The following is a 57,671-nucleotide window of genomic DNA, read 5'->3' as shown; positions in this document are numbered from 1 at the left end:
GGCGCACTGGGGACGGGCGGGGTGGAACGGGAGGCTCCGCGTGGGCGGGGGCGGGGGCCTCTCTTGCGCCACCGCATAGGCTGTCCGCCACGAGGTGTCCTCGGCCATGGGGACACCGACCGGCCGAGCCGCCCCGTGGTCCGGCCGGGGATCTGGTGGCCCGCGGCGTCCGCCGCATCTGTCCGGGCCTCCAGGAGACACAGTCAGCAGGGGGCATCCGCCATGACGACAGGTCGGCTCGGGCAGCAAGCCGCGCCACCGAACACGGCCTACGCAGGGCAGGTCGTGCACTTCCCGGACCCGGTCCGGGCCAGCCGCTACCCCAAGGGCGTGCGGGTGGACGACGACGGTTTCCCGGACTTCTCGCCGTACGCGCGTGCCGCCGCGGAGATCGCGGAGCCGCCGGAGGGTTTCGGCGTGGACGAGCTGCGGCTGACCGACTACGTGTCGGCGAACGCCGCCCTGCACGCCGACGGTCACGAGCTGTGGGCCAGTCTGCCGCCGGTGGCGACGCCGCACGGCTGGACGTGGCACCACTCGGTCCGCAGCCGCCGGCTGGAGCTGATCCCGGTGGAGGTCAAGGCGCTGCTCAGGCATCACGGCGGGCTGGCGACGGCCCCGGTGGACCAGGACAAGCGCGGCACCCGGCCGTTGGCGGAGACCCGGCCGGTGCACTTCGCGCTGCCGCAGCGGGACCTCGCGGTCTCGGAGGAGCAGGTGCGGGGTGTCGAGGAGGACCTCGGCTACCGGCTGCCGGGCGCCTACCGCGCGTTCCTGAAGGCGGCCGGCGGCTGCGCCCCGGTGGGTGCCGCGCTGGACGCGGAGCTGGGGCTGCTGCTGGACCAGCCGTTCTTCACGGTGCGGGACGAGGCGGCGGTCAATGACCTCGTGTACATCAACAAGTGTCTGCGCGACCACTTCACCAAGGACTACCTGGGTGTGGGGTTCGTGCAGGGCGGTGTGATCGCGGTCAAGGTGAGGGGCGAGGCGATCGGGTCGGTGTGGTTCTGCCCGTACGACGACGCCCGTGACCAGGACGGTCTGACGGTGCAGGAGCGGGTGGAGCGGCTGCTGTTGCCCTGCGGTGAGGATTTCGACGCGTTTCTCTCCCGGCTGGCGGGTGGTCCGCCGGAGCTGGAGACCGTGGCGAATCTGATGGTGGACGGCGGCTTCGCTTACGCCGTCCCGGTGGAGGGGTGAGCGCGATGGTGACGTTCGCGCAGGCGCAGGAGCGCGCGGAGCGCTGGGTCAACGGCGACGTACCGGCGTATCTGCACCGTGAGGTGCGGGTGCGGGAGTTCGACCTGGGCTTCGTGGCCTGGGCCGAGGACCGTGCGGACTGCCCCACGACGGACGGCGGACGGGCGCGCCTGGTGATCGCCCGTGACAGCGGGGAGACCACGCTGTGGCCGGGGCTGCCGGTGGGTGAGGTGATCCGTCGGTACGAAGAGGAGTACGGGGCTGTGGACGAGTCGGTACCGGTGGCGGACACTCCGCCGAAGCGGTTGGACCTGGAGGCGACGTCGTTCCTGCTGAGCCCGCCTCAGTGGTTGCAGGACGCGGCGGACGCGATCGGGATCCCGGACCGGCGGTCCGGGTCCTCCTCGGCTGCCTCCTCCTCTTCCGACGCCTCGTCGTCTTCGCCGGCCCCTGCGGACGCCCCGTCCGTGCCCGCCGCCCGTGCGGAAGGGGGCCGGCCGCCCGCCGATGCCCCTGCTCCGGCGGCCCCTGCTCCGGCCGCTCCTGCTCCGGCTCCTGTTCCGACGGGGGCGACGCCGTGGGCCGGTGCCGACACGAACACGGGGGCGGACGACAGCGACCGTTCGGTCGGTCTGCCCGCCACGGTCTTCGCGCCCGCGCTGGAGGACACCGCCGCGCCGGACGCCGCGCCGCCCGCCGTGCCGGCGGACGCCAAGACGGCGCTGATGGCTGCGGGCAGCGCGCTGCCCCGTACGGCCATCGCGCCCGCGATCGACGACCCCGCCGCGCCTGCTCCGGGTGCGCCCGTTCCCGCCGCGCCCGCGCCCGTTGCCGCTCCCGAGCCGCCGGTCGCTCAGCCGCCGGTCGCCCAGCCGCAGGCGCAGCCGAGCGCACCGCCGAGTGCGCCTCCGGCCGCGCCGCCGGGTGGGTACGTCCGCACGCAGCTCGTCTCCCAGCTCGACGACAGTCTCGGTGCGGGCATCCCGAACGCGGCGGTCGCGCCGGGTGGTGCGCAGGCGCCCGGTGCGCCGGTGCCGCCCGGACCTCCCGGTGCCCCGGGCATGCCGCCCGCGTTCCCGGGCGCTCCCGGTCAGCCTCCCGCGGCTGCGTACCCGGGTCAGCCCGGTGCGCAGCCTCCGGCGGCGCCCGCTCCCGGTCAGCCGCAGGGTGTGCACGCGGCGGCGACGATGCTCGCCGGTCCCGGCACCCCGGGTGTTCCCGGTGCGGCCCCGGTGCCTCCCGGCCCGCCCGGTGCCCCCGGTGCTCCGGGGCAGGGGCAGGTTCCCGGCCGTCCGCAGCCGCCCGGTGTCCCGGGTCAGCCCGGTGCGCAGCCTCCGGCGGCGCCCGCTCCCGGTCAGCCGCAAGGCGTCCACGCGGCGGCGACGATGCTCGCCGGTCCCGGCACGCCGGGCATGCCGGGCGCGCCGGGTCAGCCGCCCGCTGCCCCGATGCCTCCGGCGGCCCCGATGGGTGCCGCGGCCCCCGCCGCCGCCCCGGGCGGGTACGGGTATCCGCAGGCCGCTCCCACCGGGCTGCCGACCGTGGGTCCCGGCTACATGGCCGTGCTGCGCTACCGCGCGCAGGACGGTTCCGAGCAGCAGATCATCCGGCGCAGCGCGCCGGGTACGCCGCATCCCGAGTGGCAGATCCTGCATGAGCTGCGGGCGATGAACGTGCCGCCGCAGCAGGTGCTGGAGCTGCACACGGAGCTGGAGTCGTGTGATCTGCCCGGTGGTTACTGCGCCCGGATGGTGCGGGAGACGTGGCCGCAGGTGCGGATCAGTCATACGGCCGCGTACGGGCGGGATCATCTGACCCGTCAGCAGGGTGTGCGGCACCTGGTGGAGCATCAGGGCGAGCTGCACCAGGTCGCGGACGGGCCGGCGCGTCCGGCGCCGAACCGGGTGCCGTTGCCGCACCCGAGCCAGGTGCAGCAGGCGCCGCCGGTCGCCCCGGACGGCATCGCGCGTGAGCTGGTGGAGGCGTTCGGCCCGCAGGGCATCTTCCGCTTCGACCAGCGGGCGGTCTCGCGTCAGGGCGTGCCGGACATCGTGGCGCAGACGCTGGTGTGGGCGGGTCTGCCGGTCGACTTCGGCCCGTTCTTCTGGGGTCAGGCGCAGCCGGGCCGTCCGGTGCCGACGCTGGCGGAGCTGGCGGCGGAGCGCGGGGTGCGGCCGTCGCCGGACGCGGGTTCGTATCTCGTCATGGGCAGTGATTTCGGCCGTCAGTTGTGTGTGCAGTACGGGACGGCGCACATCGTGGCGGTGCCGATGGAGGCGGGTCCGGACGGCGGTTCGGTGGCGCCGCAGTTCGTCAACACGAGCCTGCCTCAGTTCGTACGCTGTTTGGCGCTGCTCGGGAAGATGTGGCGCTGGCGCTACGGGCTGACGCCGGAGCAGGCCGGGCGCTGGACCGTGGATTTCCAGGCTCAGCTCATGGCGTTGGACCCCGCGGCGCTGTCGTCGCCGGAGAACTGGTGGGCCGTACTGCTGGAGCAGATGTGGGACGGTCTTTTCTAGCGACCGGCCGACGTAGTCAAGGGCACAGGGCGCTCGACCCGGGTGAGGGGTCGGGCGCCCTGCGTCGTGGGTCGGCGCATCCTTGAGAGATAAAAAGGGCGGAGTGTCGCGTTTTGGGCGCTTCGGTGGTCCAGGAAATGATGTGCGCCGGATCGCGTCGCATACCGGATATCCGGATATAAGGGGCTTCAAGGATGAGTGCATCGGTGTCTCCCGACGGTTTCGCTGTGGTGCGGGGCCGCGGCTACCGGCCTGAGCAGGTCGAGCGCGCGGCGGCGGAGTTCGCACGTCAGCGGGACGGGGCGTGGGAGCGGGTGGCGCGACTGACCGTGCTCGCGCGGGAGATGGAGAGCGAGGTGGAGCGCCTCGCCCAGGTGGTGGCGCAGCTTCCGCCGCAGACGTACGAGTCGCTCGGTTCGCGGGCCCGGGGGCTGCTGACCACCGCGGAGGCCGAGGCGGCGGGTCTGCGTGAGCGCGCCGACGCGGCGGCGGCCGAGCTGCGGGAGGCCGCCGAGGCCCATGCCCGCACGGTCCGGGACGAGGCGCACGCCTACGCCGTGGCGGTGAAGGCGGAGTCGGAGGGCTGGGCGCGGCAGGCGGTGCTGGCCGCGCAGTCCGCGGCGGACGAGCTGCGGGCGGAGGTGCGCCGGGAGGTCAAGGCGCGGCGCGGGGAGTCGCTGGCGGCGCTGCGGGAGATGCGCCAGCACACGGCGGGTCTGCTGGCGGAGCAGGAGAAGGACCAGGCCGAGCGGTGGGACGTGGCGGGGCGCGAGATCGCCGAGCGGGAGGCCGCGATGGACGTGCGGGTGGCCGCCCTGGAGGAGTACGCGCGCTCGACGCTGGGGGAGGCGCAGCGCCGGTTCGCGGAGGCGGAGGAGGCCGCGCGGCACGGCCAGGAGGACGCGGAGGCGCAGGCGGGGGCGTTGCTCGCGCAGGCGCGGGTGCGCGAGGAGCGCATCAACCGGGAGACCGAGCGGCTGCTGCGGGAGCACGAGGAGCGCCGCGAGGAGCTCCGGTCGCACATGGCGCATGTGCGGCACAGTCTGGCGGCGTTGACGGGCAAGCCGGTCGCCGAGGACGCGGGCGCGGGCGAGCTGTAGGAGCTGACGGCCCTCCGGGGCCGAGCCGCCGTCCCGCCCGGGCCCCGCGAGGCGGGGACGGGCGGGACGGTGCGGTGCTCAGGACTTCGGGGTGCTGCTCGGGGTGGTGGACGGCTGCTGCGTGGGCTTCTTCGCCTCCACGTTCAGGTGCACGAGGAGGACCTGATCATCGGCGGTGACGATGCGGAGGGTGAAGGCGCCGGTCCTGCCGTCGGCGAAGAACTCCGGCAGTTCGATCTGCCCGTTCCCGTCGGTCTTGCCGAGGTTGAACTTGCGGACCGGCTTGCCGTTCTCGTCCTTGAAGTAGGGGCCGGTCTCGACGGCCTTCTTGCCGTTGGCGGAGGCCACGGTGGCGGTCATGCCGATGCCGGCCACGGCCTTGCCGTCCTTGGAGGCCTGGATCACGACCTTGCAGTCGAAGGGGCTGTTCGGCTGGGCCACAGCGCACTCGTTGCCGACGCGCTCGATCTTGTCGGCGTGTGGTGCCGGGGCGGGTTTGACGGTCGCGTTGAAGTCGACGGGCGTGACGCCGTCCTTGCCCTCGACGGTGACATGCAAGGTGAACTCGCCGACGCTGTCGCCCGCGAGGATGGTCGGCGCGGTGGCGATGCCGTCCTTGAGCGTCGTGGCGGTGACCTTCTTGGAGCCGCCCAGGAAGCTGGCCTCCGTGCCCTCGCCCTTGATCTCGAAGACCACCCGAGTGTCGGCGACCGGCTTGCCGGCCTTGTCGAGGGCCCTTACCTTCGCGCGTTCCTCAAAGACCTCGCCCGTATTGGTCTCCCACTTGGCCGCGCTCATCCGCTCCAGGCGGCTGACGGGTGACGGGATCGGCTTGGTGGGATCGGGCTTCGGCTCGGGCTTCGGGGTCGGCTTCTGCGGGTCCGGCTTCTGCGGGTCGGGCTTCGGGGTCGGCTTCTGCGGAGTCGGCTTCTGGGGCGAGGGCGTCTGCTTGCCCGGGCTGGGCTTGTTGCTCGGCGGCGTCGTCGTCGAGCCGCCCCCGGGTGTGGCGCCGGAGGAGGGGGTGGTGGGGCGCTTGCCCGGGGTGTCGCCCGACGGGTCGTGCGGGGTGGTCGGGATGTTGTCGGGCACCGTGCCCACGTTGCCGCTCTGGTACGTACGCATCCAGGCCAGGACGGCGGTGACGTACTCGCGGGACTGGTTGTAGCTCAGCACGGCCTTGTCGAGGTCGGCGCTGCTGTTCAGGTCCCGGTTGTTCGCGCAGAGGTAGTGGGCGGTGCCCAGCGCGGCGTCGAAGATGTTGTTGGGGTCCTTGATGCCGTCGCCGTTGCCGTCGGCGCCGGACATCTCCCAGGTGGAGGGGATGAACTGGGTCGGGCCGACGGCCCGGTCGTACTCGGTGTCGCCGTCCCAGCGTCCCTTGTCGGTGTCCCGGATCTCGGCGAACTGACCGCCGGTCAGCCGGGGGCCGCGGATCGGCTTCTCGGTCGAGCCGTCGCTGCGCAGCCCGTAGCCGCCGGCGTGCACCGACTCCACACGGCCGATGCCCGCGATGAGCTCCCACGGGATGTGGCAGCCCGGCAGCTGGGTCGCGGCGAGGCGCGCGGCGTTCTGATAGGCGGCCAGGGCGGTCTTGGGGATGCCCGTGTTGCCGTCGGGGGCGTCGCCGCCGGGCTTGCCGGCGTTGCCCGGGTTCTTCGGGGCGAGGTCGGGCAGGGCGAGGTTGGGCACGCCGTGCGGCTTGCCCTGGGGGTCGGAAGGTCTGGGTGAGGAATCGTCGGCACCGGCGGTGTTGTGCGGCGGGCTGACGCCGACAGCCGCCGTGAGGCTGGCGACGAGCAGAGCAGTGCACAGTCCCTGCCGGGAGACGCTGGCAGCGCGAGTACGAAGTATCTTCACGGAGGCTGCTTCCTTGGGAGACCGACTGGCCGGTGCGAGGGGGGTCGCACGTGCCCCCCACGGCCATAGACCCGAACACTAATTCCCTCTGGCCCCAATTGTCTTGTCCCGGGACCGGCTTCACGTATTCTTCGCTCTTCGTTCCCCCCGAGGGGTCCATTTCCCCCCTGTTACCCCCTGTCTTCGACTGTTCGTCCGCCCGGCGACCCCGAGACGGGGGCGGCCCGGCGGGGCGCGTCCCCTAGGGGTGGCTCCGTACATCCCCCTCAGCCCCGGCTCGTACCGCAGCAGGATGCTCCGGCCGAGGGCGATATCTAGCCTTTTTATGGGCGGCCGGAGGGGTGTCGGTAGGGCTAGCACCACCCCCAAGACAGGGACGGGCACCATCGTGGCCGCGTCCGGATTCCCGCAGGCTTTACGACGTGTCCTTCCCCCGCTCGCGGCGGGACGTATCCGGGCACGACGCGTTGCACAGACATAGGAGACCTACCGTGAAAACGGCTGTATCGATTCCCACGACCGGGGGCAGTGGAGGACATGCGGCCGTCGCGGCGAGGGCCCGTCAGGTCCTCAAGGCGTACGGGGCGGGGGAGACCCGGGTCGTCGCGCTCGACCACGTGGACGTGGACATCGCCCGTGGGCAGTTCACGGCCATCATGGGCCCGTCCGGGTCCGGCAAGTCGACGCTGATGCACTGCCTGGCCGGCCTCGACACCGTCACCTCCGGGCAGATATTCATCGACGACACCGAGATCACCGGGCTCAAGGACAAGAAGCTCACCCAGCTGCGCCGGGACCGGATCGGCTTCATCTTCCAGGCCTTCAACCTGCTGCCGACGCTGAACGCCCTGGAGAACATCACGCTCCCCATGGACATCGCCGGCCGCAAGCCGGACCGGGCGTGGCTGGACCGCGTCGTGGAGACCGTGGGCCTCGCGGGCCGCCTCAAGCACCGGCCCAACCAGCTCTCCGGCGGCCAGCAGCAGCGCGTCGCCGTGGCCCGCGCCCTCGCCGCCCGACCCGAGATCATCTTCGGTGACGAGCCCACCGGAAACCTGGACTCGCGGGCCGGCGCCGAGGTGCTGGGCTTCCTGCGCCGCTCGGTCGACGAGCTGGGCCAGACCATCGTCATGGTCACCCACGACCCGGTGGCCGCCTCGTACGCGGACCGGGCGCTGTTCCTGGCGGACGGGCGGATCGTCGACGAGATGTACCAGCCGACGGCCGACCTGGTCCTGGAGCGGATGAAGCACTTCGACGCACGCGGGCGGGTGTCGTGACCGTCCTCAGGACCTCCCTGCGCAACTTCGTCGCCCACAAGGGGCGGATGGCGCTGTCCGCCGTCGCGGTGCTGCTGTCGGTGGCATTCGTCTGCGGCACGCTCGTCTTCACCGACACCATGAGCGCCACGTTCGACAAGCTCTTCGCCTCCACCGTCTCCGACGTCAGCGTCGCCGCGCCGAAGAACGACGACGCCCAGCAGACCGGCAGGCCGCAGACCGTCCCCGCGTCCCTGAAGGCGAAGCTCGCCGCGGCCGACGGGGTCGCGAAGGTCGAGCCGCACGCCACCAACCAGCAGATCACCGCCGCCGACGCGCGGAACAAGAACATCGGCCCCACCTCCGGCGCCCCCACCGTGGGCACCAACTGGAGCGACAGCCAGAAGAAGTCCGTCGACATCACCAGCGGGCACGAGCCGCGCGGCGCCACCGAGGTCGTCCTCGACTCCGACACCGCCGACAAGCACGGGCTGAAGCTGGGTGACACCCTGCGCGTGATGGCCGCTCCGGGCGACTTCAAGGTCACGATCACCGGTCTCGCCACGTACCGGACCACCAACCCGGGTGCGGCGGTCCTCTACTTCGACACCGCGACCGCCCAGAGCAAGCTCCTCGGCACCACCTCCGCTTACAGCGGTTACGGTCTGACGGCGGCCGCCGGGGTCAGCGACGAGCAGCTGAAGAAGAGCGTCACCGCCGCCATCGGCACCGGATACACGGTGCACACCGCCGCCGAGACGAAGGCGGAGGCCCAGAAGGAGGTCGGTTCCTTCCTCGACGTCATGAAGTACGCGCTGCTCGGCTTCGCCGGCATCGCCGTGCTCGTCGGCATCTTCCTCATCGTCAACACCTTCTCCATGCTGGTCGCCCAGCGCACCCGGGAGATCGGTCTGATGCGGGCCATCGGCTCCAGCCGCAAGCAGATCAACCGGTCGGTGCTGGCCGAGGCGCTGCTCCTCGGCGTCGTCGGCTCGCTCCTCGGGATCGGCGGCGGTGTCGCCCTGGCCATCGGGCTGATGGAGCTCATGGGCTCCCTGGGCATGAAGCTCGACACCTCCGAGCTGACCATCAAGGCCACCACGCCGCTGGTGGGCCTCGCGATCGGTGTCGTCGTCACCGTCCTCGCCGCCTACCTGCCCGCCCGCCGGGCCGGGAAGATCTCGCCCATGGCCGCCCTGCGCGACGCGGGTACCCCCGCCGACGGCAAGGCCGGCAAGGTACGGGCCGCCCTCGGCCTGCTGCTCACCGGCGCGGGCGCGGCCGCCCTCGTCGCGGGCGGCGCGGCGGACCGGGCACAGGCGGGCTCGGCGTTCCTGGGCCTGGGCGTGCTGCTGACCCTCGTCGGCTTCGTCGTCGTGGGCCCGCTGCTGGCCTCCGTCGTCGTCCGCGGCCTCAGCGTGGTCGTGCTGCGCCTCTTCGGCCCCGTCGGCCGTCTCGCCGAGCGCAACGCGCTGCGCAACCCGCGGCGTACGGGCGGCACGGCCTCCGCCCTGATGATCGGCCTGGCTCTCGTCGCCGCCCTCTCGGTGGTCGGCTCGTCCATGGTTGCCTCGGCCACGGACCAGCTCGACAAGTCGGTCGGCGCGGACTTCATCATCGGCGGCGACGCCGGGCCGCTGAGCCCCGCCATGGTCAAGGCCGTCCGCTCGGCGGACCACATCGCGCACTTCACCGAGTACACCGGCGTCAACGCCAGGATCACCACTCCGGACGGCACCACCGCCACGGAACAGCTGACCGCGGCCACGCCCACGTACGCCCAGGACCTGCGGATCGAAACGGTCCGCGGCAAGCTGTCGGACGCCTACGCCACGGACGCCATGTCGGTGCCGGAGGGCTGGGCGAAGGAGCACGGCGTCACCATGGGCGATCGGCTGACCGTCGCCATGGTCGACGGCCGGACGGCGAAGCTGAAGGTCAACGCGATCACGTCGGACGACACCACGTTCGACAAGGGCGCGATGTACACGAACATCGCCACCGCCAAGCGCTACCTCCCGGCGGACAAGGTCCCGGCGACCTCCATGATGTTCGCCAAGGCCGTGGACGGCCAGGAGAAGGAGGCGGCCGCGGCCCTGAAGGCGGCGGCCCGGGACTACCCGCAGATCGAGGTCCGTGACCAGGCCGACTACAAGGAGCTCATCAAGGGCCAGGTCGACCAGCTGCTCAACATGATCTACGGCCTGCTGGCCCTCGCCATCATCGTCGCGGTCCTGGGCGTCGTGAACACCCTCGCCCTGTCGGTCGTCGAGCGGACCCGCGAGATCGGCCTGATGCGCGCCATCGGCCTCTCCCGCCGCCAGCTGCGCCGCATGATCCGCCTGGAGTCGGTGGTCATCGCCCTCTTCGGCGCCCTCCTGGGCCTGGGCCTCGGGATGGCCTGGGGCATGACGGCCCAGAAGCTGCTGGCACTGCAGGGCCTGGGCATCCTGGAGATCCCCTGGCCGACGATCACCGCGGTCTTCCTCGGCTCGGCACTGGTGGGCCTGTTCGCCGCCCTGGTCCCGGCGTTCCGCGCGGGCCGGATGAACGTCCTGAACGCCATCGCCACGGACTGACCACCGGCAGGGCAAACGGCCCGGCCCGGACGCGCCACGGGGGTGCGCGTCGGGGCCGGGTCGTCCGCGTGCGGTCGGCCCGTCACAGGTGCCCCTCCGCCGTCCGGCCCATGCGGCGCGACCGGTTGCCGTACGGTGATCGGGGCACCCTTGGGAGGACGCATGACCACGCAGCCCATTCACGACGGTGGGGCGCTGATCCCCAGACCGGAGAAGACGTTCCCCGCGCTGCGGGCGGCTCTCGCGCAGGTCGCGCCGTCGCGCCTGGCGGAGATGACGACCGAGCGCGACACGGTCTTCACGATGGCCACCCAGTCCAACAGCTTCGGGCCGATCGCCATGTTCCAGCTCAAGTGGGCCACGGTGATCGAGATCGAGCGTTTCCCCGACGTCGCCCGGCGGCTGCGCGCAGCCGAGCACGCGGCCCAGACGCTCGACCGGGAGGATCCGGCATGGCGGGCCGCGATGGACGACATCAGGCAGATCATGGACGGCGCCCGGGCGCAGGTCGCCGGTGAGTGACTGGCACTGGGAGTACGACCCGGATCCCCGGCACGTCATCGGTGAGACGCCGAACCTCGCCTTCGTCGCGCTGGTGGAGGAGCGCGCGGACGAATTGGTGCGGGCCGCGGCAGCGCTCTACCTCGACGGCGCCGCCTGTCAGGGGCCCTCTCCCGGCCTGGGCGAGGAGGTCCTCCCGAACGGGATGTTCCAGTACCTGACGGTCGTGCGGCAGCGGTGCCTGTACGTCGTGCAGGTCACCCTGTGGCCCCTCTGAGCCGAGGCTGCCGGGGTCGATCGGGCCCGGGGCGGGACGCCCCGGGTGCGTTCGTGGTCCGACCGCGGTTGTCGGCCCGCCGTCGTAGGCTGGGGGCACCCCGGCCCGTATCCCACGTGTCGGGTGGTTCGCGTTGCCCACCCCCTGCACTCCTTTGTTCACATCGGGACGGAAGCCCCTCATGAGCCTGCACGGTCTGCTCGACGCCGTCGTCAATGATCCGGCGCTCGCCGAAGCGGTGAAGGCCGCGGCCGACGGGAAGCGGCCGCATGTCGATCTCGTCGGCCCGCCCGCCGCGCGCCCCTTCGCCATCGCCGCGCTCGCGCGGTCCGCCGGGCGGCCCGTGCTGGCCGTCACCGCCACCGGGCGGGAGGCCGAGGACCTGGCGGGCGCGCTGCGGTCGCTGCTGCCGCCCGACGGCGTCGTGGACTTCCCGTCCTGGGAGACGCTGCCGCACGAGCGGCTGTCGCCGCGCTCGGACACCGTCGGCCGGCGGCTCGCCGTGCTGCGCCGGCTCGCGCACCCGAGCAAGGACGACCCGGCCGCGGGGCCCGTCAGCGTCGTCGTCGCGCCCGTGCGGTCCGTGCTGCAGCCGCAGGTCAAGGGGCTCGGCGACCTGGAGCCCGTCGCGCTGCGCAGCGGGCAGAGCGCGGATCTCGGCGAGGTTACCGAGGCGCTGGCCGCCGCCGCGTACGCCCGGGTCGAACTGGTGGAGAAGCGGGGTGAGTTCGCCGTCCGCGGCGGGATTCTGGATGTGTTCCCGCCCACCGAGGAGCACCCGCTGCGCGTGGAGTTCTGGGGCGACGACGTCGAGGAGATCCGTTACTTCAAGGTCGCCGACCAGCGGTCCCTGGAGGCCGCCGAGCACGGCCTGTGGGCGCCGCCCTGCCGGGAGCTGCTGCTGACCGACGCCGTGCGGGCGCGGGCCGCGGAGCTCGCGGAGGAGCACCCCGAGCTCGGCGAGCTGCTCGGGAAGATCGCCGAGGGCATCGCGGTGGAGGGCATGGAGTCCCTCGCCCCGGCCCTGGTGGACGACATGGAGCTGCTGCTCGACGTCCTGCCCGCCGGGTCCATGGCGGTCGTCTGCGACCCCGAGCGGGTGCGGACGCGCGCCGCGGACCTCGTCGCCACCAGCCAGGAGTTCCTCCAGGCGTCCTGGGCGGCCACGGCGGGCGGCGGCGAGGCGCCCATCGACGTCGACGCGGCGTCCCTGTGGGGCATCGCGGACGTCCGGGACCGGGCCCGCGAGCTGGGCATGATGTGGTGGTCGGTCAGCCCCTTCGCGGCGGACGAGGAGGAGCTGGACGGCGACACCCTCAAGCTCGGCATGCACGCGCCCGAGGTCTATCGCGGTGACACCGCCCGCGCCCTGGCCGACACCAAGGGCTGGGTCGCCGACGGCTGGCGCACGGTGTTCCTCACCGAGGGCCACGGCCCCGCGGCCCGTACGGTCGAGGTGCTCGGCGGCGAGGGCATCCCCGCCCGCCTCGACGCCGATCTGCCCGAGCTGTCGCCGTCCGTCGTCCATGTCTCCTGCGCGAGCCTCGACAGCGGCTTCGTCGACCCCGGGCTGAAGATCGCGGTGCTGACCGAGACCGATCTGACCGGTCAGAAGTCGGCCAGCAAGGAACTGGGCCGGATGCCGGTCCGCCGCCGCAAGACGATCGACCCGCTGACGCTCCAGGCCGGTGACTACATCGTCCACGAGCAGCACGGCGTCGGCCGCTACATCGAGATGGTGCAGCGCACCGTGCAGGGCGCCACCCGCGAGTACCTGCTCGTGGAGTACGCGCCGGCCAAGCGCGGCCAGCCCGGCGACCGGCTCTACATCCCGACCGACCAGCTGGAGCAGGTCACCAAGTACGTCGGCGGCGAGGCCCCGACGCTGCACCGGCTCGGCGGCGCGGACTGGACGAAGACCAAGGCGCGCGCGAAGAAGGCCGTCAAGGAGATCGCCGCCGACCTGATCAAGCTGTATTCGGCGCGGATGGCCGCCCCCGGGCACTCCTTCGGCGCGGACACCCCCTGGCAGCGGGAGCTGGAGGACGCCTTCCCCTACGCGGAGACCCCCGACCAGCTCACCACCATCGCCGAGGTCAAGGAGGACATGGAGAAGTCCGTCCCCATGGACCGCCTGGTCTGCGGCGACGTCGGCTACGGCAAGACGGAGATCGCGGTCCGGGCCGCGTTCAAGGCCGTGCAGGACGGCAAGCAGGTCGCCGTGCTGGTGCCGACCACGCTGCTGGTGCAGCAGCACTTCGGCACGTTCTCCGAGCGGTACGCGCAGTTCCCGGTGGTCACCAAGGCGCTGTCCCGCTTCCAGAGCGACACCGAGGCGAAGGCCGTCCTGGAGGGGCTGCGGGACGGCTCGGTCGACATCGTCATCGGCACCCACCGGCTGTTCTCCTCCGAGACCAAGTTCAAGGACCTGGGCCTGGTCATCGTGGACGAGGAGCAGCGCTTCGGCGTGGAGCACAAGGAGCAGCTGAAGAAGCTCCGCGCCAACGTCGACGTGCTGACGATGTCGGCCACCCCCATCCCCCGCACGCTGGAGATGGCGGTCACCGGCATCCGTGAGATGTCGACGATCACCACGCCGCCGGAGGAGCGGCACCCGGTGCTGACCTTCGTCGGCCCGTACGACCAGAAGCAGATCGGTGCCGCCATCCGGCGGGAACTGCTCCGCGAGGGCCAGGTCTTCTACATCCACAACCGGGTGGAGTCCATCGACCGGGCGGCCGCGCGGCTGCGCGAGATCGTCCCCGAGGCGCGGATCCAGACGGCGCACGGGCAGATGGGGGAGAGCGCCCTGGAGCAGGTCGTCGTCGACTTCTGGGAGAAGAAGTTCGACGTCCTGGTCTCCACGACGATCGTGGAGTCGGGCATCGACATCTCCAACGCCAACACCCTGATCGTCGAGCGCGGCGACAACTTCGGCCTGTCGCAGCTGCACCAGCTGCGCGGCCGCGTCGGCCGTAGCCGCGAGCGCGGCTACGCCTACTTCCTCTACCCGCCGGAGAAGCCGCTCACCGAGACCGCGCACGAGCGGCTCGCCACCATCGCCCAGCACACGGAGATGGGCGCGGGCATGTACGTGGCGATGAAGGACCTGGAGATCCGCGGCGCGGGCAATCTGCTCGGCGGCGAGCAGTCCGGGCACATCGCGGGCGTCGGCTTCGACCTCTACATCCGCATGGTCGGCGAGGCCGTGGCGGACTACCGGGCCTCGGTGGAGGGCGGGGTGGAGGAGGAGCCGCCGCTGGAGGTGAAGATCGAGCTGCCGGTCGACGCGCACGTCCCGCACGACTACGCGCCGGGTGAGCGGCTGCGCCTCCAGGCGTACCGGGCGATCGCCTCGGCCAACAGCGAGGCGGACATCAAGGCCGTCCGCGAGGAGCTCACCGACCGCTACGGCAAGCTGCCGGAGCCGGTGGAGAATCTGCTGCTCGTCGCGGGTCTGCGGATGCTGGCCCGCGCGTGCGGGGTCGCGGACATCACGCTCCAGGGCCCCAATGTACGCTTCGGCCCGGTCGAGCTGCGCGAGTCCCAGGAGCTGCGGCTCAAGCGCCTCTATCCGCGGACGGTCATGAAGCCGGCGACGAACCAGATCCTGGTGCCGCGTCCGGCGACGCGGCCCATTGGCGGCAAGCCGCTGGTCGGCCGGGAACTGCTCGCGTGGACGGGCGAGTTCCTGACGACGATTCTGGGTTCGTAGCGGAAGTTCTCAGCGGACCTTTGGCGTCCGTGGTCGCGTGTGCCCCTGCGAGGGGGGCGCGGCCACGGGCGCTGTTCCGTGGGTGGATGTGCGCCTTCGCGCCGTTTGTGGCCGTCTGAACCGGGACAAATTCCCTACGGCCCGGTGGGCGGTCCACATCATCTGACGGTCACCGGATCCGGTTCACGCCGCCACCTCACGCATCCGGTTCACGCCGCGTCTTCACGCCGCCACCTCACAGACGGGACACCTCCCTTGCCTCGGTTCACGCTGCCCGCGTACGCCGTCCTTGCCGCCGCCCTCCTCGCCGCCGCCGGTTGTTCCTCGGAAGGGGAGAAGGGCCCGGACGCCGCCAAGGGTGGTGAGGGCTCGGCCCTGAAGACGGCGTCCACCCTGACGGTCAAGGGACGGGAGTCCATGGAGGGTTACACCCGGACGAAGTTCGGCCGGCCCTGGGCGGATACCGACGGGAACAGGTGCGGCACCCGGGACGACATCCTCAAACGCGACCTGTCGGAGGTGAAGTTCGGCGACGGCCGCTGCACGGTCACCTCCGGCACGCTCACCAAGGACCCGTACACGGGGAAGTCGGTCCGCTTCGAGCGGGGGAAGAGCAGGATAGACATCGACCATGTCGTCGCCCTGTCCGACGCGTGGCAGAAGGGCGCCCGCGGCTGGGACCCGGCCAAGCGCGTCGCCCTCGCCAATGACCCGCTCAACCTGATAGCGGCGGACGCCTCCGCGAACCGCAGCAAGGGCGACGGCGACACGGCGAAGTGGCTGCCGGGCAACGAGGCGTACCGCTGTGAGTACGTCGCCCGTCAGGTGGCGGTGAAGAAGAAGTACGGCCTGTGGGTGACCGACGCGGAGAAGGCGGCCATGGTGAAGGTCCTCTCCGCCTGCCCCTCCCGCAAGCCGCCCACCGGGGGCAACCCCACCGCGGCGCCGACCCGCTTCGCGACCAGGTAGCCGAAGGCCCTGCCGGCGGGCGCCCTGCGGGCGCGTCCTCAATCTCCCCCGGCTACCGCTGGGAGGTGCCCCCAGCGGGCTGCTGTGCTGTGTCCTCAATCGCCGGACGGGCTTGAATGAGCCCGTCCGGCGATTGAGGACACCACCGCGCAGCGGGGGTGCGCACGACCTCGGACAGGCGCCCTAGGCGATCCGCTTCAGGACGACGTAACCGCCCTCGCCGCCGAGGACGCCGAAGCGGGAGCCGGGGTGGCGCCGCTGGGCCTCGGCGGCCAGTTCCTGGAGCGGCTTACCGTCGGTGACGTGCTGGGCGACGTAGTCGGGGACGACGCCCCGGGTGTCCCCGATCCACAGCACCCGGCAGCGGGAGACGAGCCGGCTTATCGGGCCGACGTCCGCTTCGACGACGGCACCGTCGGGGATGCGGGCCAGCAGGCGTTCGGTCGCCTTGACGCCCTCGGATATCCGGTACGTGTCGGGCTCCGTCAGCCCGTACAGCGGCAGCGAGGCGCTCAGCGCGAGCGCCGCCGCGAGCACGGCGGCGGGCAGTTGGTGCGCGTAGCGGCGCAGCCACCGGCGCCGGCTGCGCCGGGCCGTGGCCAGCGCGTCGACGAGGGTGAGGAAGACGACGGGCATCAGCACGGCGCTGTAGTGCCAGTCGGTGCCCCAGTAGTGCTCCTCGTGGGAGACGAACCGCCAGCCCAGCGTCGGCAGCGCGACGATCAGCAGCGGTGAGCGCAGCGCCAGCAGCCCGGTGGTGGGCAGCAGTACCCACAGCAGGGTGCGGACGGCGGTGTCGAAGGGGATGGTGGCGGTGGGGCCGGTGCCGTTGACCTTGTTCCAGTAGTCGTAGGAGCCGCCGGTGTTGAAGCTCGGGATGATCAGGCCGAGGGTGACGGCGAGGGCGGCCAGGCCGAACGCCACCAGCCCGACGGCGAGCGCCGTCGCGCGCGGGTCGCGCTTCGTGCCGCGCAGCCGCATGAGGATCAGCACCCCGATGGCCGCGGCCGTGACGCCCAGGTCCTCCTTGACGAGGACGAGCGGCACCGCCCACCACACCGCGGCCCGCCACCGTCGGCGCACCACGGCCTCCAGGGAGAAGGCGAGCAGCGGCATGGCGAAGGCGATCTCGTGGAAGTCGAAGTCGACCGCGCGCTGCACCCCCCACGACAGCCCGTACGCGATGCCGACGGCCAGTCCGCGCGCCCGGCCCAGCAGCCCGGCCGCGAGGCGGGTGACGGGCACGGCGGACAGCGCGAACAGCGCCGCCTGCGCGACGAGCAGGGTCACGGGGCCGGGGAAGACGCGGTAGAAGGGCGCGATCAGCGCGGTGACCGGGCTGAAGTGGTCGCCGAGGATATGGGTGCCGGGCCCCTTGAGGTCCGCGACGGGCGCCTGGAGGTGGGCGTAGGCGCGTATCGCCTGCTCGAAGATGCCGAGGTCCCAGGACATGGTCAGCATCCGCCGGTGCCGGCACACCGACACCGCGGTGAACAGGACGAAGAGGACGGCCGCCAGCCAGTACGGGTCGGCCCGCGGCCCGAGCAGGGCGGCGGCGCGCGGCGTGGCCTTGGACTTCATGGACCGGGCCGGGCTGCGGCCCGGTGCCGAGACGGCGGCTGCGGCCGAATCCATGGGCGGTCCTGTCCTCTCTATAGCGCGGTGTCTCCGGTGAGCCGCCGGGGCCACGGGACGCGCCGGGCGAATGTCGAAAAGATACGCGAAAGCGACCGGGGCCGGTCGGGAGCCGGTCCCTTGCCGGGAAGGCCTGCCTCTTCTCTCTTCTCCGGCCCCCTCCGCGAAGACGGCTCCCGGGCGGCGGCGGTTCACCCGGCCCCGGCTTTCGCGACGCACCTCACGCCACCACCGCGGTCCCCTTGCTCCCGCACCACCGCTGCGCGGCGGTGTCCTCAATCTCCCCCAGCTACCGCTGGGAGGTGCCCCCAGCGGGCTTGATGTGGCTGAGCTCAGCGAGAAACCAGCCCGTCCGGCGGTTGAAGACACCGCTCGCCGCCGCCGGCGAATCGTTGGCCGAATCAGTGGCCTACGTCACGTGGACTCCCTACCATCGATCAACGCAAGGCCGACTGCCCGCTCGTCATCGTCCACGACCCAGCCGGGAGGCTCCATGCACCGCCGTAGGACCGCGCTCGTTGTCTCCGCCGCCGTGCTCCTCTCCGCGCCGCTGCTCACCGCCTGCGGGTCCACCTCGCATCCCGGCGCCGCGGCCGTCGTGGGCGACGACCGGATCAGCGTCTCGCAGCTCCAGCACGAGGTGAACGTCGTACGGGACGCGCAGCGGTCCTCCCCGCAGGGGCAGCAACTGCTGGCCAACAGCGCCCGGCTGAACCAGGACACCCTGATCCGTCTCGTCCAGAACCGGATCGTGCAGCAGGCCGCCGAGGACAACGGCGTCGAGGTCACCCGGCGCGAGGTGCAGCGGCGCCGCGCCGAGGTCGAGCGGTCCAACGGGGGAGCGGAGACGGTGCGGGCCCGGTTCCTCGCCCTCGGCATCGCGCCCGACCGGATCGACGAGGCGCTGACCATGGACCTCACCCGGGCCAAGCTGGACGGCAAGCTCGGCGCCGCCCGCACCAACGACGTCCTGCGGCGCACCTCCGACGCCCTGCACGTGGACGTGAACCCGCGCTACGGCACCTGGGACCCCAAGCGCGGCACCGCCGAGCCCGCGCAGGAGCCGTGGCTGCGGGCCGCCGCCCCCGCCCCGGGCGAACCCGAGCGCCCGGCGTGAGCCGCCACCGGTGCCGTCGCCTACGCTCGGCGGTGTGAACGACTCCGCACCTGGCCGCATCGTCCTGCTCACCACCAGCCACCGGGTCGCCCCCGGTCTGCTGTCCTGGCCCGCCTGGCAGGTGCTGCGCGCCGCCGACCGGGTGCTGTGCGCCGACCCCGCCCACCCGCAGCTGCCGTATCTGCGGGAGGCGGGGGTCGAGGTCGAGGAGGGCGCCGCGACCGCCCGTGAGCTGGTCGACTACTGCGTGAGCGACGCCCGCACGGCCGTGGTGCTCACCTCGGCCGTCGGCGAGTCCGCCCTCACCGACGGGCTGGCCCGGCTCGCGGGCTCCGGCCGCGAGACGATGCCCGCCCTGGAGCTCCTCCCCGGCTCCTACGACCTGCCGGGCGCCCGCCTGATCGACCTCGTCCAGGTCATGGACCGGATCCGGCGGGCCTGCCCGTGGAGCGGCATCCGCACCCACGAGGACCTGGCGAAGTACGGCCTGGAGGAAACGTACGAGCTCCTGGAGGCCATCGAGACCGGGGACCGGGAGTCGCTGCGCGAGGAACTGGGCGACGTGCTGCTCCAGGTCGTCTTCCACGCCCGGATCGCCGAGGACGACGCGGACGAGCCGTTCTCCGTCGACGACGTGGCGGGGGTGATCGTCGACAAGCTCATCCACCGCCACCCGCACGTCTTCGGCGAGGAGTCCGCCGAGACCCCCGAGGACGTCAAAGCGCACTGGCTGCGGACGAAGGCGGTCGAGAAGGAGCGCGAGTCGGTCACCGAAGGGGTGCCGCTCGGTCAGCCGGCCCTCGCCCTGGCCGCGAAGCTGGCCTCCCGCGCCCGGGCCGAGGGCCTGGACGTGACCCCGCCGGCCGGGGACGGCGTCGGCTACGAGCTGCTCGCCCTGGCCGTACGGGCCGAGGCGGACGGCGTCGAGCCGGAGACCGCCCTGCGGGCCGCGGCCCGCGCCTACCGCGACGCGATCCGCGCGGCCGAGGGCGGCGCCGGCGGCGTCTGACCCCGCGGCGGGCGGCCCGCGCCCCGGGGGTACGCGGAGGGCCGGGCACCCGTTCGGCCCAGATTCGGGCCTGCCCGCGCGCAGAGGGGGTAACCGGACCGCATGCTGGAGAACATGGACCTCGCCAACCGCGACCATCTCGTCGGTATCGCGCCCGCGGTCGTCGGCGTGATCGTCACCATCCTCCTGATCGTCGCCGTCTTCTGGGGACGCCGGAAACGTGACGCGGAACCGCCGCCCCCGGCCGCGCCACAGCGGCGCATGGGCGCGTGGAGCACGCCGGAGGAGCAGCGCGAAGGCCCCAAGTCGCCCGACCACGGCCCGGGCCACGCCGACGAGGAGGGCACGGTCGGCTATGTCACCGAGCACCACGAACAGAACGAAGTGCCGCCACTGGACCAGGAACACCGGATGCTGCCGCACGAGCTGAACCCCGCCAGCCACGAGGAAGAGCTGTCGGAGGAGCGCAAGAAGTGGCACGAGGGCGGCAGCGGTGGCTTCGGCAGCGGCGGCGGGGGTCATACGTAGGCCGTCTGTGCCGCCTGCGGCGGCGGGCGCCCTGCGGGCGCGTCCTCAAGCTCCCCCAGCTACCGTTGGGAGGTGCCCCCAGCGGGCTGCAAATGCAGCCCGTCCGGCGCTTGAGGACCCCGCCGCGCAGCGGAGGTGCACAGGTCAAGACCCGCAGGGCCCGAGGTAGCGTCGGGGGGTGCACGAGAACAAGGACACACCCCCCGCGCCGCCCCTTTTCACCTGGGAATTCGCCGCCGACCCGTACCCCGCGTACGCCTGGCTGCGCGAACACGCGCCCGTGCACCGCACCGCCCTGCCCAGCGGCGTCGAGGCCTGGCTCGTCACCCGTTACGCCGACGCCCGCCAGGCCCTCGCCGACCAGCGGCTGTCGAAGAACCCGGCCCACCACTCCGAGTCCGCGCACGGCAAGGGCAAGGTCGGCATTCCGGGCGAGCGCAGCGCGAACCTGATGACGCATCTGCTCAACATCGACCCGCCGGACCACACCCGGCTGCGCCGGCTGGTGTCGAAGGCCTTCACCCCGCGCCGCGTCGCCGAGTTCGCCCCGCGCGTGCAGGAGCTCACCGACCAGCTCATCGATGCCTTCATCGAGAAGGGCGAGGCGGATCTGATCCACGAGTTCGCCTTCCCGCTGCCCATCTACGCGATCTGCGACCTGCTCGGTGTGCCCCGCGAGGACCAGGACGACTTCCGCGACTGGGCGGGCATGATGATCCGCCACGGCGGAGGGCCGCGCGGCGGGGTGGCCCGGTCGGTGAAGAAGATGCGCGGCTATCTCGCCGAGCTGATCCACCGCAAGCGGGAAGAACTGGGCGAAGGAGGCGACGACGACCTCATCTCCGGCCTCATCCGCGCCAGCGACCACGGCGAGCACCTCACGGAGAACGAGGCCGCCGCGATGGCCTTCATCCTGCTGTTCGCCGGCTTCGAGACCACCGTGAATCTGATCGGCAACGGCGTCTACGCCCTGCTGCGCAACCCCGGCGAGCGCGAGCGCCTGCAACGCGCCCTGGCGGAGGGCGACGAGAGCCTGCTCGCCACCGGTGTGGAGGAACTGCTGCGTTACGACGGGCCGGTGGAGCTCGCTACCTGGCGGTTCGCGACCGAGCCGATCACCCTGGGCGGGCAGCGCATCGCCGCCGGCGACCCCGTGCTCGTCGTGCTCGCGGCCGCCGACCGCGACCCCGAGCGGTTCGCCGAGCCGGACACCCTCGACCTGTCCCGGCGTGACAATCAGCACCTCGGCTACGGGCACGGCATCCACTACTGCCTGGGCGCGCCGCTCGCCCGGCTGGAGGGCCAGGCCGCGCTCGCGACCCTGCTGCGCCGCCTGCCGGACCTGCGACTCGCCGCCGACCCGGAGGAGTTGAGGTGGCGCGGCGGGCTGATTATGCGTGGTCTACGCACGCTTCCGGTGGAATTCACTGCGCGTATCAGATGACCATACGTCAACTCACGTGACCTTCGCGTGACCTCCGCTACACCGGCTTGTGACTCCTGTGGTCCGTCGCTATGTTCGACCACCATCAACTGAGCCGCCAACGAGAGGCCAACGCATGCGCTCCGGCAACGGTAGACACCGCAGACCCCGTCAGGTACCGGCGATCGTGGTCGCGGCGGGGGTGACGGGCGCGTCCCTCGCCATGCCGCTGCTCGCCGCCACCGGCGCGAACGCCGCGGAGGCCGAGACGTGGGACAAGGTCGCCCGGTGCGAGAGCGGAGGCGTCTGGAGCTCCAACGCCGGCAACGGCTTCTTCGGCGGACTGCAGATGACGCAGGAGATGTGGCAGCAGAACGGCGGTACGGACTACGCGCCGCGCCCCGACCTCGCCAGCCGCTCGCAGCAGATCGCCGTGGCCGAGAAGATCCTCGCGAGCCGCGGCCCGGACGCCTGGCCGAGCTGCGCGGTGTCCTCGGGGCTCGCGAAGGGCGGCAAGGCGCCGGAGGTCAACCCCGGCAGCACGCACACCCCCGAGCCGGAGGCGCCCGCCAAGCCCGCGCCGACGCGCAACACCCCCTCCACCCCGTCGACCCCCTCTCCCGACTCCTCCGAGACCGAGAAGCCGTCCGAACCCTCCTCCTCGCCGTCCCCCTCGTCCCCGTCGTCCCCCGACTCCTCTCCCTCGCCGTCCGCGCCCACAGGGACCGACGAGCCGACCGGCAAGCCCACCGAGCCGGTGCCCGGCGACTCCGCGCACCCCACGGACGGATCGTCCGAGGGCGGCAAGCACCGCAAGCCCTCCACGGACGACCCCACCGAGATCCCCTCGACCACACCCGGCACCCCCTCCGGCACGCCGACGCCCGACGGCACCGACGGCTCGGACGGCACGGACGGCGCGAACGGCACGGACAAGGAGCACTCCGGGACGCCGCGTTCGGACGACGGCCGCGCCTCGCGCGACGGGGGTACGCGCACGGACCAGCCGGGCGCCGGCGACTACACGGTGCGCCCCGGTGACAATCTGTCAGCCATTGCGGAGCAGCACGCCGTCGAGGGCGGCTGGTCCTCCCTCTATGAGGACAACAAGAAGGTGGTAGGGGCCGATCCGGACCTGATCCAGCCTGGTCAGAAGCTTGAGGTCAAGAAAAAAGCCGGGAAATAGAGCAGACTTCGCGGGGAATGTCCGTTCCAGTCGAAAGTGAGACATGGGTCTCGTTGACTTCTGGTCGGAAGGCGCTCGTCCGGAGTTTGTTCATGGTCTCTCACCTGCGGAAACAAGGTGTTCCCGTGGGTAACAAGAGGCAACTGTGGCTGGAATCAGGGGTTTGAACCCGTACGCCGGCTGTGTCTAACGTCGTCACCGCTCGCCACCGCGAGCACCACGGCCGCCACGCCGAATCCTGCCGGCGGCCGGAGGGGTCGTCGCGAAAGCGCCGTAGGCAGGAGCGGGGGAACCAAGGTAGGCGCCGGAACGGCCCAGCCGGTCATTCGACCGACGGGGGCGGGACGGCTTGGGGTGAAGCCGAGTGTGCACCGCACACCAGGCCGGGCAACTCACAGCCCGAACCCGACAGCTCACCTCGTAGGCGTCGGTGAGGAAACGACTCATGTCCAAGGGCAAGCACCGTCGTCCGTCCAAGGCCGTTCGCATCGTCACGCTCGCCGGTGTCGCCGGTGTCGCCGTGGCCGCGCCCCTGATGGCCGCGACCTCCGCCAGCGCCGCCTCCGTCGACACCTGGGACGCCGTCGCGCAGTGCGAGTCCGGTGGCAACTGGTCCATCAACACCGGCAACGGCTACTACGGCGGCCTGCAGTTCTCGCAGTCGTCCTGGAACGCCGCCGGCGGCCAGGCCTACGCCGACCGCGCCGACCACGCCACCAAGAGCCAGCAGATCGCCGTCGCCGAGAAGCTGCTCGCCATGCAGGGCCCGGGTGCCTGGGGCTGCGCCGGCGCCGGTGGCCTGACCGCCGGCGGCCCGAAGGCCGACGTCGACACCTCCGGCTCCTCCTCCTCGTCCTCGCGCGGCACCTCCACCAAGTCGCACGCGGACCGCAGCGAGCGCCAGGCCCCGAAGCAGCAGGCCGCCCCGAAGGCCGCCCCGCAGGCCCAGGCCGACGACGAGGACGACGCCCCGGCCCCGGCCCCGAAGGCCACCCCGAAGTCCTTCAAGAAGGGCGACGGCGAGTACGAGGTCAAGGCCGGCGACACCCTCGCCAAGATCGCCGAGGCCAAGAAGGTCAAGGGCGGCTGGCAGAAGCTGCACGAGCTCAACAAGGACATCGTCGAGAACGCCGACCTGATCTTCGTGGGCCAGCAGCTGCACCTCAGCTGATCCGGCGGGCCGGCCACCGCGCCGCGCCCCCAGTGCTCACAGCGGACCGCCCCGCTCCGACGCGCCTTCCCCCCGGGGCGCGCCGGAGCGGGGCTCCGCCGTTTCCGGGGACGACTCGACTGCCCGGCCCCCGGTGTCCGGATTCTCCGCTCGGCGAACACATCGGCTATTCGTCCGATGATCTCGGCATTTGTGCGGTTTTTCGGCTCGCCAGGTGGTCCACCGGCGGGGGGAACCCCCGGAGCCCGTTAGGCTCGGGGGCAGAACTTCAGACACACACGAAGGAGACGCACGTGCCGTCTATCGACGTCGTCGTAGCTCGCGAGATCCTCGACTCGCGAGGCAACCCCACGGTCGAGGTCGAGGTCGGCCTCGACGACGGCTCCACGGGCCGTGCGGCCGTGCCGTCCGGCGCCTCCACCGGCGCCTTCGAGGCCATCGAGCTCCGCGACGGTGACAAGAACCGCTACCTCGGCAAGGGTGTCGAGAAGGCCGTCCTCGCCGTCATCGAGCAGATCGGCCCGGAGCTCGTCGGCTACGACGCCACCGAGCAGCGCCTGATCGACCAGGCCATGTTCGACCTGGACGCCACCGACAACAAGGGCTCGCTCGGCGCCAACGCCATCCTCGGCGTCTCCCTCGCCGTCGCGCACGCCGCCTCCGAGGCGTCCGACCTGCCGCTCTTCCGCTACCTCGGCGGCCCGAACGCGCACCTGCTGCCCGTTCCGATGATGAACATCCTCAACGGTGGGTCGCACGCCGACTCCAACGTGGACATCCAGGAGTTCATGATCGCGCCGATCGGCGCGGAGTCCTTCTCCGAGGCGCTGCGCTGGGGCACCGAGGTCTACCACACCCTCAAGGCCGTCCTGAAGCGCAAGGGCCTGTCCACCGGCCTTGGCGACGAGGGCGGCTTCGCCCCGAACCTCGGCTCCAACCGCGAGGCCCTCGACCTCATCCTCGAGGCCATCAAGGAGGCCGGTTACACCCCCGGCCAGGACGTCGCGCTCGCGCTCGACGTCGCCGCGTCCGAGTTCTACAAGGACGGCTCGTACGAGTTCGAGGGCAAGTCCCGCTCGGCCGCCGAGATGACGGACTACTACGCGGAGCTCGTCGCCGCGTACCCGCTGGTCTCCATCGAGGACCCGCTGTTCGAGGACGACTGGGACGGCTGGAAGACCCTCACCGAGCGTCTCGGCGACAAGGTGCAGATCGTCGGTGACGACCTGTTCGTCACCAACCCCGAGCGCCTCGGCCGCGGCATCGAGGAGGGCGCCGCCAACGCCCTGCTGGTCAAGGTCAACCAGATCGGTTCGCTGACCGAGACCCTCGACGCCGTCGAGCTCGCCCAGCGCAACGGCTTCAAGTGCATGATGTCCCACCGCTCCGGCGAGACCGAGGACGTCACCATCGCCGACCTGGCCGTCGCCACCAACTGCGGCCAGATCAAGACCGGTGCCCCGGCCCGCTCCGAGCGCGTCGCCAAGTACAACCAGCTGCTGCGCATCGAGGAGATCCTCGACGACGCCGCGGTCTACGCCGGCCGCAGCGCCTTCCCGCGCTTCAAGGGCTGACACCCGGCTGACACCCCGGCCGGCACCCCCGGCTCAAGGGCTCTGAACGGGAGCTGAACATTCCCGGCCGAAAACCCTCCCGGGACAGACGGCAGCCTCACTACGTCCTCGGCCACGGTCCCGTACCGTGGCCGAGGACGTACGTTCGTTCAGAGACCACGGGGAGGCGACGTGGCGGCGGAACGGTTGCCCACCGCGACCAGGCTCAAGGCGCTCGGCACGGTGCTCGTACAGGGCCCGTCGGCCCGTGGCGGCCGGGTCTACCGCGCGCGGCCGCCCCGCCGCAGCCGGCTCACCGGCCGCGCCGCGCTCCTCGCGCTCGTCGTCTGCTCCCTGGTCGTCGCGCTGGCCTACCCCATGCGCCAGTGGGTCACCCAGCGCTCGGACATCGCCGACCAGCGGCGCCAGTCCGAGCGCGCCCGCGAACAGGTCAAGCAGCTGCAGGAGCAGAAGGCGCGGCTGGAGGACCCGGCGTACGTCGAGGCGCAGGCGCGCGAGCACCTGCACTACGTACGCCCCGGGGAGACCGGCTACAGCGTGGTGGACGGCAGCGGGCCCGCCAAGCGCCGCACGGACCAGGGCGCGGCCAACCGCCCCTGGTACAGCAACCTCTGGGACGGCGTGGACGCCACGGACTCCCCGTAAGGCCCTTTTCGGGCCTGCCCCCGACCATTCGAGAACACCGAGTACGAGCGAGTACGAGCGACACATGGACACCCCTCCTCCGAAGACCGAGCCCACCGAGCCGACCGACGCGGACATCGCGGCGTTCAAGGAGCAGCTGGGCCGCCCGCCGCGCGGTCTGCGCGCCATCGCCCACCGCTGCCCCTGCGGCAACCCCGACGTCGTCGAGACGCAGCCGCGTCTGGAGGACGGCACGCCGTTCCCGACGCTGTACTACCTGACCTGCCCGCGCGCCGCCTCCGCGATCGGCACGCTGGAGGCGGACGGCGTCATGAAGGACATGACCGCCCGGCTGGCGACCGACCCGGAGCTGGCCGCCGCCTACCGCGCCGCGCACGAGGACTACATCACCCGCCGTGACGCCATCGAGGTGCTGGAGGGCTTCCCGAGCGCCGGCGGCATGCCGGACCGGGTCAAGTGCCTGCACGTGCTCGTTGGCCACTCCCTCGCCGCGGGCCCCGGTGTGAACCCGCTGGGCGACGAGGCCATCGCGATGCTCCCCGAGTGGTGGGCCAAGGGCCCCTGCGTCAGCCCGTGCGACACCGACGGGACGTGCGACGCCGACGCGAAGGCGTGAGCCCCGCCCGGCAGCAGACCCCCGGCCGCGCCGCCCGGGCGGCCGATCCAACCCTTCAGGAGTGCGCATGACTCGCGTCGCGGCCATCGACTGCGGCACCAACTCCATCCGGCTCCTCGTCGCGGACGTCGACCCAGCCACCGGCGAACTCAAGGAGCTCGACCGGCGGATGACCATCGTCCGCCTCGGCCAGGGCGTCGACCGCACGGGCCGGCTCGCGCCGGAGGCGCTGGAGCGCACCTTCGCCGCCTGCCGGGAGTACGCCGAGGTCATCAAGGAGCTCGGCGCGAGCCGGCTGCGCTTCGTGGCGACGTCCGCCTCCCGCGACGCGGAGAACCGCGAGGACTTCGTGCGCGGCGTGGTCGACATCCTGGGCGTCGAGCCCGAGGTGATCAGCGGTGACCAGGAGGCCGAGTTCTCCTTCACCGGCGCCACCAAGGAACTGACGGGCCGCGACGACCTGCCGACGCCGTACCTGGTGGTGGACATCGGCGGCGGCTCGACGGAGTTCGTCGTCGGCGAGGAGCACGTCCGCGCGGCGCGCAGCGTGGACGTCGGCTGCGTCCGGATGACCGAGCGTCACCTGGTCCACGACGGCGTGGTCACCGACCCGCCGACGTATCGCCGGCTCTCCGCCATAAAGGCCGACATCGAGGCGGCCCTGGACCTGGCAGAGGAGACCGTCCCCCTCACCGAGGCCCGCACCCTCGTCGGCCTGGCCGGCTCGGTCACCACGGTCGCGTCCATCGCGCTGGGCCTGCCGGAGTACGACTCCTCCGCGATCCATCACGCACGGATCTCCCTGGACCAGGTCCAGGAGGTCACCGGCATGCTGCTGTCCTCGACCCACGAGCAGCGCGCGGCGATCCCGGCCATACACCCGGGCCGGGTGGACGTCATCGGCGCGGGGGCGCTCGTCCTCCAGTCGGTGATGGAACGGATCGGCGCCCAGGAGGTCGTGGTGAGCGAACACGACATCCTGGACGGCATCGCGTGGTCGGTGGCGACCGGCGACGACGCCTGACCGTTCTGACCTGCGGTGATTCGCAGTCGACAGGCATGAACCGGCCCCGGCCCGCGCGCAGCGGACCGGGGCCGGTTCACGCTGCCGTGGGCTTGGCGGCGTGGCGCGGTGACTACTGCGGGCGGCTGTTCTCCCGTACGCAGTCGAGACACACCCATCCCTTACGGGCGACCAGCTTCGTCCGCTCCTTGGGGTGCTTGCCGCGCCATTCGGAGGGCCCGGACCTGTCGGGCAGATCGCGCTTGATCAGCAGCCCGATCATGAATCGATTGCTCGGCGGCTCGTCCGGGAACGGCGTGTCGTCAGTCATCTGGGATCTGTGGACTGCCGCAGGCTCTTCGCCTGACAGATGCACCGCGTGCGTCAGGTAGAGCGGGGAGGTAGTAGGCGCGGGTTGCGGTGGGCATGTCGGGGTCGGCACGGCGGGCGGCCCGCTGGTGTGGGGGAGGCCGATCACCTCATCCGGTGTGCGGTTGAGGCTCGGCCGCCTCGCTGCCTTGTGCATCCCATCGAGGAACCCCGGCTTCGCCAGCCAGGCGGAAGCGTGGGCGTGCGCCCGCCGACGGCTCGGCCAGACGGCCCGTACGGGCCTGGAGAACTGGCCGTGCAGACACCACCACATCTCCAAGGAACCCCACGCCCGGCGAACGGGAGATCGCGCCCGTCCCATTACCGACAGCTCCCGTCCCGGGAAGCGCCCGGCCCGGGAGGAGTGGGCAGCCGTACGGACGAGTCCGGCCGACCGCGCCCCGCCCGGTGCTCCGGGCACTCGCATTCCGGAAGCCGCATGATGCCGGGTGGGAGATCGCCGCCGTCCGCTGATGGTTCCGGCGCGCGTCTCGTCGGGTGCTCGACGCGGAGGGCACCGTCAATGCCCCACGCGGCGATGAGGAATGACAGTCGCTCCCGCGCGGCGCTTCTCACCTGCCCCGCGTGGAGCGCCTTGCTGCGGGCAGCTTTGATGCCCTTGCATACCAAGCAGGGCGGCTGTTTCGGAAGCGGTGCGAGACCAATGCGGTCCTTGGCGGTGCCCACGGGAAACCCCCGGCGTCGTCGGTCGTGGAGAGAAGACCGTATGACCGCCGGGGGCGGGTGAGGGGTAGGCCTTGTACCCCCTCGGCAAGGGGTATGAAAAGTACCTATGCCACCGCTGGGAGCCGCATCTCCCGGTGCAACTGCTGCGCGTCCTTCCTGATGACAGCGCTTCCTGTGGTGGCCAGTTCGGATACCGCAGAGCGCGCGAAGAGGTTGAACCTGACGGTCTCGGGCGACTCCGCGTGTGCCTTCTTCAGCAAGGTCACCACCGCGATGTCCTCGTCCTTGCCCTGCATGCTGTACGCCCGTGCGGACTCGACAAGGTGGAAGCTGCGGCGCGTGGCCGACGGGATCGGAGCCAGGTCGACCCGGGTGGCATCGACGGCGGCCTGGCCCCGGACCAGGTCGGCATTCATCGTGATGGCATAGGCGTCGACCACGCCACGGCCGAAAATCAGAAACGGGTGCGCGTACGCGTCGCCGAGGCTCTTGGCCGCCTTGTCGGCGTGGTCCCAGTGCCGCCACGCATCGCCGGCCTTGCCGACCTTGGCGTACGACAGGGCGGCGGCAAGGTGGAGCAGTCCCCAGCGGGCGAGATCCTCGGGGCCCTTGTCGGGCCTGAGGAGATCCACGGCCCGCATGGCGAGCTCCACACGTGCCTCGTGGCGTTCTCCGGCGTCGCGGAAGATGTGATTGAGGTACCAGGCGGCGACGGCGATGGCGTGCGGGTCGTCGGCGTCCTGTGCCGCCGTCATTGCCCGGTCACCGGTGAGCATGACGGCTTCCGGGGAGGGCTGGAAGCTGAGGAAGAGCTGTGCGAGGTGGTAGCACTGGGCGAGCGCGGAGAGGGCTCGCCGTCGCTCTGTCCGTTCGTGGGCTCTTGTCGCCAGTTGGAGGTTGGCCAAAAGGTCGGGCAGTAGTGGGGCGACCTGCGTGCGGTGGTCGCCGTCGCTGTGCCATACCTGCCAGGTGTGGCGTACGCGTTCCTCCAGCGTTGCTACGGCCGGTGGCTCCTCGGCGGTGTCTGCGATGCGGTATGTGGTCAGTGCGGCTTTGATCGCAGGCAGGTCTTGATGCGCGGCCTTGGTGTAGGTGGCGGCTGCGAGTCGTTCGTCGCCCGTGAGGTCGGCGAGGTCATCGACACCCAGCTCGGAAGCCAGTCGGAGGAGCAGGGGGAACCGGGGCATTCCGAGACGGTCGGTCTCGATCGCCTTGACCCATTCTGGAGAGCGTCCGACGAGACCGCCGAGGGTGGCCCTTGTCTTTCCGGCCCGCTCACGGGCCTTCTTGACGCGCTGGCCGAAGGTGGTGGGGGGACTGTAGGTGGAATCGGACATATTCAACTCCGTTCTGACCCAGACACTGAGAACGGTACTCCCGGGGATGGGGGCGCACAGGGGATCGTTCACCGCCGTTCAGCGGGGGGGCATCACGCGTCACGGAGTGGAGAACGCGACCGCTCTGATGTCGAGTTGGCCCGTAGAGGGGGTGCCGTGCCGCAAGTCCCGGCGACGGCTCCACGCCGTGCACTACGGTCTGGCGCGAGTCGCCCGGGAACCGTCTGGAGGACAGACCGCATGACTGACGATCAGCACGCCAAGGGGTCCGTGTGCTACCTGATGGAAATGGGCCTGCTGAAGCGCGCGAAGCGCACCGGCTGGTGGATCGTGGGTGTGAAGGACCCCGAGTCGATCGCGGAGCACAGGTTCCGCACCGCCGTCATCGGGTCGGTGCTGGCGATGATGGAAGGCGCCGACCCCGCGAAGGTCGCGCTGCTCTGCACCTTCCACGACACCCAGGAGACCCGGATCGGCGACATCCCCTGGATCGGCCGCCGCTACCTCACGGCGGCCGACAACGAGAAGGTCACCGCCGACCAGGTGTCCCAGGGCACCCCGCTGTGGCGGCAGGGGTGCAAGCGGTCGTCCACGAGTACGAGAACGGTGACTCGCTCGACGTCATGGTCGCGCGCGACGCGGACAAGTTGGAGTGCATGATCCAGGGGCTGGAGTACCTGGAGCAGGGCTACGCCAAGGCCCAGGAGTGGGTCGACAGCACGCGGGCCAATTGAAGACGCCGTCGGCGATCGCGCTGGCCGGCGCCGCGCAGGGCATGTCGTCGCTGGAGTGGCAGCGGGTGTACCTGTCGTAGCCCGCAGTCCGGGGTGCTCAGATGTTGCGGTAGGCGTCGCGGCCGTCGCCGACCTTGACGACGAGGATGACGAGCTCGCCGTCCTCTACCCGGTAGGCGCCCCGATAGTTGCCGACTCGGAGCCGGTAGAGGCCCGAGGAGCCGGTGAGCTTCCTGATATCGGCGTCCTCGCGGTACGGGTCGTCGCCGAGTGCGGTCAGGGCCGCCAGAATGCACATGGCGGCAGGCTGGTCGACGGCCCGCAGCTGCCGCTGTGTCGCCGCAGTGAACCGGAACGCGTACTTCACGCCGCGTCTTCGCTGCGCTCGGCGAACAGGTCCGCCAGCAGTTCAGCCATCGTCGCGGTCGGGCCGCCCTCGGCAAGGACCGCTTCTGCCTCACGGGCGAGCAGCTCGTCGGCCGCCGCTTCCAGGGCGTCGAAGTCCGCGATCGGCACGAGGGCGGCCACCGGCGCGCCGTTGCGCGTGATGACAGTCGGCGTGCCCTGCTCGGCACGGTTGATGGGGTCCGTGGACCCCTCCGCGAAAAAGGTTCGTGAAATCCTTCACATGAAAAAGTGGCTCGATGGGCACCCGCAGGGGCCTTCCGCCCCTCTTTCGGGGCCCGACAGGCCCTGGCGGTCGGAAACCGTCCGGTTTCATGCGGGTTAAAGGAACGTTTATGCAGACGGTTCCGAACCGCTGGTCCAGTGACCGTGGAGGACGCAAGGCCAGTTCAGCAGGGGTGAACAACGGATGCGGGCCGGGCGTGGTTCCCTTACGGGAGTATGGCGTGGGTCACGGAGGCGGCGGAGTGTAGCAGATGGGCCCTCAGACCTTGTGAAGGGGCTCACGAGCACCCCTCCCGAGAGTGCTGGATACTCGAAACATGAGCACCACGGAGCGTCCACGGATCCTCGTAGTAGGCGGTGGGTACGTCGGCCTGTACGCGGCGCGCCGCATCCTTAAGAAGATGCGGTACGCGGAGGCGACCGTCACGGTCGTCGACCCGCGCTCGTACATGACCTACCAGCCCTTCCTGCCCGAAGCAGCTGCCGGCAGCATCTCCCCCCGCCACGTCGTGGTGCCGCTGCGCCGCGTGCTGCCCAAGGCGGAGGTCCTCACCGGCCGCGTCACCACGATCGACCATGACCGGAAGGTCGCCACCGTCGCGCCGCTCGTCGGCGAGGCGTACGAGCTGCCCTTCGATTACCTGGTCATCGCGCTCGGCGCCGTCTCCCGAACCTTCCCGATCCCCGGCCTTGCCGAGAACGGCATCGGCATGAAGGGCATCGAGGAGGCCATCGGCCTGCGCAACCACGTCCTGGAGCAGCTCGACAAGGCTGACTCCACGACCGACGAGGAGATCCGCCGCAAGGCGCTGACCTTCGTCTTCATCGGCGGTGGCTTCGCGGGCGCGGAGACCATCGGCGAGGTCGAGGACATGGCGCGCGACGCCGCCAAGTACTACCCGAACGTCAAGCGCGAGGACATGCGTTTCGTCCTCGTCGACGCCGCCGACAAGATCCTTCCCGAGGTCGGCCCGAAGCTCGGCGAGTACGGCAAGCAGCACCTGGCGAGCCGCGGCATCGAGATCCACCTCTCGACGTCCATGGACTCCTGCATCGACGGCCACGTCGTGCTGAAGAACGGCCTCGAGGTCGACTCCAACACGATCGTGTGGACCGCGGGCGTCAAGCCCAACCCGGCGCTGGCCCGCTTCGGCCTGCCGCTCGGTCCGCGCGGCCACGTCGACACCACCGAGACCCTCCAGGTCCAGGGCACCGACTACATCTGGGCCGCGGGCGACAACGCCCAGGTTCCGGACATGGTCGGCCGCAACGCCGGCAACCCGAACGCCTGGTGCCCGCCGAACGCCCAGCACGCGCTGCGTCAGGCGAAGGTCCTCGGCGACAACGTGATCTCCGGCATGCGCGGCTTCCCGCAGAAGACGTACTCGCACGCCAACAAGGGCGCCGTCGCGGGCCTCGGCCTGCACAAGGGCGTCGCGATGATCGTCATGGGCAAGATGAAGATCAAGCTCAAGGGCCGTCTCGCCTGGTACATGCACCGTGGCTACCACGGCATGGCGATGCCGACCTTCAACCGGAAGATCCGCGTCCTGGCCGACTGGACGCTGGGCATGTTCCTCAAGCGCGAGGTCGTCTCGCTCGGCGCCATGGAGAACCCCCGCGAGGAGTTCTACGAGGCGGCCAAGCCGGCCCCGCAGGCCCAGAAGGCCGACGCCGAGAAGGCCAAGGCCTCCTAGCGTCGAGCCGCAGTACGTAGTCCGAAGGGCGTCCATCTTCCGTGGGGTGGGCGCCCTTCGGCATGTTTAGCGGCAGGGGAGTTGACCAAGTCTCAGGGGACGGGAGTACAGCGCGACCCGTAAGTGTTTAGGTGTCAGATGAATCTTTTCCTGGCGCTTCATCACGGAGGTGTGCGACATGGCCGACGCCGCTGGACGGCTCACCGCGCTCGCGGAGCAGGTACTGGGAGCCCCGCTCCCGGTGCGGCTCCGTGCCTGGGACCGCAGCGAGTCAGGCCCTCCGGGGACCCCGGTCCTGGTCATCCGCCGTCGTCGTGCCCTGCGCAGGCTGCTGTGGAAGCCCGGCGAGCTGGGCCTGGCCCGCGCCTGGGTCGCCGGTGACCTCGATATCGACGGTGATCTCTACGAGGCCCTCGACCTGCTCTCCGGCTCCCTCTGGGAGCGCGGCGAGGGCAGCGCCACCCGCACCTCGGGCCTGGCCGCCCTGCTGACCGCCCTGCGCGACGCGGGCACGCGCGGCGCGGGCATCGAGCTGATCAAGATTGCCGGGCCCTGGCTGCCGCCGTCGCCGCCGCCCGAGGAGGCACCGCGCCCCCGCGGCGGCCCGCTGCACACCCTGCGCCGCGACAAGGCGGCCATCAGCCACCACTACGACGTGGGCAACACCTTCTACGAGCGGGTCCTCGGCCCCTCGATGGTCTACTCCTGCGCCTACTGGGCCGGCCCCGGCTCCACCCTCGAAGAGGCCCAGCACGCCAAACTCGACCTCGTCTGCCGCAAGTTGGCCCTCGAACCCGGACAGCGGCTGCTGGACGTCGGCTGCGGCTGGGGCTCGATGGTGCTGCACGCCGCCCGCGAGTACGGGGTGAGCGCGGTGGGCATCACCCTCTCCGAGGAGCAGGCCGCGTACGCCCGCAAGCGGGTCGCCGAGGCCGGGCTGGCGGACCGCGTCGAGATCCGCGTCCAGGACTACCGCGAGACCTTCGACGGGCCCTTCGACGCCATCTCCTCCATCGGCATGGCCGAGCACGTCGGCTCCGCCCGCTACGCCGAGTACGCTGCCGAGCTGTACGGGCTGCTGAAGCCCGGCGGCCGGCTGCTCAACCACCAGATCGCCCGCCGGCCGCTGCGGGACGAGGGGGCGTACGAGGTCGACGAGTTCATCGACCGCTACGTCTTCCCCGACGGGGAGCTCGCGCCCGTCGGCCGGACCGTCGGGCAGCTGGAGCGGGCCGGGTTCGAGGTCCGCGACGTGGAGGCGCTGCGCGAGCACTACGCCCTGACGCTGCGCCGCTGGGTGGCCAATCTGGAGGCCCACTGGGACGAGGCCGTCCGGCTCAGCTCGCCCGGCCGCGCCCGCGTCTGGCGGCTCTACATGGCCGCGTCCGCCCTGTCCTTCGAGCGCAACCGGATAGGGGTCAACCAGGTACTGGCGGTCCGCACGCCCGAATCCGGGGCGTCCGGGCTGTCGCTGCGGACCCGGGAGTGGCGGGGCTGAGCCCGGCAAAGGCGAAGGCCCGTACCGCGACACCGCGGTACGGGCCTTCGTGACGGGTGCCGCGGCCGGATTCGGGCCGGCCGCGGCACCCGCGCCCGCTACTCGGCCTTGATGGCCGAGAGCATGTTCAGCCGGGCCGCCCGGCGGGCCGGCCACAGCGCGGCCAGCACGCCCACGGCGGCGGCCAGCAGCAGGAAGATCCCCATGCGGCCCCACGGGAGCACCAGCTCGTAGGTGGCCAGGGCGTTGCCGATCAGCTCGCCGGCCGCCCAGCCGAAGAAGACACCGAGGCCGATGCCGAGCACACCGCCGAAGAGCGAGATGACCAGCGACTCCAGCCGCACCATCCGCTTGATGCCCTTGCGGTCCAGGCCGATGGCGCGCAGCATGCCGATCTCCTGCGACCGCTCGAAGACGGACATCGCGAGGGTGTTGACGACGCCGAGCACCGCGACGATCACGGCCATCGCGAGCAGCCCGTAGAGCATGTTGAGCATCAGGTTGATCGCGCCGGCGATGCTCTCGGAGACGTCCTTCTTGGTCTGGATCTGAATGGCCGGGTTGTCGCCGAGGGCCTTGCGCAGCGACTCCTTGGACGCCTCGCTCGTACCGGACTTGGTCTTGACCATGACCTGCTGGTCGGTGATCTCGCTCTGGTGCGGGGCGAGGGTCCTGGTGTCGACCATGATGCCGCGCATCAGCTCGTTGCCCTTGTAGACGCCCGAGACGGTGAGCTTGCCCCGCTTGCCGTCCTCGTAGGTGGCATCGAGGGTCGAGCCGACCTTCCAGCCGTAGCTGCGGGCGGTCTTGTCGTCGACGACGGCCTTGTTGCCGGAGAGGCCGGCGAACGAGCCCTTGGTGAAGTCGAGCTTGGTGAGGTCGGCGATGGTCTTGCCGTTGACCCCGACGAGCTGCTGGAAGTCGCCGTCGATACGGGAGGGGGACTGGCGCAGCGGGGTGGCGGCGGTGACCTCGTCCAGCGCGGACAGCTTCTTCTCGACGTCGGGGGAGAGCGGGGTCTGGCTCGCCATGGAGACGATGTAGTCGGCCTTGATGGCGTCCGTGGCCATCTTGTCGATGGCCTGGGAGACGCCGCCCGCGATCACGGTCAGACCGGTGATCAGGGTGAGGCCGATCATCAGGGCCGAGGCGGTCGCGGCGGTGCGGCGCGGGTTGCGGACCGCGTTCTGCCGGGCGAGCTTGCCGGAGATCCCGAAGACGCGCAGCACGGGGGCCGCGGCGGCGATCAGCGGACGGGACAGCAGCGGGGTGAGCACGAAGACGCCGACGAGCAGCAGCGCGGCGCCGATGCCGAGGACCGACTGGGTCTTCGAGACGAGGACGAGCGCGACACCGGCGGCGGAGAGGACGGCGCCGATGGAGTTGCGGACCACGAGCGAGCGGGTGGTGGCCACGGCGTGCACGCTGTTCATGGCGGCGACCGGCGGGATCTTCGCGGCCCGGCGGCCGGGCAGCCAGGCGGCGAGCATCGTCACGACGATGCCGACGACCAGCGAGCTGATGACCGCGGACGGCGGGATCACGAGCGGCCCGTCGGGGACGACGGCCCCGGTGCCGTTCATCAGGGCGCGCAGACCGGCGCCGATGCCGATGCCGGCCACGAGGCCCGCGACGGCCGCGACCGCGCCGACGACGAACGCCTCGATGAGCACCGAGCGGGTGACCTGGCGGCGGCTCGCGCCGACCGCGCGCATCAGCGCCAGCTCCTTGGTGCGCTGGGAGACCAGCATGGTGAAGGTGTTGGCGATGATGAAGATGCCCACGAAGAGCGAGATGCCCGCGAAGATCAGCAGGGCGTTCTTCATGCCGTCCATACCGGCGGCGATGATCTTCGCCTGGTCGTCGGCGAGCTTCTTGCCGGTGGTGGCCTCGGCGTCGCGCGGCAGGATCTTGTCCAGCTCGGCCTTGAGCGCGGTCTGGGAGGTACCGGGCGCGGCCTTCACGTCGATCTCGCTGAAGCGGCCGGGCTTGGCGTAGAGCTTCTGCGCGGTCGGGGTGTCGAAGAGGGCGAGGCTGCCACCGGCGGCGACGTTGCCGTCGTCGGTGGTGAAGATGCCGGTGACCTTCTGCGGCAGCACCGGGCCGTTCACCGAGACCCGGACGGTGTCGCCGACCTTGTAGCCCGCGCGGTCGGCGGTGGTGGCGTCGAGGGCGATCTCGCCCTTGGCCTGCGGCGCGCGGCCGCTCTTCATCGGGTAGCGGGGGTCCTTGCCGCCGGCGCCCGGGTAGTAGTTGGCACCGGCGGAGGCGAAGCCCTCGCCGATGAGCTCGCCCTTCTTGTCCGATATCGCGGCGAAGCCGTTGACGGAGCCGGTGGCCGAGGCTGCGCCCGGCACCTTCGCGGCCCGGTCGAGCAGGCCCTGGCCGAGGTCGGGCGCGGCGCCGGGCTTGCCCTTGTCGCCGTCCTCCCGGTGGGGCTGGATGGCGACGTCGACGCCGGTGAAGCCCTTCTGGGAGCTCTTCTGGTAGGCATCCGAGATGGTCGAGGTGAAGACCAGGGTGCCGGAGACGAAGGCCACGCCGAGCATGACGGCGAGGACGGTCATCAGCAGCCGGGCCTTGTGCGCGAGCACATTGCGCAAGGCGGTACGGAACATGGTCAGTCCTGAGTGGGGTTCCCTCGTCCCTGTGACGGGTGAGGGGCGAGGGGGACGAGAGGGAAGGGGCTACGGGCGTCGGGCCGGGGGTGTCCCCGGTCGTCAGCTCGTGCGGCCCTTGGCGTCGAAGCGCTTCATGCGGTCGAGGACCGCGTCGGCGGTGGGCTCGCGCAGCTCGTCGACGATGCGGCCGTCGGCGAGGAAGACCACCCGGTCGGCGTAGGAGGCGGCGACGGGGTCGTGGGTGACCATCACCACGGTCTGGCCCAGCTCGCGCACCGAGTTGCGCAGGAAGCCCAGCACCTCGGCGCCGGAGCGGGAGTCGAGGTTTCCGGTCGGCTCGTCGGCGAACATGATCTCGGGGCGGCCGGCGAGGGCGCGGGCCACGGCGACGCGCTGCTGCTGACCGCCGGAGAGCTGGTTGGGCCGGTGCTTGAGCCGCCCGGAGAGGCCGACGGTGTCGACGACCATGTCCAGCCACTGCTGGTCGGGCTTGCGGCCCGCGATGTCCATGGGAAGCGTGATGTTCTCCAGGGCGTTCAGCGTCGGCAGCAGGTTGAACGCCTGGAAGATGAAGCCGATCTTGTCGCGCCGCAGCCGGGTGAGCTTCTTGTCGTTCAGCGAGGTGAGCTCGGTGTCGCCGATCCGCGCCGAGCCGCCGGAGACGGAGTCGAGGCCCGCCATGCAGTGCATCAGCGTCGACTTGCCGGAGCCGGACGGGCCCATGATCGCGGTGAACTCGGCCTGACGGAACTCCACGGACACGGCGTCCAGGGCGACCACCTGGGTCTCGCCCTGGCCGTAGACCTTGGTGAGGTCCGTGGCGCGGGCCGCCACCGCGGTGGTGCGGACGGCGGTCTGGGCGCCGAAGGGGGTGGTGGTCACGGTGGAGCACTCCTGTCGGGACGAAGTCGGGGTCGTCTCTCCATCGTCCTTGGCGGATGTGCCGCCGGGATCAGACCCAGCTCCCGTTCCCGGGACAGACTCAAGGGGTAGCCGCCGAGCGGTTCGTCATCCTTTGGTAGGAGGGTGCCCCCCGAGTGCCGGAGACGAGATTGCGACAATTGCGGACGGCGCGAGGGGCGGGGGGATGAACGGGGGAGATCGGCCTCTGGCATGTGCCATTGGCGTCATCCCTGCACTGATAGGCCCTCAGTTGCCAATAAAATAAGACAACCTCGGGTCATCGTTCCGCTGTTTGGGGGGCGCTCCCCGGATAGGCTCGTCCTGCTCTCTTCTGGTGAGGCGCGCGCGCCTCCCAGCCCGCTACGGCCCGAGAGCTCTGCCCGGATGGTGGAATGCAGACACGGCGAGCTTAAACCTCGCTGGCCTTACGGCCGTGCCGGTTCGAGTCCGGTTCCGGGCACCAACGCGCACGCGTGCTGTATCCACACGCGGGCGCGGTCTCCGCCGGAAGCGGAATGTACCCCACCGTTTCTCGGTGTGCGACGCGTCACGTGGAACCGACCGGCTTCGGTTTGCGTTGTCAGGGAAGACGCGCAAAGAAAAGATCGTCCCCAAGCAGGAGGGCCATTTCTTTGCCTACCTATTACCCTTGTCGCAAGGCCGCGCAGGGTGGCCATGGAGGAGTGAAATGAGGAGCAGCAACCCGGTCTTCTCGCGACGGGGGTTCAGCCGCGACAACGGCGGCTATGCGGGCTTCAACGCGGGGCCGCAGGCCGGGGCCGCGACCCAGGGCAACCCCTACGCGACCAACCCGTACGCCGAGCCCACCAACCCGTACGCGGCGAACCCGTACGCGACCGGCGGTCCCGACCTGCAGCACGGTGCCCCGCAGGCGCCGGCGCAGCCCGGCCGGATGACCATGGACGACGTCGTCTCGCGCACCGGCATCACGCTGGGTGCGGTCGTCGTCGCCGCCGGTCTGGCCTGGGCGCTCGAGCTGCCCGTGGCGCTCGGATTCGGTGCCGGTCTCGTCGCGATGGTGCTCGGCTTCATCCAGGCGTTCAAGGCCAAGCCCGTCCCCGCGCTGATCCTCGGCTACGCCGTCTTCGAGGGCCTGTTCCTCGGTGTGATCAGCCAGGTCTACAACAACGTCGCCCAGGGCGCCCCGATGCAGGCGGTGCTCGGTACGACCGCCGTCTTCGTGGGTGTCCTGATCGCCTACAAGACCCGCCTCATCCGGGTCGACCGCAGGTTCGTCCGCTTCGTGATGGCGGCCGCGATCGGCTTCGTGCTGCTGATGGCCGTCAACATGCTCTTCGCCGTCTTCGGCGGCGGCGACGGCCTCGGCTTCCGCACCGGCGGCCTCGGCATCGTCGTCGGCATCGTCGGCGTGCTGCTCGGCGCGGCGTTCCTCGCGCTGGACTTCAAGCAGATCGAGGACGGCGTCCGCTACGGCGCGCCCCGTGAGGAGTCCTGGCTGGCGGCCTTCGGCCTGACGCTCTCGCTCGTGTGGATCTACACCGAGATGCTCCGGCTGATCTCGCTCCTGAACAGCGACTGACGGTACGAGCAGGTGGACACCGGTCGCCCATGGTGACCGGAAGGGCCCGGGAAGGCATCGCCTTCCCGGGCCCTTCGTCGTCTGTCGGGGGTCGTTCCGCCGGGTGGTGCGGCTATCCCAGCTTCCGTGCCGCCCGCCGGAGGTCGTACTCGTGGACGATCGCCTTGGCGTGGCCGTATGCGAGGTCGTGCTCTCCCCGCAGCCAGCTCACCTTCTCCTCGAAGCGGAAGAGAGAGGGGCCTTCGTCGACCGTGCGGAGCCAGTCGGCGATCTCGCGGCCGGTGCAATGGGGGATTCGGGAGAGCAGATTCCGGTGGGTCTCGTCGGAGAAGACGTGGGTCATCGGCGCCTCCGGACGCGTCGAATGATGGTCCTTCATGTCACCGTGCCTGAGTGTTCAGGCGTTGGCAACAGTCGGTGGGCGGCGCATAGGCTCGCGGCGTGGATGATGTGACGCCTCTTCTGGCCGCTGTGGACGCCTTCGCCGACCGGCTGCGTGCCCTGCCGCAGTCCCGACTGAGCCGGGGGGCGGCGGCGGAAGCGCTGGCCCTGGCCCGAGAGCTGGCCGCATGGACGCAAGCCGTCGAGGAGCCGGGGACGCCCGAGCCCCGGGAGATGCCGGAGGCCGGCATGTTCGCGGTCGCCGACCAAGTGGCCGTGGCCGGCCACGATTTGGCCGAAGCGCTGGCCGTCGGCGGTGGGGATCCGGCCGCGACGGGCCCGGGGGTGGCCGAGGCGGTGGCCCTCGTCGAGGCCGCGGCGAAGCGCTGCGGCCTGTAAACGCCTTACGGAGGGCGGCGGGAGGCGCGCCGGGCCCCGGGGGCGGGCCGGGACCCGTACGGGCCCTGCCGGGCCCGTGAGGGGCTACAGCGAGGCGATGACGCGGTCGGCGAGGACGTAGACGTTCCCCGACGCGCAGCCGAACGTCAGGGCGTAGGCGCCGGAGACCCCGGAACCGCCCAGCAGGACGGGGGCGTCGCCGGTGCGCAGCGCGTCCGCGAGCCGCTCGGCGGTCTCGCGGTGGCCCGGGGTCATGCAGATCGTGGTGCCGTCGGCGAAGACGTACACATCGAGGGTGCCGAGCGGCCCGGGGCGGACGTCGGCCAGCGGCATCCGGGTCTCCGCCAGCTCGGCGAGGCGCTCGACGGTGCGCTCGTGGTCGTCGACCTGGGGGAACGGCGAGAAGTCCGGGTGCGAGGGGTGGCGGCGGCGCGCGGCGGCCAGCTCGGGCGATTCGGCGGCCTCCGCGTCGGCGACGGCCTCGGCCGCCTCCGTCAGCGGGTCGGTGCCCGTCAGCGGCTCCAGACCGGCGAGGTCCGCCTGGCGGGGCACGAAGAGCCCGCTGTAGGGGCCGTCGGGCGTCAGCAGGTCGTCCCCGAGGCCGGCCAGGCCGCCCAGCAGGGAGGGGGCGTCGGCGGCGTCCCGGGCCTCCTGCGCCGCCCAGAACGCGCGGGCCTCGGCCAGCTCCCGCTCGCGCTCCTCGGCGAGCGCGTCGGCGACGGCCGCGCGTATCTCGGAGAGCTCCGCCACGGGGGCGGTACGGGCGGCGGGCACGGGCGCGTGGACCGGGCGGTCCGCCGTGGCGGCCGCCAGCTCGGTGCGCAGGGCGGTGATCTGCCGGCGCAGACCGCGCGTGGTGTGCAGGGCGGCGGCGCCCGCCGCCGTCGCGGTGGCAGCGGCAAGCAGCAGGGCAAGGGACATGGCGCTCACTGACGTACTCCCGGTTGCAATAGATCCCCCGAATTCCTACCTCAGCTTCGCGCGCGATGCCCCCGGAGCGTAGTGCAAAACGTCATGAAACGGGCGGGCCCAAGGGCCTGGACGTTGTTCCTTCAACGACTCTGACCTGGGGAAACGAATCTCCCCCGGGACGTTGGTCACATCCTGGGGGAGATTCGGTCACGTTCCCGCACGGCCACGCCGGAGGCCGATATGGGGTCAGATGTGCGTCGCTCGACAGACCCGCAGGTCAGCTCAGCCGCTCGATCACCATCGCCATGCCCTGGCCGCCGCCCACGCACATCGTTTCCAGGCCGAACTGCTTGTCGTGGAACTGGAGCGAGTTGATGAGCGTGCCCGTGATGCGCGCGCCGGTCATACCGAAGGGGTGACCCACGGCGATGGCACCGCCGTTGACGTTCAGCCGGTCCAGGTCGATGCCGAGGTCCCGGTACGAGGGGATGACCTGCGCCGCGAACGCCTCGTTGATCTCGACCAGGTCGATGTCGCCGATGCCCAGGCCGGCCCGCTTCAGGGCCTGCTTGCTGGCCTCCACCGGGCCGTAGCCCATGATCTCGGGGGACAGGCCCGAGACGCCGGTCGAGACGATCCGGGCGAGCGGGGTCAGGCCCAGCTCGCGCGCCTTGGTGTCGGACATGATCACCAGCGCGGCGGCGCCGTCGTTGAGCGGGCAGCAGTTGGCCGCCGTGATCAGACCGTCGGGGCGGAAGGCGGGCTTCAGACCCGAGACGCCCTCCAGGGTCACGCCCGCGCGCGGGCCGTCGTCCTTCGAGACGACCGTGCCGTCCGGGGTGGTGACCGGGGTGATCTCGCGCGCCCAGAAGCCGTTCTTGAGGGCCTCCTCGGCGAGGTTCTGCGACCGTACGCCGAACTCGTCCATGTCCTGGCGGGTGACGCCCTTGAGGCGGGCCAGGTTCTCGGCCGTCTGCCCCATCGCGATGTACGCGTCCGGTACGAGGCCGTCCTCGCGCGGGTCGTGCCAGTTTGTGCCCTCCTGCGCGGCGCGCTCGGCGGTGCGGGCCTCGGCGTCCGCGAAGAGCGGGTTGTGGGTGCCGGGCATGCCGTCGGAGGAGCCGTTGACGGACCGGGAGACCATCTCGACGCCCGCCGAGATGAAGACGTCGCCCTCGCCCGCCTTGATGGCGTGCAGCGCCATCCGCGAGGTCTGGAGCGACGAGGAACAGTAACGGGTGATCGTGCAGCCCGGCAGGTGGTCCATGCCCATCTGCACGGCCACGATGCGGCCCAGGTTGTGGCCCTGCTCGCCGCCGGGCAGACCGCAGCCGAGCATCAGGTCGTCGATGTCGCGCGGGTCGAGCTCGGGGATCTTGGCGAGCGCCGCCTGGATGATCGTGGCGGTCAGATCGTCGGGGCGCAGGTCCTTCAGCGAGCCCTTGAAGGCGCGGCCGATGGGGGAGCGGGCGGTTGAGACGATCACGGCTTCGGGCATCACGGCTCCAAGGGGCGCGAAAGGCTGGACTCAACTGGAAGTTACCCGCACGTAGGGCCATGGTCACCGACTGCGCGCTGTGATGCGGGCCTCTTTTCTAAGCGGCTGCTCAGGCGGGCGGGGCGCGTGCGGGTGGGGGCGGGTGGCCGGGGTGGTCGCCCGGCTGTGCGGCGACCGCCCCCGGCCCACGCCCCCGCCGCTCACGCCTCGCGCCGTGCCCGGGACCAGACGTGGTGGGGCGTGGCCTCCGTGTGCGCGGGCAGGCGCCGCCGCCTGCGGTGCTTGAGCAGGGCCCACCGGCCGCGGGCCGCCGTGACCTCGGTGCCGCCCTCGGCCGCCGCCTCCGCGGCCGCCCGGGCCACGGGCAGGATGCCCTCGCGGCGGGTCGCGTCCGGCCGCTCCTCGTCCTCCGGCCAGAAGCCCAGCGCCGCGCACAGGGTCGGCAGCACCGCCATGGCCGCCGTCGCGTACCCCTCGGCCGAGGGGTGGTAGTTGTCCGGCCCGAACAGCTCCCGCGGGTTCTGCTCGAACTCGGGCCCCAGCAGCGCGCCCAGTGACACCGTGCGGCCGCCCGCCTCCAGCACCCCTATGGTCTGCGCCGCCGCCAGCTGGCGGCTCAGCTTCCGGGCCAGCCAGCGCAGCGGCTGGTACACCGGCTCGATGGTGCCCAGGTCGGGGCAGGTGCCCACGACCACCTCGCAGCCCGCCTCGCGCAGTCTGCGCACGGCGTCGGAGAGCAGCCGCACGGACCGGGCGAAGGGCATCCGGTGGGTGACGTCGTTCGCGCCGATCATGATCACGCAGACGTCGGGGGTCCGCGCCGGGTCGGACAGCAGCATCGTGACCTGCCGCTCCAGGTCGTGCGACTGCGCACCCGACAGTGCCACGTTGCGCAGCTCCACGGGCCGCTCCGCGACCGCGGCGAGCCCCGAGGCCAGCAGGGCCCCCGGCGTCTGCCGGGGGCGGTGCACGCCCTGCCCGGCGGCCGTGGAGTCGCCGAGCACGCCCAGCAGCAGCGGCTCGTGGCCCAGCCGGTGGACGAACGAGGAGCCGTAGCGGCCGTCCGCGCGCGGCGGGGCGTCGTTGTGCCCGCCGACCACCCGCCTGGCCAGCGCGACCTCCGTGAGCAGTACGCCCAGCGCCGCCCCGCCCAGCAGTCCGACCCCGCCACCGCCGTACGCGGCGGCGGCCGCGATCCGCCGTGCGACCCTCGCCCTCGACATGGACATAGGCCCGGGCCTCCTCCCGATCCACCGCCGTGCACCCTTGCCCGACCGTGCTAACAGCTTGTTGCCCCGAGCGCCCGCCCGCGCAACGCGCCGCTAGTGCACTCGGCGGCGCAATAGGCTGGATGTATGGGTACGCGACGACCGCTAGTACCCCCGACCGCGGAGATCACCGTGCAGTATCACGATTCGATGATTGAGCTCGTTGGCAACACCCCGCTCGTGAAGCTCAACAGCGTGACCGAAGGCCTTCAAGCCACCGTGCTTGCCAAGATCGAGTACTTCAACCCCGGCGGCTCGGTGAAGGACCGTATCGCCGTGCGGATGATCGAGGCCGCCGAGAAGTCCGGGGAGCTGAAGCCCGGCGGCACGATCGTCGAGCCGACGTCCGGCAACACGGGTGTGGGCCTTGCGATCGTGGCTCAGCAGAAGGGTTACAAGTGCATCTTCGTCTGCCCGGACAAGGTCTCCACTGACAAGATCAATGTGCTGCGGGCGTACGGTGCGGAGGTCGTGGTCTGCCCGACCGCGGTGGACCCCGAGCACCCGGACTCCTACTACAACGTGTCCGACCGGCTCGTCGCGGAGACGCCCAACGCCTGGAAGCCGGACCAGTACAGCAACCCGAACAACCCCCTCTCCCACTACGAGTCCACCGGCCCCGAGCTGTGGGAGCAGACGGCGGGGAAGATCACCCACTTCGTCGCGGGCGTCGGCACCGGCGGCACGATCAGCGGCACTGGCCGCTACCTCAAGGAGATCAGCGGCGGCCGGGTCAAGGTCATCGGCTCGGACCCGGAGGGCTCGGTCTACAGCGGCGGCTCCGGCCGTCCGTACCTGATCGAGGGCGTCGGTGAGGACTTCTGGCCGTCCGCCTACGACGGCACGGTGACCGACGAGATCATCGCGGTCTCCGACAAGGACGCCTTCCAGATGACGCGCCGTCTCGCCAAGGAGGAGGGCCTGCTCGTCGGCGGCTCCTGCGGCATGGCGGTCGTCAGCGCCCTGCGGGCGGCCGAGGGCCTCGGCCCGGACGACGTGGTCGTCGTCCTGCTGCCCGACAGCGGCCGCGGCTACCTCAGCAAGATCTTCAACGACGAGTGGATGGCGGACTACGGCTTCCTCGAGGAGGCCGGCGACGCCGCGCGCGTCGCCGACGTGCTGCGCCGCAAGGAGGGCGACATGCCCTCGCTGGTGCACATGCACCCCGAGGAGACCGTGGGTGAGGCCATCGAGGTGCTCCGCGAGTACGGCGTCTCGCAGATGCCCATCGTGAAGCCGGGAGCGGGGCACCCCGATGTCATGGCCGCCGAGGTCATCGGCTCGGTCGTGGAGCGCGAGCTGCTGGACGCCCTCTTCGCCCAGCGCGCCTCCCTCTCCGACCCGCTGGAGAAGCACATGTGCCCGCCGCTGCCGCAGGTCGGCTCCGGCGAGCCGGTCGGTGACCTGATGGCCGTACTCGGCCAGGCCGACGCGGCGGTCGTCCTCGTCGAGGGCAAGCCGACCGGTGTGGTGAGCCGTCAGGACCTGCTGGCCTTCCTGGCGGAAGGCGCGGGCTCCAAGTAACGCCGGTGGTCCGCCGGCCGGCGAACGGGCCGTCAAAGGCACGTACAAGTCACGTGCTCGCCGCACGGACTTAACAACGGCCCGGCATAGTGAGGGGTGTCGGCACGGGCTTCCCGCCCGGGCCGGCACCCACGAACGGCGGCAGGAATTCCGGAGCGGCTCCCGGACTCCGAGGCCGCCCGGACGCCGGCCCGGCCGGTTCGGACCGCGTCCTGATGGGGGACCGCCGTCGTCCCGACCCCCGGCCCCGGCCGGTGGTGCGGCGGTCCCCTCTACTCCCAGTCGGGTTCTTCCTTCTTGCGGCCGCGCCGCCAGGGGAAACCTCCCGCCGACTGGGCCACGTTGACGCCGACGATGCCCGCCCAGCTCACCAGCAGGCCGGACAGGCCCGCGTTGACGACGGCAATGGCGGACAGCGGGATCGCCAGGACCAGGGAGACCGCGGCGAAGCCGAAGCGCTCGCCGAAGCCGCCCGGGTCGGGGTCGCCCGCGCGGGGACGGCCGCCGCGGGCGACCGTCATCTGTTGTTCGGCGAGGTGCCGTCGCACCCGCTTGTCGACCGTGCCGTCGAGCTTCTGCTCGACTTTCCGCTCGACCTTTTCCAGGAAAGCTTCGATGAGTTCCGACTCGTACTCCGGCCCCAGCTCCTTACGGGTCTGGAGGGTCGCGTCGAGTTCCTTTTTCAGCTCGGGGTCGCGGGCCATCATGCCCGCAACGGTACGGTCACTGGGGCCCCGCGGTCAGTGGGGCCAGCACCCGTATCCGCAGTAGGGGAAGTCCCCGCGCGCGCGTGGGCCCCCGTGGAAGGAGCAGTCCGTGCCCGAACCTCTGCTGTCGTCCCTCGCCGGGCCCGGGGCCGGCGACCGGGCGGATGCCCTGACCGTCGCCGGGCAGTCCCTCTCGCGGGAGGAACTCCTGGGCGCCGCGGGCGCCGTGGCGTCCCGGATCGCGGGCGCGGCCTCCGCGGCCGTGCGGGCCGACGCGACCGCGGCGACGGTCGTGGCCGTCGTGGGCGGGCTGCTCGCCGGTGTGCCCGTGGTGCCGCTGCCGCCCGATGCCGGGCCCGCGGAGCGGGAGCACATCCTGCGGGACTCCGGCGCCGAACTCGTCCTGGGCGGCGAGGCGGACGCCGACGTTCCGGTGGACCTGCGGGAGCGCGCCGACTTCTCCGCCGTCGCGGAGGACCCGAAGGCGACCGCGCTGATCCTCTACACCTCCGGCACGACGGGGGCGCCCAAGGGGGCGCTGATCCCGCGCGGCGCGGTGGCGGCGGGCCTGGACGGGCTCGCGGAGGCCTGGCAGTGGACGGCTGAGGACACGCTCGTGCACGGGCTGCCGCTCTTCCATGTGCACGGCCTCGTGCTGGGCGTCCTGGGCGCGCTGCGCACCGGGTGCCGCCTGGTGCACACGGGCAGGCCGACCCCGCAGGCGTACGCGGCGGCCGGCGGCAGCCTGTACTTCGGGGTGCCGACCGTGTGGTCCCGCGTCGTCCGCGAACCGGACGCCGCGCGGGCGCTGAGCGGGGCGCGGCTGCTGGTGTCTGGCAGCGCGGCCCTGCCCGCGCCCGTTTTCCGGGACCTGGAGCGGCTCACCGGGCAGCGGCCCGTCGAGCGGTACGGCATGACCGAGACCCTGATCACCGTCTCCGCACGGGCCGACGGGGAGCGCCGGCCGGGCTCGGTCGGGCTGCCGCTGCCCGGGGTGCGGACGCGCGTGGTGGCGGAGGACGGCGCGGAGATCGGCGAGCTGGAGGTGTCCGGGCCGACGCTGTTCACCGGGTATCTGGGCCGCCCGGAGGCGACGGCGGCCTCGTACACGGACGACGGCTGGTTCCGCACCGGCGACATCGCCGCCATCGAGCCGGACGGCTCGCACCGCATCGTGGGCCGGGCCTCCACCGACCTGATCAAGTCGGGCGGCTACCGCGTCGGGGCGGGCGAGGTGGAGAACGCGCTGCTCGACCACCCGGCGGTGCGCGAGGCGGCCGTCGTCGGGGCCCCGCACGAGGACCTGGGCCAGGAGATCGTCGCCTATGTCGTGGCCGACGACGTGAGCGAGAAGGCGCTGATCGACTTCGTGGCCGGGCATCTGTCCGTACACAAGCGGCCGCGTCGGATCCGCTTCCTGGAGGCGCTGCCGCGCAACGCGATGGGCAAGCCGCAGAAGAAGCTGCTGCCGCCGCTGTAGGGCGCCGCAGTGGACGGCGGCAGCGCGCTGCATATATTCATGCAGAGTCAGGGCCATCTGAATGGAGGTCCGAGGTCGAGTGAACCGTCGAACACCATGGAGGGCCCGATGACGGAGACCGGGGGCGAGCCGGAGGCCACCGCACGCCTGCAGAAGCTCTTCGAGGGGCACCGGCTGACGCCGACCCAGCGCCGCATCGCCCATTGCATGGTGCGGCGGGCGGCCGACGCGCCCTTCCTCTCCAGCGTCGAGCTGGCTGAGCTGGCGGGCGTCAGCCAGCCGTCCGTGACCCGCTTCGCGGTCGCCCTCGGCTTCGACGGCTACCCCGCCCTGCGCCGCCACCTGCGCGATGTCGTGCCCGCCGCCGAGGCGCCCGGCGAGGGCTCGTGCAACGAGTACCAGCAGGCCGTCCACGCCGAGATCGACAACCTCCGCCACCTTGCCTCGCTGCTCGCCGACCCGGCCCCCGTCGCCCGGGCCGGGCGGCTGCTCGCCGCGTCCCGGCCGCTGCCCGTGCTCGGTCTGCGCGCGGCGGCCGCGCAGGCGGGCGGCTTCGTCTACTTCGCCCGCAAGGTCCACCCCGACGTCCGGCTCCTCGACGAGGGCGGCACCCTGCTCGCCGACCGCATCGACGCGGCCGTACGGGCGGGGGCGAGCGCCCTGCTGTGCTTCGCGCTGCCCCGCCATCCGCGCGAGGTGGTCGAGGCGCTGGAGTACGCGCGGGGCGCGGGGCTGACCGTCGTCACCGTCGCCGACTCCACCTTCGCCCCCGTCGCGGGCCACTCCGACCATCTGCTCCCCGCCGCCGTCGGCACGGGCCTCGCCTTCGACACGGCGTGCGCGCCGATGCTGCTGGGGCGGGTGCTGCTGGAGGCGATGTGCGACGCGCTGCCGGATGCGCAGGCGCGGCTGGAGGAGTTCGACGCGAAGGCCGCTGCGCGGGGGCTGTTCGTGGAGTGACCTTGCCCTTACGGGCTGTGGTGGGTGCACCTCCGCTGCGCGGCGGTGTCCTCAAGCGCCGGACGGGCTGGTTGTGGCTGAGCTCAGCCACAACCAGCCCGTCCGGCGCTTGAGGACGCGCCCGCAGGGCGCTCGCCGCCGCAGGCGGCAAAGACGGCCCGCCGTCAGAGGAAGCGGTCGAAGAACGCGGCGACATGCCCCCGTGTCTCCGCCACCGCCCGCTCCGGACGCACCGTCCCGAGCCGCTCCCGGACGGTCTCCGGGGAGACCGCGCCCTGAGCCGCGAGGGACGGCAGCTGCGAGGAGGCGTCGGTGTAGGAGCCGTGGCGGGAGCCGCGCAGCGTCACGTCGCCGCGCCAGCCGGTCGAGTTCTTCCACAGGGCCGCCCACGACGGCTGCCGGTGGTGGTCGCCGGAGTCCGGGCTCTCCGTGCCCATCAGCAGGAACGGCCGGTCCAGGCCGTCGCGGGCCACCGTGCCCAGCTCGCTCCCGGAGCCGCCCGGCCCGGGGAACTCCAGCGTCCCGTCCATGTTGATCCCCGCCCGGATCCGGCGGTCGTCGTGCATGGTCTGGAGGGCGGTGAAGCCGCCCGCGGAGTGCCCGGCCATGCCGACGCGCCGCAGGTCCATGGCGTTCGTGAGACCCGGCGGGAGGGACGCGCGCCGCTTGGTGTCGCCGAGGGTGTCGAGGACGAAGCGGGTGTCGTCGACCCGGGCCTTCACCGCCTTGCGCAGCACGGCCCCGATGTCGGTACCGGGCTTTTGGGCCAGCTCGGGGAGGACGGACTTCGCCAGCCGCCCGCCGGGCAGGGCCACTTCCGACGAGTCGTAGGTGTGGTCGACGGTCACGACCACATAGCCGCGCGAGGCCAGGTCCTCCACGAGGCCGGTGTTCCAGGTGCGGGGGTCGCCCAGGCCCGCCGAGTACAGCACCACCGGGTGCCTGCCCGAGTCGCGGGCGACGGGGGCGTCCACGCGTGCGTGCGTACGCGTGGCGGCCCAGTCGGCCTTCCCGGCCGGCACGCCGTAGTTGAGCGAGCCCGCCCCCGTCGCGGAGCCGAAGTGGGCCGCCGCGCGCTCCTCCATGTGCGGTGCCGTGCGGCCGCCGTGCCCCCGTTCGGCCGGGTACCAGAAGCTCACGATCACCTCGCGGGGCCCCCGCTCGGGCTGCCACGGATCCCGCCGCTTGTCGTCGACCAGGTGCCGGGCGGTGGTGCCCACGGCGTACGGGCCGGTCGGCGCCGGCAGCCGGCCGTGCGGGCGGCCCGCACCGGCCGCCTCGTATGCGGCCGGCTCGTACGCCGCCGCCTTGGGGGCGGTCGCGCCCAGCAGGCTCGTCACGGCCAGTGCCCCCGCCGCGATGGCCGCCCGCCGCTTCAGACCACGCTCGTACGCAGGCATCCCCGGCTCCTTTCCGATCGGCTGATGAGCCGACCTTAGGGAGCGAACGGGTGCCCGGGCGTCATACGTCGGAGCCAACTCGCGGGGGATACCCGGGTATGACACCGGTGGGTGCGGGTTCTCAGCCGGTCCTCAGATTGGTCGGTTAGCGTGCCGCGCGGACAGGCGAAGGCAAGGACAGAAGGAGGTCTGCTGTGGGGCGCGGGGCGTATGCGCTGGCGCGGGTGGCGGTGGTCGTACGGGCACCCGCCGCACCGCTGTGGTGGCTGGGCGTACTGAGCGCCGGCGTCGGGGCGCTGGTGCCGGGGCTCACCGGACGCCGGATCGGGGTGCTCGCCGGGGCGGCGCTGTTCATCGTCGCCGGGTGCGTGGCGTTCGCGGCACGGCGCAGACGGTACGCCGAGCTCGCGCTCGGCGCGTCGCGGGCGGGCAGGTCCGTCATCCTCCAGGACCGCGCCGTGACGATACGGAACTGGCGGCGCCACCGGCGCTGGTGGCTCGCGGCGGCCTTCCTCGCCGCCGTGGCCGTCTCCTTGGCCGTCCCGGCCGCGGCGGGGATGGCGATGGCCGGGCTGGGCGCCGGCCTGTGGGCGAAGGCCCTGTGGCTGGGCGGCCTGGAACGGGCGGGCGAGGTGCTGCTGTGGGTCCGCACGGACTCGGCACGCGGCAGCGCCGCCGGTCAGCGGGTGCGTGGGTACGTGACCACCGGGTTGTCGGCGGGGGACGCGGCGCCGGGTGGTTCGAAGAGGGTGCGCCGGATGGGATCGAAATGAGCCCGCTGCGCTGGATTCAGCCCAGGGCCGTCAGACCCGCGGCACACGCCTCACCGCTCTCGGCGACGAGCTCGTCCAGCGTCTGCGGCACCCGCACCGGGGTGAACCGTACGGCGTCGTCGTCGCCGTCACTCCCGCCTTCTGCGAGCGCGTAGCCGTAAACCCCCGGGCGGGGGAGCGAGTTGTACGCGAAGTGGTTCGAGAAGTAGTACGCGCCCGTGTCGAGCAGCGCGACATGGTCACCGGCCTCCAGGAGGGGCAGCGGGCGGTTCACGGCGACCAGGTCGCCCGCGAAGCAGCACGGCCCGGCGATGTCCTGCGGCACCGGCTCGGACGTCTTCGGCCGTCCCAGCGCGTCGAACACCGCCACCCGCAGTGGCCAGGACTCCGGTGCGAACACCGTGCGCGTGGCGACCTGGGCGCCCGCGTGCGTCACCGCGATCCGGCGGCCCCCGGCGGACTTGGTGTACTCCACCCGGGCCAGCACCGTGCCGCTCTTGGCCAGCAGTGACCGGCCGAACTCGGTGACCAGCCCGTACCTCCCGTCGAACAGCCCCGGGACGGTCGCGGCCAGGAGCCGCGCGTACTCCCGGAAGGTCGGCGTGACCTCGTCGGACGCGAAGTTGACGGGCAGGCCGCCGCCGATGTCCAGGGTGTCGATCTGCTGCCGCCCGACGACCCCGTTGATCTCCTCGGCCAGCTCGTAGGCGATCCGCACCCCCTCGGCCATCAGCTCCAGGGGGCAGCCCTGCGAGCCCACGTGGGCGTGCATCCGGGTCAGCCACGGCCGCTCCGCGTAGGCGCGGATCAGCCAGTCGCGGGCCCCCGCGTCGCGCAGCGCCACCCCGAACTTCGAGGTCTCCGTGGCCGTGCTCAGCGCGTCGATGCTGCCGCAGCCGACCTGGGGGTTGACCCGTACGCCCAGGGGCGAGCCGGTCGGCGCGGACCCCACCAGCGCGTCCAGCCGGGCCAGCTCCTCGCGGCTGTCGGCGTTGACGGCGATGCCGAGCGCCAGCGCCTCGCGCAGCTCCGCGCCGGTCTTCGCGGGCGAGTCCAGCACCGTGCGCCCCGGCGGCACGCCGGCCGCGCGCGCCAGCGCCAGCTCCCCGGGGCTCGCGACCTCGCAGCCCAGCCCCTCGTCGGCGAGGAGCCGCAGCACGGGCACCAGGGCCGCGGCCTTCACGGCGAAGGCGTGCAGCACCTCCACGTGCCCGCCGGCCTCCGCGAAAGCCTCCCGCAACGCGGCGACGGCCTCGCGGATGCCCCGCACGTCCAGCAACCCGGCCACGGGGTGCGCCGCCCCGACGACCCCCTGCCCCACCGCGGCCGCCACGGCGGCCGTCCGCCTGTCGTCTGCGCTCTGCCCGGTCATGACTCCACTCCACCACCTGGAGGCGCGGGCCGGGAGGGTTTGCGGCGGGCCCGGGCGTGGCGGGGCCGGCCGGGGAGATGCCGCCCACCTGTTGACTAGCTGTATTCAGCGGCCCAAGATGTGCAGTGTTCTATTCAGAGCCAGGGAGGCAGGGCCCATGTCAGGACCGCGACCCGTGCGAGCGCCGCGAGGAACCGAGCTCACCGCCCGGGGGTGGCAGCAGGAAGCCGCACTGCGGATGCTGCAGAACAACCTCGACCCCGAGGTCGCCGAGCACCCGGACAAGCTCGTCGTCTACGGCGGCACCGGCAAGGCCGCCCGCGACTGGCGCTCCTTCGACGCCATGGTCCGCACCCTGACCACGCTCAAGCAGGACGAGACGATGCTCGTCCAGTCCGGCCGCCCGGTCGGCGTCATGCAGACGCACGAGTGGGCGCCGCGCGTCCTCATCGCCAACTCCAACCTGGTCGGCGACTGGGCCAACTGGGAGGAGTTCCGGCGGCTGGAGGCCCTCGGCCTCACCATGTACGGGCAGATGACCGCCGGTTCGTGGATCTACATCGGCACCCAGGGCATCCTCCAGGGCACCTACGAGACCTTCGCCGCCGTCGCCGCGAAGAAGTTCGGCGGCACCCTGGCCGGGACCATCACCCTCACCGCCGGCCTCGGCGGCATGGGCGGCGCCCAGCCGCTCGCCGTCACCATGAACGACGGCGTCGCCATCTGCATCGACTGCGACCCGCGCGCCATCGACCGCCGCATCGAGCACCGCTACCTGGACGTGAAGGCCGACTCGCTCGACCACGCCCTCCAGCTGGCCACCGAGGCCCGCGACGCCCGCCGTCCGCTGTCCATCGGTGTCCTCGGCAACGCCGCCGAGCTGCTTCCGCAGCTCCTCGCGATGAACGCCCCCATCGACATCGTCACCGACCAGACGAGCGCCCACGACCCGCTCGCCTACCTCCCCGTCGGCGTCGACTTCGACGAGATGGCCTCCTACGCGGCCGAGAAGCCCGCCGACTTCACCCAGCGGGCCCGCGAGTCCATGGCCCGGCACGTCGAGGCCATGGTCGGCTTCATGGACGCGGGTGCCGAGGTCTTCGACTACGGCAACTCCATCCGGGGCGAGGCCCAGCTCGCGGGCTACGCCCGCGCCTTCGACTTCCCCGGCTTCGTGCCCGCCTACATCCGCCCCCTCTTCTGCGAGGGCAAGGGCCCCTTCCGCTGGGCGGCGCTCTCCGGCGACCCGGCCGACATCCACAAGACCGACAAGGCGATGCTCGAACTCTTCCCCGAGAACGAGTCCCTCGCCCGCTGGATCAAGATGGCCGGGGAGCGGGTCCACTTCCAGGGCCTGCCCGCCCGCATCTGCTGGCTCGGCTACGGCGAGCGCGACAAGGCCGGTGAGCGCTTCAACGAGATGGTCGCCGACGGCACGCTCGCCGCACCCCTGGCCATCGGCCGCGACCACCTCGACTGCGGCTCGGTCGCCTCCCCGTACCGCGAGACCGAGGCCATGCTCGACGGCTCCGACGCGATCGCCGACTGGCCGCTGCTCAACGCCATGGTCAACGTCGCCTCCGGCGCGTCCTGGGTCTCCCTCCACCACGGGGGCGGCGTCGGCATGGGCCGCTCCATCCACGCGGGCCAGGTCACGGTCGCCGACGGCACGGCCCTGGCGGGCGAGAAGATCCGCCGCGTGCTGACGAACGACCCGGGCATGGGCGTGATCCGCCATGTGGACGCGGGCTACGACATCGCGGAGTCGGTCGCGGCGGAGCGGGACGTCCGCATCCCGATGCGCGAGGACGACGCGTCGTGACCGAGGCCGACCAGCCCGTCCAGCCCGTCCAGCCCGTCCAGCCCGTCCAGCGTTCGCACAGCGGGCCGTCGTTCCACGAGATGTGGCGCGACCTCGCTCCCATCGGCCGCGACGCGGACAGCGGCGGCTACCGCCGCTACGCCTGGACGGGCGCCGACGCCGACTGCCGCGACTGGTTCCGCGCGCAGGCCGAGACCCGCGGCCTGACCTACGAGCAGGACCGCAACGGCAACCAGTGGGCGTGGCTCGGCGACCCCGCCGCCGGGGACGCCGTCGTCACCGGCTCCCACCTGGACTCCGTCCCGGACGGCGGGGCCTTCGACGGCCCCCTCGGCGTCGTGTCGTCCTTCGCCGCCCTCGACGAGCTCCGCGCCCGCGGCACCCGGCCCACCCGCCCGCTCGCCATCGTGAACTTCGGCGACGAGGAGGGCGCCCGCTTCGGGCTCGCCTGTGTCGGCTCCCGGCTCACCGCCGGGCAGCTCACCCTCGACAAGGCCCACGCGCTGCGCGACGCCGACGGCGTCTCGCTCCCGCAGGCCATGGAGCGCGCCGGGTACGACCCGGAGACCATCGGGGCCGACCCCGAGCGCCTCGCCCGGATCGGCGCGTTCGTCGAACTGCACGTCGAGCAGGGCCGCGCCCTCGCCCACACGGACCACGCCGTCGGCGTCGCCTCCGCCATCTGGCCGCACGGCCGCTGGCGGTTCGACTTCCACGGCGAGGCCAACCACGCCGGCACCACCCGCATCGAGGACCGCCGCGACCCGATGCTCACCTATGCCAACACGGTGCTGGCCGCCCGCAAGAAGGCCCGCACCGCCGGTGCCCTCGCCACCTTCGGCAAGGTCAGCGTCGAGCCGAACGGCGTGAACGCCATCGCCTCCCTGGTCCGCGGCTGGCTGGACTCCCGCGCCGCCGACGAGGAGACCCTCGCCGCCGTCGTCGAGGAGATCGAACGCGCGGCGGCCGAGCGCGGCGCCCGCGACGGCGTCGACGTCCGCGTCACCCGGGAATCGTTCACTCCGGTGGTGGAATTCGCGCACGACCTCCGCGACGAGCTGGCGAAGCTGCTGGGCGATGTGCCCGTGTTGCCGACGGGAGCGGGACACGACGCGGGTATTTTGTCCGGCGTCATCCCCACCGCCATGCTGTTCGTGCGGAACCCGACCGGTGTCTCCCACTCACCCGCCGAAACGGCGGCCGAGGACGACTGCCTGGCCGGGGTGACCGCTCTCGCCGACGTACTGGAGGGTCTCGCGTGCAGGTGACTTACTGGGCGGAGCACGCGTGGCTCGAGGACCGCGTCGAGCACGGCGTGGCCATCGAGACGACGGACGGGCGGATCACGGCCGTCCGCACCGAGGTCCCGCTGCCCCCGCCCGGCGCCACGACCCTGCGCGGACTGACCCTCCCCGGGCTCGCGAACGCCCACAGCCACGCCTTCCACCGCGCCCTGCGCGGCGTCGTGCAGGCCGCACCCGGCCTCGCGCTGCCGGGCCTCGGCGACGACCGCCCCGCCGCCGGGGCGGACCGGGCGCCGGACTCCTTCTGGACCTGGCGCGAGGTCATGTACGGCGTCGCCGACCGGCTCACCCCCGAGAGCTACTTCGCGCTCGCGAGGGCCACCTACGCCGAGATGGCCCTCGCCGGCATCACCGCCGTCGGCGAATTCCACTACCTCCACCACGCCCCCGGCGGCGGCCACTACGACAACCCCAACGCCATGGGCGAGGCCCTGATCGCGGCCGCCGCCGAGGCCGGCATCCGCATCACCCTCCTCGACACCTGCTACCTCTCCGCAGGCTTCGGCGCCCAGCCCAACCGGCACCAGCTGCGCTTCAGCGACGGCACCGCCGAGCGGTGGGCGGAGCGCGCCGACGGACTCAAGGCCGACGACAACACCCGGATCGGCGCGGCCATCCACTCCGTACGGGCCGTGCCCGTCGACCAGCTGTCCACCGTCGCCGCCTGGGCGCAGGACCGCACCGCACCGCTGCACGTCCATCTCTCCGAGCAGACCGCCGAGAACGACGCCTGCGTCGAGGCCCACGGCTTCACCCCCACCACGCTGCTGGCCGACCACGGGGTCCTGGGACCGCACACCACGGCCGTCCACGCCACCCATCTCACCCACGGCGACATGCGGCTCCTGGGCCGCTCGGCCACCGGCGTGTGCATGTGCCCCACCACCGAGCGGGACCTGGCCGACGGCATCGGCCCGGCCCTGCAACTCCAGCGCGGCGGCTCCCCGCTCTCCCTCGGCAGCGACAGCCACGCCGTCATCGACATCCTCGAAGAGGCGCGCGCCATGGAGCTGGACGAGCGGCTGCACAGCCGGGCCCGCGGCCACTGGTCGGCGGCCGAGCTGCTGCGCGCCGCCACCGCCGACGGCCACGCGGCCCTCGGCTGGAACGAGGCGGGGCGCATCGAGAACGGCGCGCTCGCCGACCTCACCACGATCGCGCTGGACACCGTCCGTACGGCGGGACCGCCGCCCCGGCTCGCCGCCGAGGCGGCCGTATTCGCGGCGACCAGTGCCGACGTCCGGCACACCGTGGTCGGCGGCCGTCACGTCGTGCGTGACGGAGTGCACCAGTCGGTGCCCGACGTCCCGTCGGCCCTGGCCGACAGCATCGCCGCGCTGCGCGGCTGACGAAGGAGAACCTCCCCGAGATGAGCCCCGAGACGATCCCCGGCCCCACGCCCGACCCGGCGGACGGGAAGAAGAGGGCCGACACGACGGCCATCACCAACATCGCCACCCTCGTCACCAACGACCCCTCCCTCGGCTCGGGCCCCCTCGGTCTGATCCAGGACGCGGCGATCGTCATCGACGGTGACCGCATCGGCTGGGTCGGTCCGTCCAGCAAAGCACCCACCACTGACAACCGCCTCGACGCGGGCGGCCGCGCGGTCATCCCGGGCTTCGTCGACTCCCACTCCCACCTGGTCTTCGCCGGCGACCGCACCGCCGAGTTCAACGCCAGGATGTCCGGGCAGAGCTACTCGGCCGGCGGCATCCGCACCACCGTCGCCGCCACCCGCGCCGCCTCGAACAACGAGCTGAACGCCAACGTCGCCCGCTACGTCGCGGAAGCGCGCCGGCAGGGCACCACCACCATCGAGATCAAGTCCGGTTACGGCCTCACCACCGAGGACGAGGCCCGCGCCCTGACCATCGCCTCCGTCCACACCGACGAGGTGACGTATCTCGGCGCACACATCGTGGCCCCCGAGTTCGCCGAGCACCCCGAG

46 protein-coding genes, 1 tRNA gene, 1 pseudogene and 1 riboswitch (1 of these 49 cut by a window edge) are annotated in these 57,671 nt (G+C 71.9%); of the genes and pseudogenes, 33 read left to right on the top strand and 15 right to left on the bottom strand.

Annotated elements, in window-relative coordinates:
- The first annotated feature begins 222 nt into the window (after nt 1-222).
- The 3 genes from JO379_RS13870 to JO379_RS13860 all read left to right on the top strand — a co-directional run bounded on the left by JO379_RS13870 (nt 223) and on the right by JO379_RS13860 (nt 4,819).
- On the top strand, nt 223-1,200 hold the full coding sequence (locus JO379_RS13870; RefSeq protein WP_209515139.1) for an SMI1/KNR4 family protein: 978 nt from the start codon (nt 223-225) through the stop codon (nt 1,198-1,200).
- Nucleotides 1,201-1,205: 5 nt separating this feature from the next.
- On the top strand, nt 1,206-3,719 hold the full coding sequence (locus JO379_RS13865) for an SUKH-4 family immunity protein (RefSeq protein ID WP_209515138.1): 2,514 nt from the start codon (nt 1,206-1,208) through the stop codon (nt 3,717-3,719).
- Between the two features lie 194 nt (nt 3,720-3,913).
- Nucleotides 3,914-4,819 (top strand): cellulose-binding protein, encoded by a 906-nt coding sequence (locus JO379_RS13860; RefSeq protein ID WP_209515137.1) that lies wholly within the window; start codon nt 3,914-3,916, stop codon nt 4,817-4,819.
- Nucleotides 4,820-4,897: 78 nt separating this feature from the next.
- Here JO379_RS13860 and JO379_RS13855 read toward each other — a convergent pair whose 3' ends face one another.
- Nucleotides 4,898-6,676 (bottom strand): lytic transglycosylase domain-containing protein, encoded by a 1,779-nt coding sequence (locus JO379_RS13855; RefSeq protein ID WP_209515136.1) that lies wholly within the window; start codon nt 6,674-6,676, stop codon nt 4,898-4,900.
- A gap of 491 nt (nt 6,677-7,167) precedes the next feature.
- Between JO379_RS13855 and JO379_RS13850 the strand changes: the two genes are divergently transcribed.
- The 6 genes from JO379_RS13850 to JO379_RS13825 all read left to right on the top strand — a co-directional run bounded on the left by JO379_RS13850 (nt 7,168) and on the right by JO379_RS13825 (nt 15,976).
- Nucleotides 7,168-7,956, top strand: a complete 789-nt coding sequence (locus JO379_RS13850) for an ABC transporter ATP-binding protein (protein WP_130879173.1) — start codon at nt 7,168-7,170, stop codon at nt 7,954-7,956.
- Nucleotides 7,953-10,514 (top strand): ABC transporter permease, encoded by a 2,562-nt coding sequence (locus JO379_RS13845; protein WP_209515135.1) that lies wholly within the window; start codon nt 7,953-7,955, stop codon nt 10,512-10,514. The genes JO379_RS13850 and JO379_RS13845 overlap by 4 nt, the downstream gene beginning before the upstream one ends.
- 162 nt (nt 10,515-10,676) lie before the next feature.
- A complete protein-coding gene (locus tag JO379_RS13840; protein ID WP_209515134.1) occupies nt 10,677-11,036 on the top strand; it encodes a hypothetical protein in 360 nt (119 codons plus the stop codon).
- Complete coding sequence (locus JO379_RS13835; protein WP_209515133.1) at nt 11,029-11,292, top strand: hypothetical protein; 264 nt, start codon at nt 11,029-11,031, stop codon at nt 11,290-11,292. Before JO379_RS13840 ends, JO379_RS13835 begins: the two co-directional genes overlap by 8 nt.
- A 181-nt stretch (nt 11,293-11,473) precedes the next feature.
- Nucleotides 11,474-15,007: a transcription-repair coupling factor gene (gene mfd, locus JO379_RS13830; RefSeq protein ID WP_209515131.1), complete on the top strand. Its 3,534-nt coding sequence runs from the start codon at nt 11,474-11,476 to the stop codon at nt 15,005-15,007.
- Between the two features lie 255 nt (nt 15,008-15,262).
- Entirely contained in the window at nt 15,263-15,976 is a 714-nt protein-coding gene (locus JO379_RS13825) for an HNH endonuclease family protein (protein WP_242626175.1), read from the top strand.
- 183 nt (nt 15,977-16,159) lie between these two features.
- On the opposite strand, the gene JO379_RS13820 is transcribed toward JO379_RS13825, so the two are convergent.
- A complete protein-coding gene (locus tag JO379_RS13820) occupies nt 16,160-17,611 on the bottom strand; it encodes a DUF2079 domain-containing protein (RefSeq protein WP_209515129.1) in 1,452 nt (483 codons plus the stop codon).
- A gap of 493 nt (nt 17,612-18,104) precedes the next feature.
- Here JO379_RS13820 and JO379_RS13815 point away from each other — a divergent pair, with 493 nt between their 5' ends.
- From JO379_RS13815 to JO379_RS13770, 10 genes are all read left to right on the top strand, one after another.
- The gene (locus tag JO379_RS13815) at nt 18,105-18,728 is read left to right on the top strand and encodes a SurA N-terminal domain-containing protein (protein WP_130879181.1); all 624 of its coding nucleotides are present in this window, start codon (nt 18,105-18,107) and stop codon (nt 18,726-18,728) included.
- A gap of 34 nt (nt 18,729-18,762) precedes the next feature.
- The gene (locus JO379_RS13810) at nt 18,763-19,737 is read left to right on the top strand and encodes a nucleoside triphosphate pyrophosphohydrolase (RefSeq protein WP_209515127.1); all 975 of its coding nucleotides are present in this window, start codon (nt 18,763-18,765) and stop codon (nt 19,735-19,737) included.
- A 102-nt stretch (nt 19,738-19,839) separates the two neighbouring features.
- On the top strand, nt 19,840-20,265 hold the full coding sequence (locus JO379_RS13805) for a DUF6479 family protein (protein WP_242626176.1): 426 nt from the start codon (nt 19,840-19,842) through the stop codon (nt 20,263-20,265).
- Between the two features lie 178 nt (nt 20,266-20,443).
- On the top strand, nt 20,444-21,709 hold the full coding sequence (locus JO379_RS13800; protein ID WP_130879183.1) for a cytochrome P450 family protein: 1,266 nt from the start codon (nt 20,444-20,446) through the stop codon (nt 21,707-21,709).
- Nucleotides 21,710-21,875: 166 nt separating this feature from the next.
- The gene (locus JO379_RS13795; RefSeq protein WP_307841989.1) at nt 21,876-22,874 is read left to right on the top strand and encodes a transglycosylase family protein; all 999 of its coding nucleotides are present in this window, start codon (nt 21,876-21,878) and stop codon (nt 22,872-22,874) included.
- 259 nt (nt 22,875-23,133) lie between these two features.
- A riboswitch (cyclic di-AMP (ydaO/yuaA leader) is annotated at nt 23,134-23,316 on the top strand.
- Nucleotides 23,317-23,319: 3 nt separating this feature from the next.
- Nucleotides 23,320-24,045 carry a LysM peptidoglycan-binding domain-containing protein gene (locus JO379_RS13790; protein WP_209515123.1) on the top strand — a complete coding sequence of 242 codons (726 nt, stop codon included), beginning with the start codon at nt 23,320-23,322 and terminating at the stop codon, nt 24,043-24,045.
- A 293-nt stretch (nt 24,046-24,338) separates the two neighbouring features.
- Nucleotides 24,339-25,619: a phosphopyruvate hydratase gene (eno, locus tag JO379_RS13785; protein ID WP_130879186.1), complete on the top strand. Its 1,281-nt coding sequence runs from the start codon at nt 24,339-24,341 to the stop codon at nt 25,617-25,619.
- A gap of 171 nt (nt 25,620-25,790) precedes the next feature.
- Nucleotides 25,791-26,264: an FtsB family cell division protein gene (locus JO379_RS13780; RefSeq protein ID WP_130879187.1), complete on the top strand. Its 474-nt coding sequence runs from the start codon at nt 25,791-25,793 to the stop codon at nt 26,262-26,264.
- Nucleotides 26,265-26,328: 64 nt separating this feature from the next.
- A complete protein-coding gene (locus JO379_RS13775) occupies nt 26,329-26,880 on the top strand; it encodes a DUF501 domain-containing protein (RefSeq protein ID WP_130879188.1) in 552 nt (183 codons plus the stop codon).
- A gap of 67 nt (nt 26,881-26,947) precedes the next feature.
- On the top strand, nt 26,948-27,904 hold the full coding sequence (locus JO379_RS13770) for a Ppx/GppA phosphatase family protein (RefSeq protein ID WP_209515121.1): 957 nt from the start codon (nt 26,948-26,950) through the stop codon (nt 27,902-27,904).
- 112 nt (nt 27,905-28,016) lie between these two features.
- Here the strand turns inward: JO379_RS13770 and JO379_RS13765 are convergent, their stop codons facing one another.
- Both JO379_RS13765 and JO379_RS13760 read right to left on the bottom strand, forming a co-directional pair.
- Entirely contained in the window at nt 28,017-28,214 is a 198-nt protein-coding gene (locus tag JO379_RS13765; protein ID WP_130879190.1) for a hypothetical protein, read from the bottom strand.
- Between the two features lie 829 nt (nt 28,215-29,043).
- A complete protein-coding gene (locus JO379_RS13760; RefSeq protein WP_209515119.1) occupies nt 29,044-30,276 on the bottom strand; it encodes a helix-turn-helix domain-containing protein in 1,233 nt (410 codons plus the stop codon).
- 240 nt (nt 30,277-30,516) lie between these two features.
- On the opposite strand from JO379_RS13760, the pseudogene JO379_RS13755 reads away from it, so the two are divergent.
- Nucleotides 30,517-31,090: pseudogene (locus JO379_RS13755) on the top strand (HD domain-containing protein).
- A gap of 17 nt (nt 31,091-31,107) precedes the next feature.
- On the opposite strand, the gene JO379_RS13750 reads toward JO379_RS13755, so the two are convergent.
- Nucleotides 31,108-31,377 carry a type II toxin-antitoxin system RelE family toxin gene (locus JO379_RS13750; protein WP_209515117.1) on the bottom strand — a complete coding sequence of 90 codons (270 nt, stop codon included), beginning with the start codon at nt 31,375-31,377 and terminating at the stop codon, nt 31,108-31,110.
- Nucleotides 31,374-31,631, bottom strand: a complete 258-nt coding sequence (locus JO379_RS13745) for a type II toxin-antitoxin system prevent-host-death family antitoxin (RefSeq protein ID WP_209518698.1) — start codon at nt 31,629-31,631, stop codon at nt 31,374-31,376. The genes JO379_RS13750 and JO379_RS13745 overlap by 4 nt, the downstream gene beginning before the upstream one ends.
- 326 nt (nt 31,632-31,957) lie before the next feature.
- Between JO379_RS13745 and JO379_RS13740 the strand changes: the two genes are divergently transcribed.
- Both JO379_RS13740 and JO379_RS13735 read left to right on the top strand, forming a co-directional pair.
- A complete protein-coding gene (locus JO379_RS13740; RefSeq protein ID WP_130878216.1) occupies nt 31,958-33,337 on the top strand; it encodes an NAD(P)/FAD-dependent oxidoreductase in 1,380 nt (459 codons plus the stop codon).
- Between the two features lie 178 nt (nt 33,338-33,515).
- On the top strand, nt 33,516-34,835 hold the full coding sequence (locus JO379_RS13735) for an SAM-dependent methyltransferase (protein WP_209515116.1): 1,320 nt from the start codon (nt 33,516-33,518) through the stop codon (nt 34,833-34,835).
- Nucleotides 34,836-34,933: 98 nt separating this feature from the next.
- Here the strand turns inward: JO379_RS13735 and JO379_RS13730 are convergent, their stop codons facing one another.
- Both JO379_RS13730 and JO379_RS13725 read right to left on the bottom strand, forming a co-directional pair.
- Entirely contained in the window at nt 34,934-37,453 is a 2,520-nt protein-coding gene (locus tag JO379_RS13730) for an ABC transporter permease (RefSeq protein WP_209515115.1), read from the bottom strand.
- A gap of 102 nt (nt 37,454-37,555) precedes the next feature.
- Nucleotides 37,556-38,338: an ABC transporter ATP-binding protein gene (locus JO379_RS13725; protein WP_130878213.1), complete on the bottom strand. Its 783-nt coding sequence runs from the start codon at nt 38,336-38,338 to the stop codon at nt 37,556-37,558.
- A 399-nt stretch (nt 38,339-38,737) separates the two neighbouring features.
- Here JO379_RS13725 and JO379_RS13720 point away from each other — a divergent pair.
- Together JO379_RS13720 and JO379_RS13715 are read left to right on the top strand one after the other, a co-directional pair.
- A tRNA-Leu gene (locus JO379_RS13720) sits at nt 38,738-38,822 on the top strand.
- A gap of 225 nt (nt 38,823-39,047) precedes the next feature.
- Nucleotides 39,048-39,920: a Bax inhibitor-1/YccA family protein gene (locus tag JO379_RS13715; protein WP_130878212.1), complete on the top strand. Its 873-nt coding sequence runs from the start codon at nt 39,048-39,050 to the stop codon at nt 39,918-39,920.
- A 112-nt stretch (nt 39,921-40,032) separates the two neighbouring features.
- On the opposite strand, the gene JO379_RS13710 is transcribed toward JO379_RS13715, so the two are convergent.
- Entirely contained in the window at nt 40,033-40,263 is a 231-nt protein-coding gene (locus JO379_RS13710; RefSeq protein WP_130878224.1) for a DUF4287 domain-containing protein, read from the bottom strand.
- 98 nt (nt 40,264-40,361) lie between these two features.
- On the opposite strand from JO379_RS13710, the gene JO379_RS13705 reads away from it, so the two are divergent.
- Nucleotides 40,362-40,700, top strand: a complete 339-nt coding sequence (locus tag JO379_RS13705) for a hypothetical protein (RefSeq protein WP_130878211.1) — start codon at nt 40,362-40,364, stop codon at nt 40,698-40,700.
- Between the two features lie 84 nt (nt 40,701-40,784).
- On the opposite strand, the gene JO379_RS13700 is transcribed toward JO379_RS13705, so the two are convergent.
- The 3 genes from JO379_RS13700 to JO379_RS13690 form a co-directional block, all read right to left on the bottom strand.
- Complete coding sequence (locus JO379_RS13700) at nt 40,785-41,630, bottom strand: hypothetical protein (protein WP_130878210.1); 846 nt, start codon at nt 41,628-41,630, stop codon at nt 40,785-40,787.
- A 259-nt stretch (nt 41,631-41,889) separates the two neighbouring features.
- Complete coding sequence (locus JO379_RS13695; protein ID WP_130878209.1) at nt 41,890-43,110, bottom strand: acetyl-CoA C-acetyltransferase; 1,221 nt, start codon at nt 43,108-43,110, stop codon at nt 41,890-41,892.
- Nucleotides 43,111-43,310: 200 nt separating this feature from the next.
- On the bottom strand, nt 43,311-44,339 hold the full coding sequence (locus JO379_RS13690; RefSeq protein WP_130878208.1) for an SGNH/GDSL hydrolase family protein: 1,029 nt from the start codon (nt 44,337-44,339) through the stop codon (nt 43,311-43,313).
- A gap of 171 nt (nt 44,340-44,510) precedes the next feature.
- Here JO379_RS13690 and JO379_RS13685 point away from each other — a divergent pair, with 171 nt between their 5' ends.
- A complete protein-coding gene (locus JO379_RS13685; RefSeq protein ID WP_130878207.1) occupies nt 44,511-45,902 on the top strand; it encodes a cystathionine beta-synthase in 1,392 nt (463 codons plus the stop codon).
- 272 nt (nt 45,903-46,174) lie between these two features.
- Here the strand turns inward: JO379_RS13685 and JO379_RS13680 are convergent, their stop codons facing one another.
- Nucleotides 46,175-46,609, bottom strand: coding sequence for a hypothetical protein (locus JO379_RS13680; RefSeq protein WP_130878206.1), 435 nt, complete (start codon nt 46,607-46,609; stop codon nt 46,175-46,177).
- Between the two features lie 109 nt (nt 46,610-46,718).
- On the opposite strand from JO379_RS13680, the gene JO379_RS13675 reads away from it, so the two are divergent.
- Together JO379_RS13675 and JO379_RS13670 are read left to right on the top strand one after the other, a co-directional pair.
- Nucleotides 46,719-48,089, top strand: a complete 1,371-nt coding sequence (locus JO379_RS13675; RefSeq protein WP_209515114.1) for an acyl-CoA synthetase — start codon at nt 46,719-46,721, stop codon at nt 48,087-48,089.
- Nucleotides 48,090-48,197: 108 nt separating this feature from the next.
- Nucleotides 48,198-49,049 carry a MurR/RpiR family transcriptional regulator gene (locus JO379_RS13670; protein WP_209515113.1) on the top strand — a complete coding sequence of 284 codons (852 nt, stop codon included), beginning with the start codon at nt 48,198-48,200 and terminating at the stop codon, nt 49,047-49,049.
- Between the two features lie 164 nt (nt 49,050-49,213).
- On the opposite strand, the gene JO379_RS13665 is transcribed toward JO379_RS13670, so the two are convergent.
- A complete protein-coding gene (locus JO379_RS13665) occupies nt 49,214-50,449 on the bottom strand; it encodes an alpha/beta hydrolase family protein (protein ID WP_209515112.1) in 1,236 nt (411 codons plus the stop codon).
- Between the two features lie 194 nt (nt 50,450-50,643).
- Here JO379_RS13665 and JO379_RS13660 point away from each other — a divergent pair, with 194 nt between their 5' ends.
- Complete coding sequence (locus JO379_RS13660) at nt 50,644-51,222, top strand: hypothetical protein (RefSeq protein ID WP_130878202.1); 579 nt, start codon at nt 50,644-50,646, stop codon at nt 51,220-51,222.
- Nucleotides 51,223-51,238: 16 nt separating this feature from the next.
- On the opposite strand, the gene JO379_RS13655 is transcribed toward JO379_RS13660, so the two are convergent.
- A complete protein-coding gene (locus tag JO379_RS13655; RefSeq protein WP_209515111.1) occupies nt 51,239-52,594 on the bottom strand; it encodes a type III PLP-dependent enzyme domain-containing protein in 1,356 nt (451 codons plus the stop codon).
- A gap of 157 nt (nt 52,595-52,751) precedes the next feature.
- On the opposite strand from JO379_RS13655, the gene hutU reads away from it, so the two are divergent.
- The 4 genes from hutU to hutI form a co-directional block, all read left to right on the top strand.
- A complete protein-coding gene (gene hutU, locus JO379_RS13650; RefSeq protein WP_130878200.1) occupies nt 52,752-54,416 on the top strand; it encodes a urocanate hydratase in 1,665 nt (554 codons plus the stop codon).
- A gap of 80 nt (nt 54,417-54,496) precedes the next feature.
- Nucleotides 54,497-55,684 carry an allantoate amidohydrolase gene (locus JO379_RS13645; protein ID WP_209518697.1) on the top strand — a complete coding sequence of 396 codons (1,188 nt, stop codon included), beginning with the start codon at nt 54,497-54,499 and terminating at the stop codon, nt 55,682-55,684.
- Nucleotides 55,675-57,069: a formimidoylglutamate deiminase gene (locus JO379_RS13640; protein WP_209515109.1), complete on the top strand. Its 1,395-nt coding sequence runs from the start codon at nt 55,675-55,677 to the stop codon at nt 57,067-57,069. Before JO379_RS13645 ends, JO379_RS13640 begins: the two co-directional genes overlap by 10 nt.
- Before the next feature lie 20 nt (nt 57,070-57,089).
- On the top strand, nt 57,090-57,671 hold the start of the coding sequence (gene hutI, locus JO379_RS13635) for an imidazolonepropionase (RefSeq protein WP_209515107.1). 642 nt of this gene lie beyond the right edge of the window; the window shows 582 of its 1,224 coding nt (coding positions 1-582); its start codon is at nt 57,090-57,092; the stop codon falls past the right edge of the window.

Origin of the sequence: Streptomyces syringium, from assembly GCF_017876625.1 — a bacterium.
Classification (GTDB): Bacteria; Actinomycetota; Actinomycetes; order Streptomycetales; family Streptomycetaceae; genus Streptomyces; species Streptomyces syringius.
The sequence above is the reverse complement of the archived record's forward strand: the minus strand, read 5'-3'. Positions and strand labels throughout refer to the sequence as shown.

What these genes read in the sequence shown, in the direction of transcription:
- JO379_RS13870 (WP_209515139.1), top strand. Translation starts at nt 223, where the DNA reads ATGACGACAGGTCGGCTCGGGCAGCAAGCCGCGCCACCGAACACGGCC.
- JO379_RS13865 (WP_209515138.1), top strand. Translation starts at nt 1,206, where the DNA reads ATGGTGACGTTCGCGCAGGCGCAGGAGCGCGCGGAGCGCTGGGTCAAC.
- JO379_RS13860 (WP_209515137.1), top strand. Translation starts at nt 3,914, where the DNA reads ATGAGTGCATCGGTGTCTCCCGACGGTTTCGCTGTGGTGCGGGGCCGC.
- JO379_RS13840 (WP_209515134.1), top strand. Translation starts at nt 10,677, where the DNA reads ATGACCACGCAGCCCATTCACGACGGTGGGGCGCTGATCCCCAGACCG.
- mfd (WP_209515131.1), top strand. Translation starts at nt 11,474, where the DNA reads ATGAGCCTGCACGGTCTGCTCGACGCCGTCGTCAATGATCCGGCGCTC.
- JO379_RS13820 (WP_209515129.1), bottom strand. Translation starts at nt 17,611, where the DNA reads ATGGATTCGGCCGCAGCCGCCGTCTCGGCACCGGGCCGCAGCCCGGCC.
- JO379_RS13815 (WP_130879181.1), top strand. Translation starts at nt 18,105, where the DNA reads ATGCACCGCCGTAGGACCGCGCTCGTTGTCTCCGCCGCCGTGCTCCTC.
- JO379_RS13805 (WP_242626176.1), top strand. Translation starts at nt 19,840, where the DNA reads ATGCTGGAGAACATGGACCTCGCCAACCGCGACCATCTCGTCGGTATC.
- JO379_RS13790 (WP_209515123.1), top strand. Translation starts at nt 23,320, where the DNA reads ATGTCCAAGGGCAAGCACCGTCGTCCGTCCAAGGCCGTTCGCATCGTC.
- JO379_RS13775 (WP_130879188.1), top strand. Translation starts at nt 26,329, where the DNA reads ATGGACACCCCTCCTCCGAAGACCGAGCCCACCGAGCCGACCGACGCG.
- JO379_RS13770 (WP_209515121.1), top strand. Translation starts at nt 26,948, where the DNA reads ATGACTCGCGTCGCGGCCATCGACTGCGGCACCAACTCCATCCGGCTC.
- JO379_RS13765 (WP_130879190.1), bottom strand. Translation starts at nt 28,214, where the DNA reads ATGACTGACGACACGCCGTTCCCGGACGAGCCGCCGAGCAATCGATTC.
- JO379_RS13760 (WP_209515119.1), bottom strand. Translation starts at nt 30,276, where the DNA reads ATGTCCGATTCCACCTACAGTCCCCCCACCACCTTCGGCCAGCGCGTC.
- JO379_RS13740 (WP_130878216.1), top strand. Translation starts at nt 31,958, where the DNA reads ATGAGCACCACGGAGCGTCCACGGATCCTCGTAGTAGGCGGTGGGTAC.
- JO379_RS13735 (WP_209515116.1), top strand. Translation starts at nt 33,516, where the DNA reads ATGGCCGACGCCGCTGGACGGCTCACCGCGCTCGCGGAGCAGGTACTG.
- JO379_RS13730 (WP_209515115.1), bottom strand. Translation starts at nt 37,453, where the DNA reads ATGTTCCGTACCGCCTTGCGCAATGTGCTCGCGCACAAGGCCCGGCTG.
- JO379_RS13715 (WP_130878212.1), top strand. Translation starts at nt 39,048, where the DNA reads ATGAGGAGCAGCAACCCGGTCTTCTCGCGACGGGGGTTCAGCCGCGAC.
- JO379_RS13710 (WP_130878224.1), bottom strand. Translation starts at nt 40,263, where the DNA reads ATGACCCACGTCTTCTCCGACGAGACCCACCGGAATCTGCTCTCCCGA.
- JO379_RS13695 (WP_130878209.1), bottom strand. Translation starts at nt 43,110, where the DNA reads ATGCCCGAAGCCGTGATCGTCTCAACCGCCCGCTCCCCCATCGGCCGC.
- JO379_RS13690 (WP_130878208.1), bottom strand. Translation starts at nt 44,339, where the DNA reads ATGTCCATGTCGAGGGCGAGGGTCGCACGGCGGATCGCGGCCGCCGCC.
- JO379_RS13680 (WP_130878206.1), bottom strand. Translation starts at nt 46,609, where the DNA reads ATGATGGCCCGCGACCCCGAGCTGAAAAAGGAACTCGACGCGACCCTC.
- JO379_RS13670 (WP_209515113.1), top strand. Translation starts at nt 48,198, where the DNA reads ATGACGGAGACCGGGGGCGAGCCGGAGGCCACCGCACGCCTGCAGAAG.
- JO379_RS13665 (WP_209515112.1), bottom strand. Translation starts at nt 50,449, where the DNA reads ATGCCTGCGTACGAGCGTGGTCTGAAGCGGCGGGCGGCCATCGCGGCG.
- JO379_RS13655 (WP_209515111.1), bottom strand. Translation starts at nt 52,594, where the DNA reads ATGACCGGGCAGAGCGCAGACGACAGGCGGACGGCCGCCGTGGCGGCC.
- hutU (WP_130878200.1), top strand. Translation starts at nt 52,752, where the DNA reads ATGTCAGGACCGCGACCCGTGCGAGCGCCGCGAGGAACCGAGCTCACC.
- JO379_RS13645 (WP_209518697.1), top strand. Translation starts at nt 54,497, where the DNA reads ATGTGGCGCGACCTCGCTCCCATCGGCCGCGACGCGGACAGCGGCGGC.